The sequence below is a fragment of the Ferdinandcohnia sp. QZ13 genome, from assembly GCF_031324165.1.
GTDB lineage: Bacteria > Bacillota > Bacilli > Bacillales > Bacillaceae_L > Ferdinandcohnia.
The window spans coordinates 346,030-402,277 of sequence record NZ_JAVIVW010000015.1 but is presented as its reverse complement, the minus strand read 5'-3'; the positions used below and the strand labels follow the sequence as shown (position 1 = coordinate 402,277).

Sequence of the window (56,248 nt, the reverse complement as noted above, 5' to 3'; positions counted from 1 at the left end):
GTACAAGATTTTGAACGTTTTCAATTTCAGCCGTTTATACTCGAGGCTTTAAAGGAGATAAAATTTACAAAGCCTACTGAAATTCAAGAGCGACTAATACCTAGCATTCAGCGAGGAGAAAGTGCTATTGGTCAATCGCAAACAGGAACAGGTAAAACTCATGCTTACCTGTTACCCATTATTAATAAGATTGATCCGGAAAGACAAGAGGTTCAAGCCGTTATAACAGCTCCAACAAGAGAACTTGCAACACAAATTCATCATGAGATTGGCAAGATAACTAAATATAGTGAAGAGAATCCTATTACAGCAAAATTATTTGTAGGTGGAACTGATAAAGCACGTGCGATTGAAAAACTAAAAACGCAGCCACAAATTGTTGTGGGAACTCCCGGAAGAATTCATGATTTAGTCAAGGAGCAGGCCCTTCAGGTATATACGGCTAATCAAATCGTTGTTGATGAAGCAGACTTAATGCTTGATATGGGCTTCATTGAAGATGTTGACCAGATTGCTGCTAGAATGCAGGAAGATCTGCAAATTTTGGTATTTTCAGCAACAATTCCAGAAAAATTAAAGCCCTTTTTAAAAAAATATATGGAAAATCCGCGGTACACTCATGTTGCACCCGAACAGGCAACTGCAGCGAAGGTGGAACATATTCTTGTTCCACTACGCCATCGAAATAAGCAGGGCCTATTAAAATCGATGTTGGAGGCGTATAACCCATACTTAGCAATTATCTTCACAAACACAAAAAAAATGGCTGATGAAGTGGCTGATGGGCTAATTGAAAAAGGAATGAAGGTAGGAAGAATCCACGGTGACCTTCCACCTCGTGAACGTAAAAAAGTCATGAAACAAATAAATTCACTCGAATTTCAATATGTGGTTGCAACAGACTTAGCAGCTAGAGGAATTGATATTGAAGGTGTCAGCCATGTTATCAATTATGAACTTCCAAGTGATCTTGATTTTTACATTCATAGAGTTGGTAGAACTGCAAGAGCTGGATACTCCGGAATTGCTGCAACCATTTATGATCCTTCTGACGAAGATGCAATTGTAAAACTCGAAAAAATGGGTATTACTTTTGTCAATATGGACCTCGAAAAGGATGAGTGGGTAAATATTGGTGAGCGGAATAAACGAAAGGCTCGTAAAAAACAAGTTGATGAAATTGATAAACTTGCGAAAAGCAAGGTGAAAAAGCCTAAAAAGGTGAAGCCGGGGTATAAGAAAAAAATGAACAAGGAAATGGAAGATTTCAAAAAGCGCCAAAAACGATTGAAGAGAAAATAAGCGATGGATATGATAAAATGGTTGTACGAATTGTTTAAGGGAGATTGGAGTGTAAAGTATGCTTAAATTAGGCTCGCATGTTTCAATGAGTGGTAAAAAGATGCTTCTAGCTGCAAGTGAGGAAGCCGTATCTTATGGTGCAAATACATTTATGATTTACACTGGTGCACCGCAAAATACAAGAAGAAAAAAAATAGAAGACTTAAATATAGAGGCTGGTCTTGCTCATATGAAGGAAAATGGAATTGATGAAATTGTTGTCCATGCTCCTTATATTATTAATATTGGCAACACCTCAAATCCAGCTACTTTTGAATTAGGTGTAAACTTCTTACGTTCCGAAATTGAGAGAACAGATGCACTTGGAGCGAAACAAATCGTGCTTCATCCTGGAGCACATGTTGGTGCTGGAGCTGAAGCGGGCATAAAGAAAATTATCGAGGGTCTAAATGAAGTCGTCACTAAAGACCAAAACGTGCAAATTGCATTAGAAACAATGGCTGGTAAAGGGTCTGAGTGTGGTAGAAACTTTGAAGAAATCGCTCAGATTATTGAAGGTGTTACACATAATGACAAGCTATCTGTTTGTTTCGATACATGTCATACCCATGATGCTGGTTATGATATTGTAAATGATTTTGATGGGGTACTAGAGCAATTTGATAAAATAATTGGTGTTGATCGCATTAAGGTCCTCCATATTAATGACAGTAAAAATGAAAAAGGTGCGGCAAAAGACCGTCACGAAAATATCGGATTTGGAAAAATCGGATTTGATGCACTTAATTATATTGTCCATCATCCAACCCTTGAAAATGTTCCTAAAATCTTAGAAACACCCTATGTAGGTGAGGATAAAAACAATAAGAAAGCTCCATATAAGTTGGAAATTGATATGATTCGTTCAAAATCATTTGATGAGGGCTTATTAGAGAAAATTATGAATCAATAATAAATAAAAAAAGCTGTCTTTTTGATGACAGCTTTTTTCAACTCGTAAATTTGATGAACAATTGGTTTAATTTTCTAGCAACCTCAGGACTTGTAATCTGAGCAATTTCTTTTAGTAATTGATTTTTTTCTTCGGGATTAAAAATATTTATATGTTTCTTTTTTCGAATCAATTTTAACACATTTGTTGCTTGAGATTTTGTCACATTTATTTCATATTGTTTTCCATACTTTACTAAGTCATCGGGTGTTAAGGTCTTCAATTTTTGGTTAATGATCTGCTGATAAATATTCATATTGCAAACTTCACCTTCCTCACGTTAGTCTATTTCAATATGAAAAGGAGTGTGCATAAAAATATTCAAGAAAAGCTCATACTTTTTTGAATTGGAGTGATGGGATGAACAGAGAACATAAAAAGGAAAGCGTTTCACATATAATATTCCGAGTGATTATGATTATTATTGGTGCAGCATTTGCTGCTGCTTCGATTGAACTATTCTTAATTCCAAATAAAATTATTGATGGTGGAATCATTGGTATTTCGTTAATTGTGGATTATTTAACACCAACCTATATTTCATTTGGTTTTCTGGTTGTCATTTTTAATCTACCATTTATGTATTCTGGGTATATTCAAATTGGTAAGACCTTTATGTGGTCTAGCATCCTAGGAATTGTAGCATTAGCTATTATTGAAACGTTGCTCCACTATGCTCAGCCTTTTGATATTGAACCAATACTTGCTGCCGTATTTGGGGGTCTTCTTCTTGGGACAGGCGTTGGTATCGTCATACGCAATGGTGGTTCAATGGATGGTACAGAAATTTTATCGATTATTTTAACGAAAAAATTACCATTCTCTGTTGGAGAATTTGTCATGTTTATCAATATCTTTATTTTCGCACTTGCTGGTTTCGTTTTTGGTCTTGAATCTGCTATGTATTCTGTTTTAGCCTATTACATTGCGTTTAAAACCATTGATGCAGTGGTAGAAGGGCTAGATGAAACGAAGGCAGCGATTATTATTTCAGATCAATTTAATGAGATATCAGATGCAATCCTACATCGCCTTGGTCGTGGAACAACGAAACTAAAAGGCAGGGGTGGATATACGGACGAAGAAAAGGAAGTTGTTTATGTTGTTGTGACAAGACTTGAAGTTACCAAACTGAAAGTGATCATCCAAGAAATTGACCCTACTGCTTTTATAACCATCATGGATACACATGAGGTAAGAGGTGGCCGCTTCAAATCTGCCGTCCACTAAAGGGAATAGATTAACTCTTTTTCAAAAGGTTCTGTTTGTAAACAGGTTTTTTTAAAAAAGGGTTAGTCTTTTTTAGTTATCAATATACTTTACTTTATAAAATTCATGCTGTATACTTCATAAAGTATAAATCGTAATGATTCTTAATAAGAACGAAATAAATAATAAATAAGGTGATAACTTGATACAGTCAAATTCGGTATTGACGATAAAAGACCTTTCCTTTCGATATGAGGAGCAAACCGTATTAGAAAACATCCATTTAGTTGTCCCCAAAGGCTCGTTTTTGGCGATTGTCGGACCTAATGGCTCCGGGAAAACAACGCTTCTTAAAAGTATCCTTGGGCTTGTAAAACTTCAAAAAGGGTCGATTGAATTATTTGGAACACCGATTTCCAAATTTAAAGACTGGCCGAAAATCGGATTTGTATCTCAAAAAGCAAATAGCTTTAACTCTGGCTTTCCTGCAACCGTATTTGAAGTTGTTTCCAGTGGACTAACGGCAAAGCTTGGATTGTTTCATTTTTTCAAGCAACAGCACAAGAAAAAGGTTCTGGAAGCTCTTCAATCGGTCGAAATGGAGAAATTTCTAGATCGAAACATTGGCGAACTTTCGGGAGGGCAACAACAACGTGTCTTTATCGCAAGGGCTCTTGTAAGTGAACCAGAACTTCTAATCCTTGATGAGCCGACAGTTGGGGTTGATGCTAAGACGGTTCAAGCTTTTTACCATATGCTCGAAGATATTAATAAAAATAAGGGAATTACATTGATTTTAGTTACCCATGATGTAGGGACTGTTTCAGAAAAGGTATCCCATGTAGCTTGTTTAAATAAGCATCTTCATTTCCATGGAAGTGCTAAGGAATTTGAACAAGTTCAAGACCAGGATTTATCCCACTATTATGGCCATCCCCTTCATGTAATTACCCATGAACAAACCTGAGGAAGGTGAAACAATGCTTTCAGACATTTTTCAATATGAATTTTTACAAAATGCATTCCTAAGTGGTTTGCTGATTGGGTTGATTGCACCATTGCTCGGTGTTTTTATTGTGGTCAGACGGCTCTCCCTTATTGCAGATGCCTTAAGCCATGTGACATTAGCAGGGATTGCGGCAAGTCTCTTACTTGAAAAGAAGCTAGGACTTAGTCAACCAATTAATCCTATTTACATGGGAATGACTTTTTCAGTTATTGGATCACTTTTTATTGAACGATTACGAACGGTATATAAGCATTATCAAGAGCTTGCAATTCCCATCATCCTATCTGGTGGGATTGGTTTAGGCGTTATTTTTATTTCACTGGCAGATGGTTTTAATACCGATTTATTTAATTATTTGTTTGGCAGTGTGAGTGCCATTAGCCGTTCTGATCTATGGACCATTCTTGGAATTTCGATGCTTGTTATTTTCATTGTCATTTTTCTATATAAGGAATTATTTCTTTTATCATTTGATGAAGAACATGCTGCAGTATCAGGGATTAATGCAAAAACGATCCACTTTATCTTTATTGTGACAGTTGCTTTAGTGATTGCTGCTTCGATGAGAATTGTCGGTATTTTATTAGTATCCTCATTAATGACTTTGCCGGTTGCTGCAGCGATCCGCGTTGCTAAGGGCTTTAAACAAACGATTATTCTGTCGGTCGTTTTCGGTGAATTAGCTGTTGTTTTTGGATTAGTGCTTTCTTATTATCTTGATTTGGCCCCCGGAGGAACCATCGTTGTCCTATCAATCATGATTCTTTTAGGTGCAATAGGTTGGAAAAAATGGTGGAAAGGAAGAACGGTATGAATGTAAATGATGCAATGGAATTAATGAAGGAAAAAGGATTTAAACATACTGGGAAAAGACAGGAAATGCTTGAGTTATTTTCTGTTTCTGATAAATATTTAACCGCTAAGGATGTTTTGGATAGCTTAAAGGAAAACTACCCAGGACTTAGTTTTGACACGATTTATAGAAACCTTTCTTTATTTGTTGATCTTGGCATCTTGGAATTGACCGAACTATCAGGTGAAAAACACTTCCGCTTTACCTGTGGTGGTAACCACCATCACCACCATTTTATCTGCTTAGAATGTGGAAAAACAAAGGAAATTGAATCTTGCCCGATGGATAAAATCATCGACAACTTATCAGGTTATGATGTGACGGGACATAAGTTTGAAATTTATGGTTCATGTCCAGAATGTCGTGCGTAATAGCTTCCTTATTTATGATTCCCTTTATAGTCAATGATTAACAATTATATTTCTCACTTCCTTAACTCATACTATAAATGCTCCTCACCCATAAGGAAAGCGAGGGATAAGCATGGCAGAACAAGACAAAAACGTAAGAAACAATCAAGACAATAATGATTTTGATTACTACGTTGATCCTAACATTGGTGCAAATGCTGACTCAAGCTATAATGAGGAAACGGCGGCAGAGGTTGCCGCTCCAATCAATTATGGAACCACGAGACGCGATGCTAATTATCAAGGAGATAATACGCAAGAAAAAGCAGGTGGAGCAGGTTTAGGTTGGCTAGCTCTTGCTTTATCCATTATTTCCTTGTTTGTAATGCCTGTATTATTAGGAGCAGCAGGTATTATAATCGGATTTATTGCACGCCGACGTGGAGCTACTGGTTTAGGAGCATGGGCAATCGGGATCGGTGCCGTATCGATAATTGTAGGCATCTTCATCCTCCCATTCTTTTAACAAATAATTGTAAGATACAAAATAAGCCCGACACGTTGTGTGTCGGGCTTATTATTATTTTTGTTCTGCAGCTTGTTTTGCGTAGTATTCTTCAGCAAGCTTGTCGATTTCTTTTTTCAATTCTTCGACCATGGTTTCCTCTGGTACTTTACGAACAGTTTTACCGTGACGGAAAAGTAATCCTTCTCCTCTTGCACCTGCAATCCCTATATCAGCTTCTTTAGCCTCTCCTGGGCCGTTAACGGCACATCCCAATACAGAAACCTTAATTGGTGCTTTAATGTTTGAAATGTACTCTTCGACCTCATTAGCAATTTTAATTAGATCGATTTCAATTCGTCCACATGTTGGGCATGAAACTAATGTTGCTGCATTAGATATTAAACCAAATGACTTTAATAATTCACGTGCAACCTTAACTTCCTCAACAGGGTCTGCACTTAGTGAAACACGTAGTGTATTTCCGATTCCCTTACTTAAAATTGCACCTAAACCAGCCGCACTTTTTACTGTTCCAGAAAACAGTGTTCCAGATTCAGTAATACCTAAGTGTAATGGGTAATCGAATGCCTTTGCAGCTTTTTCATAGGCTTCGATTGCAAGTGTAACTGTAGATGCCTTCATTGACACAATAATGTCATGGAAATCAAGGTCTTCTAAGATTTTAATATGGTGTAATGCACTTTCAACCATACCATCTGCAGTTGGGTATCCATATTTATCAAGGATACGCTTCTCTAATGATCCTGCGTTTACCCCAATACGAATTGGAATTCCTTTTTCCTTTGCTGCTTTAACAACAGCCTCAACCTTTTCTTTCCGTCCGATATTACCGGGGTTAATCCGAATTTTATCGGCTCCTCCCTCAATTGCTTTTAGAGCTAATTTATAATCGAAATGTATATCAACTACGAGAGGAATTGAAATTCTTTTTTTGATTTCTGGAATCGCATTTGCAGCGCGCTCATCAGGACATGCTACCCGAACAATTTGACATCCTGCTTCTTCAAGACGCTTGATTTCTGCAACAGTTGCATCTACATCATGTGTCTTTGTAGTGGTCATACTTTGAATAATGACTTCATTATTACCACCAATCGTTAAATTACCAACCTTTACAGGACGTGTTTTTGTACGATGGATGATTTCACTCACGAATATCGCTCCTTTAAAAATCAAATGCGCCTTGGCGTATTTGCGCCCAGATTTTTTCGAGCTTGCTCGAAAAGTTTCCTTTAAAAATCTGTGGTATCCGCCAGAGGCATAACTTCATACAATAAAGGGTTTTACTAACCTTACTGAATAAAGTTTGCTATAAAATTATCACCTATATAAGAGTAATCCTTTATTAGAAAAATATCTAGTCTAAAGAATCATTTACTTGCCTATTTTACAGTTGAATCAAGAAATTGACAAGAAAATACCCTTATTCATCTGTATATAAAGGAAATTTATAGGTTTTTCCAATTTTGAGAAGCTCTGCTTGGCTATCAGGGTTAAGCACTTCAAAATCTTTTATTACCGTTTCAATAGAAGAGATCTGCTTTCCTTCATTTATTTTTTCAACGATTGATAATAAGGTATCACCGGCATTTACTTTGATTTCCGTATATGGGTTATTCGGAGTTTGGGCTATGACCTCTGTTGCCTCTATTGTTTCATTTTTTGCAACTGGTAGAGTTCCAAAACTCACATCGTAATAAATAATATAAAGAATAAATGCAATTGCTAGGAATGCGAAGAATCGCTTCATATCCAAAACCTCCAATAGATCAACTTACTACAGAATATGCTCAAGTCATCTTGATATACCAAAAATTAATAGAAAGGGCACAATTTTAATAGGAAGGCAGAACATTACATACTTTCAATCTGTCGAGTGAAAAATAGAGTTACGAGAGATGAATGAGTCCGAATGTTACAGGATTGTAAATTTACTTAATATTACCTTTACATAAAAAAAAGACTAAGGTAGTATCTTTTATGGGCTTGCTTAAATATAAAAAAACTATGGGAGTTGGCAATGTGGAATTAGATTTACAAAGCATGATATTTCAGTTTATAGGCGGTCTTGGTATTTTCCTATTTGGTATCAAGTACATGGGAGATGGACTGCAAAAATCTGCAGGTGATAAACTGAGGGACATTTTAGATAAGTTTACAACCAATCCATTTATGGGAGTTCTCGCCGGGGTTTTTGTTACGTGTTTAATCCAAAGTAGCTCGGGGACAACAGTAATCGTCGTAGGACTTGTAAGTGCAGGTTTCATGACATTACGTCAAGCGATTGGTGTTATCATGGGGGCAAATATCGGAACAACGATTACTGCATTTATTATTGGTATTAAAATATCCGATTACGCCCTTCCAATAATCGCAGTTGGGGCAATCTTACTTTTCTTCTTTAAAAATAAAAGAGTTCACAACTTTGGACAAATTGTTTTTGGATTCGGTGCTCTATTCTTAGGTTTAGAATTAATGGGAGATGGAATGAAGCCCCTAAGAACTCTTGAGACTTTTCATGATTTAACGGTAAATATGAGTTCTAATCCCATTTTAGGTGTTGTAATTGGTACGGTATTTACGGTAATTGTGCAAAGCTCAAGTGCAACGATTGGAATACTGCAGGGATTATTTGGTGAAGGTCTTTTAGAACTGAAGGCGGCTATTCCTGTTTTATTTGGTGATAATATTGGGACAACAATTACAGCTGTTTTAGCTTCGATTGGTGCTTCAGTTGCCGCAAAGAGAGCAGCTTTTACACATGTTCTCTTTAATATTATAGGTACGATTATTTTTATGATTTTCCTTGGTCCGTTTATCAAGTTAATCTCGTATTTGCAAACTACATTACATTTAAATCCGGAAATGACGATAGCATTTGCACATGGTACCTTTAACGTGACAAATACGATTATTCAATTTCCTTTTATAGCTGGTTTAGCCTATATTGTGACAAAGCTTATTCCAGGTGAAGATACGTTTATTGAATATAAATCGAAACATCTTGACCCTGTCTTTATTGAACAGTCACCAGCAATTGCTTTGGGGCAAGCGAGGGAAGAAGTCGTTCGAATGGGTGGATTTGCGGTAAAGGGTCTAGAAGAATCAAATACCTATTTGAATGAGAAATCACAAAAATATGCGGACACTGCTATGCAAATTGAGGACGCAATAAATAATTTAGATAAAAAAATTACAGACTATCTAATAAAAATATCTTCTAGATCACTTTCTGCACAGGAATCTGCGTTACACTCTATGCTTGTAAACACAGTCCGTGATATTGAAAGAATAGGTGACCATTTTGAAAATGTTGTGGAATTGGTTGACTATCAAATTTCCAATAAAGTGAAGTTGACTGACGATGCAATAGAAGATCTTAATGAAATGTTTAAATTAACGGTTTATACAGTAAGTGAGGCTGTTCAAAGTCTTCAAAATAATGACCGTACATTGGCAATTGATGTCGTAAAACAAGAGGAAAAAATTGATTCAATGGAACGATCATTACGTAAAAAGCATATTCTTCGTTTAAATGAAGGTAAATGTTCAGGACAAGCGGGTATCGTATTCGTTGACATCATTAGTAATTTAGAGCGTATCGGTGACCATGCTGTTAATATTGCCGAAGCCGTTCTAGGAGAAAGAAATCTTTAATAGTCTGGCAACATGAGATACAAGGCATAAAAAATATGCCTTGTATTTTTTATAAAGGAGGATACTTATGAGCTTTATTATGTGGACGATTATTATCGTATTGTTTGTTATCGCCTTTGTTGGACTTGTCTATCCTATCATTCCGAGTGTGCTTTTTATCGCCGGTGGCTTTTTGATTTATGGATTTTTTCAAGGCTTTGATTCGTTGAGTATATGGTTCTGGGTTATTGAAGGATTGTTTCTACTTCTCTTAATAGGGGCAGATTACGCAACCAATTTATTAGGAGTGAAAAAATACGGTGGGAGCAAGGCAGCTGTTTGGGGAAGTACGATTGGACTTCTTGTTGGCCCTTTTGTAATCCCGATTTTTGGTATTATCGTCGGTCCTTTCCTTGGAGCCTTTCTAGCTGAATTACTCATACATAAAAAAGATCTTAAGGAAGCTTTTAAGAGTGGGATAGGCTCTCTTATTGGTTTTCTAAGTGGTGTTCTTGCAAAAGGAGTTATTCAAGCAATCATGATAATCTATTTTTTGTTTGTCGTGCTTTAAGAATAAAATCCAATCTTCAGTGGAATCTTAAATCTGGTGTGTAACAGAGCTTTTTATTTGAAAGATTATACTTATTTTGGTAATCTAACAAGTGAGGGCTGTTGAAGACGTATTCGTTTTCATAAGGTTCATTATTACATATTTTTTAAGGAGGAATTTACCATGGCATACGAATTACCACAATTACCTTATGCTTATGATGCACTAGAACCACATATTGACAAGGAAACAATGAACATTCACCACACTAAGCATCACAACACTTACATTACTAATGTAAACAATGCGATTGCTGGTAAAGCTGATTTAGAAAGCAAATCAGTTGAAGAATTAGTTTCTAATCTTGATGCTGTTCCAGAAGATATTCGTACAGCAGTAAGAAACAATGGTGGCGGACATGCAAACCACAGCTTATTCTGGACAATTCTTTCTCCAAACGGTGGCGGTGAGCCAACTGGCGAACTAGCTGACGCTATTAACAGCAAATTTGGAAGCTTTGAAGCATTTAAAGATGCATTCTCAAAAGCAGCAACAACTCGTTTCGGTTCTGGCTGGGCTTGGTTAGTTGTTAACAATGGTGAGCTTGAAGTAACAAGCACTCCAAACCAAGACTCTCCATTAATGGAAGGTAAAACTCCAATCCTTGGTCTTGATGTTTGGGAGCACGCTTACTACCTAAACTATCAAAACCGCCGTCCTGATTACATTGCTGCATTCTTCAATGTAGTAAATTGGGAAGAAGTAGCAAATCGTTATAACGCTGCAAAATAATACAGATTAAAGCCAGTGGATTCGTTCACTGGCTTTTTATTTTGGCTCTTTTCTAAAAAAATGGGCTCTATAATATTTGTTGGGGTTTAGAAAAAATTTGTGTGCATAAAAAAACACGCAAACTCTTCATTCTTTTATACTTGAATTGACTAGAAACAAGTGTAAAGAATGGAGTTGCGTGCAATATGGATTTTACCATGATTATTCCTGGATTAAAAGGGTCTATCCTAACCAATGTTGAAGAAGTCGGTGAAGTAGTGCGACTGTATGTTGAAATGGAACGAAAAGTAAACCGGTGCCCCAAATGTAATCAAAGAACGAATAGGGTTCATGACTATCGTGTACAAAAAATTCAACACTTAAAGTGGTTTGAAAGAAAAACTCAAATCTTTTATAAGCGTAGACGTTATGTCTGTGAGTGTGGAAAACGTTTTTCGGAGAAAAACCCTTTTGTCATGCGTTATCAGCGTACTTCAATAGAGTGGAATCAAGCAATATCGATAAAAGCGATTAAAGGAAAAACGTTCAAGGAAACGGCCGAGATCTATGGATGTTCTCCTTCAACCATCATACGTAGATTCGATCAAATATCCCGAAGCGAAATTCGTCCTGTGGAAGAGCTACCAAATGTTATAGCCATTGATGAATACAAAGGTGATACCCGGGAAGGGAAATATCAGTTAATCATTGCGGATGGGATTACAAAAGAACCGATTGATATTTTACCAAATCGCTATAAACGTACGATTAAGGACTACTTGAGAAAGCATGGATCTGGGGTTCAAATAGTCATAATGGATATGAATCATTCCTTTAAAGCAGCCGTTCAAGAGGCATTGGGTAAACCCGTTATTGTAGCTGATAGGTTTCATTTTTGTCGTTACATTTATTGGGGGCTTGATGGAGTAAGACGCCGAATACAAAATGAGTTTCATGGATACGACCGAAAAAAGTGTAAACGTATGAAACATGTATTTCATAAAGATAGCCAGCGCTTAACTAAGGATGAACGTTGGCATTTAGAGCGATACTTGGAAATGTCTAATGAACTCAGAAGAGCATATGAAATCAAAGAGGCTTATCGTTCTTGGTTTTTACGGGCCAAAGTAAATGGAAAAAGCCAGATTAGTTTGGTTAAAAAAGAATTAGAAGAATTATATAAGTTTATTGAGGATTCAAAGATACCTGAGATGATTAAAGCCATAAAGACCATACAAAATTGGCAAGTTGAAGTATTAAATAGCTTTGCCTATGAATATTCAAATGGATTTCTAGAGGGAATTAATAATTCCACCAAAGTTTTAAAGCGAAATGCTTATGGATTTAGAGTGTTTGAACGCTTTAGGGCTAAAATTTTATTAACACACAAGTATAAAAGAATAGGGGTACATATTGGTTAACCAAGTTGGGGGCATTCTCCTCAATAAAAAATGATGAATGGTACCATCCATCATTTTTTATTGAGGCCACCAAGCGAAGCGCGGTAGCCTAAAACCCCAACATTTGACTTAGAACCAAAAAATGTTGCTATTATATAAATCAAGTGTAGCGAAAACAACAATGTTTGTGAAAACAGCCTTTATTTTATATCACACTTTAAGTAACTTGCGCAGTTCCATATTTCTAACTTTAGGTGCCATCGGCTCGAGGTCACAAGTCAATCATTTCTGAGTTGCAAAAAAAGCGCCTTCTGTCAGTGCTTGTCTGATGCTTGTTGCGGTTGGTAGGCACCTAATGCTTTTCTTTGTATATCTCCTTTTTTTTATCACACAATAATGAGTGTAGTTAGAAAAGGGGAGTCAGCAAATGTTTCGTTTTAAAAAGGTACTAGGTGATGTACCCATACACAGAGATTTAATTTTGTTACTTGTCATTGGTGGCTTATATGCACTAAGTATCGCTTTATCAAACACATTCGTTAACGTTTACTTATGGAAGCAATCAGGTGAATTTAAAGATTTAGGCTTATATAATTTAGCAGTTGTCGTCTTGCAACCATTAACCTTTATCCTTGCTGGGAGATGGGCTAAAAAAATTGATAGAGTGATCGTACTTAGGCTTGGAGTTTCATTCTTAGCCATTTTTTATATCACGGTCTTATGGATTGGTGAGAGTGCCTCGCAATATTTGTTACTTTTAGGAGCACTACTTGGAATTGGCTATGGTTTTTATTGGTTAGCCTTTAATGTCTTAACGTTTGAAATTACAGAGCCTGAAACACGTGATTTTTTCAATGGATTTCTAGGATTGCTTGGTTCATTTGCAGGAATGATTGGTCCAATTGCAGCAGGAATTATCATTTCTTCAATGAAGAGTTTTACAGGCTATACCGTCATATTTGGAATATCCTTGGGCTTGTTTGCAGGAGCAGTTGTTCTTAGTTTTTTCTTAAAAAGACGAAGTGCCGAAGGGGATTTTGTTTTTAAGAGAATTCTGGAAGAACGAAAATATAATTCAAATTGGAAGCATATACTACATGCCCACTTTTTTCAAGGAATCCGTGAAGGCACCTATGTATTTGTTATCTCAGTTTTTGTATTCGTGGCAACTGGTAGTGAACTGGCTTTAGGAAAATTTGGATTGATTAATTCAGCCGTATCCTTTTTGGTTTATTTTTTAGCAACGAGGTTAATCAAAAAGAAAATGCGCAAAAAGGCAATACTTGTTGGTGGTTTATTGGTTTATCTTGCTATTTTTGTGATTCTTTTTGAGGTAACTTATGCAAGGCTGATTTTATATGGTGTTATTATTGGGCTTGCTTATCCAATTTTGCTTGTTCCATATAACTCATTAACCTATGATATTATCGGAAAAGGGTGGAATGCAAAAGAAATGAGGATTGAATATGTGGTCGTTAGAGAAGTCTTTTTAAATATTGGAAGGATTCTATCGATCGTATTGTTTTTGATTACAATCACATTTTTTAATGAAAAGCAAAGTATTCCGATTCTTTTAGCCATTATCGGGGCCGGGCATTTACTACTATATTTTCCAATCAGGCGAATTGAAACACCAGATGCAGCAGGTAAAGTCCAATCTAAATCAGCTGCAAACCGAAAACTAATTGAAGGTGAAGGTGGATCCACCGCATAAAACCAGTTTTTATCATGGAAAAAAGTTTGAGTTTCTTATACAATAGAAGATAAAGGCACCTAGCCTGGCTAGGTGTTTTTTTCATTCATAAGAAAATAACCCATTGATAAAATTAGTAATAGGCAAAAAAATAAAGGTAGTTGATGCTCATGATTAAAAAGAAAAAATCACATGTTCCTTTTCGTTTAAATATGTTGTTTTTTGCTGTTTTTTTACTATTTTCAGCCCTGATTTTACGACTTGGGGTTGTTCAAATTGTTCACGGTGAAAAATTTCAAAAGGAAGTTGAAAAAACGGAAAATGAAATTGTCAATCTTCCTGTTCCACGGGGGAAAATTTACGACAAAAATGGAAATGTCATCGTAGATAATAAAGCTTTAAATGCCATCACTTATACTCGTGCGAGAGACACGAAACAAGAGGCTGTACTAGAGGTTGCGGAAACACTTGCGACGTTAATTGATATGAAGACGGATAAAGTTACAGAGCGTGATCTGAAAGATTTTTGGATGCTAAAATACCCAGACGAAGCAAAAGAAAAGGTTCAGGAAGAACTGAAGAAAGTGGAGAATGGGGAGATTGAACTATCCAGCAAAGAAATCTATAAACTTCAAATCGAGAGGATTACGGAAAAAGACCTTGAAAAGATAACTGAACCCGAGTTAGAGGTAGCTGCGATTTTTCGTGAAATGACGAAGGGCTATGCACTTGTCCCTCAAATCGTAAAAAATGAAAATGTGACACCTGAGGAATATGCAGTCGTCAGTGAAAACCTTGAAAACTTACCGGGTGTCAATACCACAACTGATTGGGTTCGAGATTATAAATATGATTTTACGTTAAAGTCCATACTTGGTAGAATCTCTGAAACAGATGAAGGACTCCCAAGTGAAAAGCTTGATTATTATTTAGCACGAGGATATAACCGTAATGACCGAGTTGGATTAAGTTATTTAGAGGCACAATATGAATCCGTACTTCATGGTCAAAAGGCTAAAGTCGAAAATGTCATTAAAGGAAATGCAGTTCAGGAAACAATCTTAATATCAGAAGGACAACGAGGAAGTGACCTTGTTCTTACTATCGACATGGAACTGCAAAAAGCGGTTGAACAAATTCTTGAAGAACAAATGCTGGCCCATAAACAAATGAGGAATACACAATATCTTGACCGAGCGTTTGTCGTCATGATGAATCCTAATACAGGTGAAATATTAAGTATGGCCGGAAAGGTCTATACAAAAGGCGAAGATGGAAAAATGGGCTTCCAAGATTATGCACTTGGGACTATGAATGCTGCTTACGAAATGGGTTCCACTATTAAAGGTGCCACCATGTTAACAGGCTATGATACGGGAGTCATTGATATTGGTTCGATGTACTATGATACTCCAATCCGAATTAAAGGAACACCCACAAAGTCATCTTGGAAAAACTTAGGCCCGACAAATGATCTAAAAGCACTTGAAATGTCATCTAACGTATATATGTTTAGGACCTTCCTTGATTTAGCAGGTGGACGCTATGTCCCTGGACAATCGATTTCAATCGATTATGGTGCATTTCAAACAGCCAGAAATTATTTCAGTCAGTTTGGTTTAGGGGTAAAGACAGGAATTGATTTACCGGGTGAAGCCTCTGGATATCCTGGCCCATTGTTTGGACCTGGTTTGTTAATGGACTTGGCGATTGGACAATATGACACCTACACAACTTTACAATTAGCACAGTATGTGTCAACCATTGCAAATGATGGATACAGAATGCAACCTAAGATTGTAAGGCAAATTCATCAACCAACGATGGAAGAAAATGAATTAGGCCCAATTCAAAAACCTTTTGAACCAACTGTATTAAACAAAGTCGATATCGATCAGAAATATTTCGATCGGGTTCAACAAGGATTTAAGCTCGTGTTCCAAGGAGCAAATGGTACGGCTCGAAGTGTATTTGCCGGTAAACCATATAATCCTGCTGGAAAAACAGGTACAGCACAATCATTTATAAATGGGATAGAAGCTGTAAATAGTACACTTGTTGGGTATGCTCCTTTTGACAATCCCGAGGTAGCATTTGCTGTAGTCATACCATACGCATATTACGGAAACACATCTCATAATATGAACCTTAAAGTTGGGGAAGCCATTTTAGACAAATATTTTGAACTAAAAGAAAAGAGAGCTACACAACCACAACAAGAAACAGAGACAACCGAGACACCAGAAACAACAGAAGCGGATCCACAACATGAAACATCAACAGATGACGGTGAAGCACAAGGAACTGAATAACCATTATGCAAAGCCTAGCGATTTCGCTAGGCTTTTTTCTATGCAAGTTATATCGACAAAAATAGGGTATATTCATCATTTTATTCAAATTTACAAAACCTTTACATTCAATTCATATGAGATTAATAGTATGCGAGTATTCTTATTTTTGTAAGACAAAGCAAGAATAACTCACTCTTAGGGGGAATAAAGGAATGAAACGCATTAAGTTCTTAGGTTTAGCAATGATCGCATTTGCAATGCTTGTATTAGCTGCATGTGGAAATGAAAGCAACACAGAAAAAGAAGAAGATCCACAAACAGGTAATGAGAATGCAAGTGCTGAAAAATTAGAAGGTAGCGTTGTAATTGATGGATCTGGTACTGTATTTCCTTTCATGTCTAAAATGGCAGAAAACTATATGACAAATGAACAAGAAGATGTATCCGTTGAAGTTAGCCGCGCTGGAACAAGTGCTGGTTTCAAAAAGTTTTTAGTTGAAGATGGCGGAACAGATTTCAATGATGCTTCACGTAAAATTAAAGACGAAGAAGCAGCAACTGCTGAAGAACTTGGAATTGAAGTCAAGGAATTAAAAGTTGCACTTGATGGCTTAACATTTGTTGTAAACCCTGAAAACGATTGGGCAGAAGAGCTTACACAACAAGAAGTAATTGATATTTTCCTAGCAAGTGCTGGTAAGAAAAATTGGTCAGATGTTCGCTCAGATTTTCCAAACGAGCCAATTAAAACATATGGTCCAAACGAAAACCATGGTACTTATGAATTCTTCTGGGAAAAAATTCTAGATGAGCAAGATCTAGTAGCTGAAGCAAATCTACAACAAGAATACTCAACTTTAGTAGACTTAGTTTCTAAAGATAAAAATGCAATTGCATTTTTTGGATATGGTTATGCAGCAAACAACAAAGATAAAGTGAAAATTGTTAAAATTGACTTTGGTAACGGCTCTGTAGAACCTAGCACAGATACAATCAGTGAAGATGGTGACTACGCTCCATTTACTAGACCAGTATTTACGTACCTTAATGTAAATATGGCTAAAGAAAAAGCACAAGTATTAGACTATGCAATTTATACAATGAAAAACGCTGCTGATGTAGCATCTGAAACTGGATTTGCTCCACTTCCAGAAGCTGAATTACAAAAAGCAGTTGAAGAATTAGAAGGTTTAAAATAATATCCTTTAATTGAAGGTGAGAGCGGACTGTGCTTCTCATCTTCAACCTGATTATAGATAGAAATATACATTTTGGTCTCGATAAATGATGAAATGGATTGAAGGGAGTTTATCATGAAGGAAGGTTCTAAAGATTTAAATGTGCGTGAACTGATTTCACAAAACAAAAGCACTAAAAGCATGAACACAATCATTGAAAAAGCCATTCCAAAAGGCTTACTTTTAATTGCAATTGTATCGATATTAACTACAATTGGAATTATCTTTACTCTTCTATTTGAAACATTCGAGTTTTTTAAACGTGTACCGTTTCTCGACTTCTTTACCGGTACCATATTAAAACCCCTTGGCGAAAATGCACAATTTGGGGTATTACCTCTTTTAACAGGAACAGTTATTTCATCGACTATAGCAATGCTAGTCGCAATCCCAATCGGTATGATGTCTGCTATTTATTTAAGTGAGTATGCTTCAGATCGAGTTAGAAGAATTTTAAAGCCAATTCTTGAAATTCTTGCAGGGATTCCGACAATTGTTTATGGTTTCTTTGCATTAACGTTCGTGACTCCTCTTTTACAATATATTATTCCTGGTCTTGAACCTACCAATATCCTCAGTCCAGGTATCGTAATGGGAATAATGATTATTCCTATGGTCGCATCATTATCTGAGGATGCGATGAGCGCAGTGCCAAATGCTATGAGGGAAGGCGCACTTGGACTAGGCTCAACTAAACTTGAAGTAACATGGAAGGTTGTTATTCCCGCTGCAATGTCTGGAATTATTGCTTCTTTTGTTCTTGGTATATCAAGAGCAATTGGTGAAACCATGATTGTTACTCTTGCTAGTGGGAGTACCAAGAACTTTACTTTTGATATAACTCAATCAATGCAAACCATGACTTCTTATATAGTAGAAGTTAATAGTGGTGATGCACCTGCTGGCTCAACTTTATATTACAGTTTATATGCAGTAGCAATTACACTATTCGTATTCACATTAGTTATGAACTTACTTGCACAATATATTTCTCGCAAGTTTAAGGAGGAATATTAAAATGAAATATGTAAATGCTGCACAGGTGCAAAAGAAACTTAATTCACGATTAGCAATAAATAAAATTGCAAAGACGATATTTTTAATCTCAATTCTATTCAGCTTAGTAGTTCTAATCATTCTTTTTTATCGCGTTATTTCTCAAAGTCTAGGTTGGATCGACATTCAATTTTTAACAAGTAAATTATCAACTGTTGCTGAAAAAGCTGGGGTTATGGGTGCCATACTTGGAACCCTTTGGTTAATGGTCGTTGTCGCTCCGATTACCCTTATTCTTGGTGTTGGAACAGCTATTTATCTTGAAGAGTATGCTACAAAAGGACGCCTTCAACGTTTTATTCAAACAAATATTTCCAACCTTGCTGGTGTTCCGTCAATTGTATTTGGAATTTTAGGATTAACTGTTTTTGTCCGTGGATTTGGATTAGGAAATATTGTATTAGCTGGTGGACTTACAATGTCACTATTGGTACTTCCTATCGTTGTTGTGGCAAGTCAAGAAGCAATTCGGGCTGTACCTAACTTTTTACGTGAAGCTTCATACGGAATGGGAGCTACAAAATGGCAAACGATTAAAAATGTTGTATTACCAGCGTCGTTACCAGGGATTTTAACAGGAGCTATTTTGGCTCTTTCGAGGGCAATTGGAGAAACTGCTCCACTTGTTGTTCTTGGAATTCCGGCCTTATTAATTCCATTTCCTGATAGTATTTTTGATAAGTTCACTGTATTGCCAATGCAAATTTATTACTGGACACTTGATTCTGCACTTGTTGCTGAATACGCAAATCTAGCAGCAGCAGCAATTGTGATTTTGCTAATCATTCTATTCTTAATGAACTCAATTGCAATCATGATTCGAAACAAGTTCCAAAGAAGGTTCTAATCTGAATAAAGGGGAGAAACTCAAAAGATGACATTCCAAGTAACTATAAATAAAAATGAAAAAAAAGATCAAATCGATAAAAAAATTGTGTATGATACAAAGGATTTAAATCTATGGTATGGTGAAGACCATGCATTAAAAAATATTAACTTTCCAATCTATGAAAACGAAGTAACAGCGATTATTGGCCCGTCAGGATGTGGGAAATCAACCTACATTAAAACATTAAACCGTATGGTTGAGCTAGTACCAATCGTACGTATTTCTGGTGAGATTTTGTACCGTGGAAAAAATATTTTCGATAAATCCTATAAAGAAGAAGAACTCAGAACCCGAGTAGGAATGGTATTCCAGAAGCCAAATCCATTTCCAAAATCGATTTACGACAATATTGCCTACGGACCACGAATCCACGGAATTCGAAATAAAAAGATATTAGATGAGATTGTGGAAAAAAGTCTACGTGGGGCGGCGATTTGGGATGAGGTAAAAGACCGTCTTCATGAAAATGCATATGGTCTTTCTGGTGGTCAGCAACAAAGAATTTGTATTGCAAGATGTCTGGCTATTGAACCTGATGTAATTCTAATGGATGAGCCAACTTCCGCACTTGATCCAATTTCAACTTTGAAAATTGAAGAGCTAGTTCAAGAACTTAAGCAAAACTTTAGCATTATTATCGTTACACATAATATGCAACAAGCAGCGCGCATTTCTGATCGAACTGCATTTTTCTTAAGCGGAGAAATCATTGAATACGAAAAAACAGATAAAATGTTCTCAAACCCATCCGACAAGCGCACAGAAGACTACATCACAGGTCGTTTTGGATAAATAATATGGGTAAATAAAATTGATAAGGGGAGAAGGCTATGGCTATACGCACGACGTTGGATAAAGATTTAGATCGCCTTAAAGATTTACTCATTGAAATGGTAAATCTATCAAAAACTGCTGTTGAAAAATCTGTGCAGTCACTTGCGCACCAAAATATCGAAATGGCAGATCAAATCATTGAAGAAGACCAAAAGATTAACGATCTTGAAGAAAAAATTAATAACCTAATCATTCAGTTAATCGCCCAACAGCAGCCTGTTGCATCTGACTTACGCACGATTATTGCTGGATTGAAAATCTCAAACGATATTGAGAGAATTGGCGACCTTGCTGTAAATATTTCTAAATCCGTAATCCATATTGGTGCTGGGCCACACATCAAGCCAATTGTGGATATTCCTAGAATGGCGGATATGGCATTAGACATGTTAAATAATGTAATTAAAGCCTATATCGAAAAAGATATAGAACTTGCCATTACAACAGCTAAGGCTGATGATGAGATTGATGCTTTATATGGAAAAATTATTAAAGAACTCCTTGAATTAGTGCCAAGCAAACCTGATTCATTTAATCAAATCTCTCAACTTTCCTTTGTTGCCCGTAATCTTGAAAGGATTGCAGACCATACAACCAATATGTCAGAGCATATCATTTTTATGGTTAAAGGAAAAAATGTCGATTTGAATGCCTAGTAAAAAACTCAAGCCGAAATAAAAAGGCTTGAGTTTTTTTATGTAGTCAAATAGTAAATCGTCCCGTAAACAATCGTTGCTACAATAATTCCGATTGCAATTCCACGTAATAAATTTTTATCCATTAAATGAGCCCCATTTTCTTTGCTTGTTCTAGGATAAGTCGAACTTCTTCAACAGGTAAATTTGTTTTGTTTCCGATTTCTTTATAACTCAGGCCTTTATCATACAAAGATAAAATGGAAGCATTTGATAAAGACATGGCATTTGTTTGTGGCGTTCCTAATTCATAATCAATATCATTTGTAAGAAGTTCTTCCTCGAGGATCTTCATTTTTTTCTTTAAAAGGTACGTTTCCTGAACTACAGAAAGAGAAAGTTGATCGATTTCTTCTTGCATCATTTTAATCCGGTCCTTTCCATAAAAGGAGATGACAAGAAGAAGGATTGCGATACCCAATAATATAATAAATGCGTATTCCATATCTTCACTCCATTCCATTATAATCTTATCGTAACTTATGAATGTGGACAACATTTAGTACATCTGCAAGATTGTATTTTGATATAGTAATTATGAAATTATATTCTCCCAAAAATAGGACTGGAATTTTGATTAGTAAAATGGTATGATAGGTAGGTCTGATTAAAGCTTTATATGTTTGGAGGGAAATAAAGATGCGTGTAAAAATCACTTTAGCTTGCACTGAAACTGGTGATCGTAATTATATTACAACTAAAAATAAGCGAAACAACCCTGACCGTCTTGAACTTAAGAAATATAGCCCAAGACTTAAAAAGGTTACTCTACACCGCGAAACAAAGTAACAGTAGGAAGCAATTTCCTGCTGTTTTTTTTATAGGCTCATAACTAAAAGATTCTTGTTATTAAAACAAGAGTGATTTCTGTTCCTGGTACTCGCCTTCCGCGGGCGATCCGCAAGCCTCCTCAGGCCTACACGATGTAGGTCACGAAGCCGTTGCCACAGGCCGTGGCGCTGTTAGGCTTCGAACATTAATTGGTCTCGCTTGGCCCGCTATCCCGCTGGACGTTGAGTTTGCTTCCTTGAATCTACACCGCACGAAGAAAATGCCTGCACTTTCGAGGATCTCGTACTATCCTCTGAAATCACAGGAAGGACCTATAAATTGCTTTTTCCTTCGCACAATTATGTCAAAAGCAACAAAGTTTACGAAAACAGCCTTTTTGTATTATATAATTACAGTAATGGTAAGGGGAGGAGATTACGGTGAAGACGAAACAGGACTTGAGAAAAGAAATGAAAGAAACTTTACTTTCGATTGATAGAGTTACACTAAATAAATGGTCACAGGAAATCACTGAACAAGTTCTTTCATTACCTGAATGGGTGAACGCGAAGACAATCGGTATCACGATTTCTGGTGAATATGAGGTTAATACAAAATATTTAATTGAAAAAGCCTGGGAATCAAAAAAGCGAGTGGCTGTTCCAAAATGTCATTCAAAGACAAAAACAATGACATTTCGTGAAATTACATCCTATTCACAGCTAGAGGTCGTCTATTTTGGATTACAGGAACCAATTGAGGATCGAACACAAGAAGTTTTACATAATGAAATGGATGTTTTATTCGCCCCAGGCTTATGCTTCGTGACAAACGGATATCGACTTGGCCACGGTGGAGGCTATTATGACCGATATTTAACAGAATATGGAGGAAATACTGTTTCCTTAGCTTTTCCGGAACAACTAGTAGAAGAACTGCCTGTTGAAGCATTTGATATTCCTGTCCAGAAAATCGTGACAAACACAAAGGTGATCATTGCCGATGATTAATCTTCTAATCCAAATCCTTGCTTCCATTATTGTAGCAGTAGTGGGGTATCGTCTTAAATCGTTAACCATAAGTGGGGCTGTCGGAACAATAATTGTAGGAAGTGCTGTATCGATCGGCTTTGGCTATCGAGGCTTACTATTATTAGGAGTCTTTTTTGCTAGTTCGAGTTTATGGAGTAAATTCAAAACAGGAAATAAAGACAGCCTCCAAAATAAAGTGGAAAAAGGGGAGCAACGGGATATCATCCAAGTCTTTGCTAATGGTGGAATCGCCGCTGTTGCAAGTTTATTATTTACATGGACTGATTCAATTATTTGGTTATACTTATTTATTGGCTCCATTGCAGCCGCAAATGCTGACACCTGGGCTTCGGAAATTGGGACACTTAGTAAAAAGCAGCCATTTCTCATTACAAAAATGAGGCGGGTGGATACTGGAACGTCAGGAGCCGTTTCATTATTAGGAACGATTGCTGGCTTTTTAGGTTCTCTTCTTATTGCTGTCGTTTCATTTTTAGTCTGGCCAGAGCTTTCAGTCATCCTGTTAGTTGGACTTACCCTGGTGGGTTTCAGTGGAAATGTAATGGATACGATAATGGGAGCAACCATCCAAGTCGTTTATAAATGCTCTGTCTGTGGCTTGGAAACGGAAAAAAAGGTACACTGTGGACAAGAAACAACATATTTAAAAGGGCTACGTTATTGCAATAATGATGTTGTGAATTTTATCTCAATCCTCTTTGCATCTGGACTTGGCACATATTTCCTTTCTCATATAGGATAAAATGAAAGGGATAATCAAAAAGTATAACTAGGAGGGATAGAAATGCTAAGCTTATTGACCCGAATAGCTTTACTTTTTGGTGGGATGTATGCTGTTTACAGATACCGTTATCGAATTTTTAATACGGTTTTCGGTAGCCCAACAGTTCGACGAATTTTTATTAGTTCGTCAATGAAAATCCCATTTATTCGAAACAGAATGATTCACCAAGCCTTCCGTTAGAAGAAGAAAACCTGTTGAGTGCCATTCAACAGGTTTTTTCATTTTTTTAAGACAGAAATTTGGTAACAGTTATAGTAAAACGTTTATAATAAAAGAAACTCTAAAGGATGTTCAACGCGAATTTTTTTGACAAGGGGGGATTTGGTGTTTAAACAGGATTATCTTTATTGGAAATTGATCGAGGAGCTTCAGTTAGAAGGTGGCTACCGAATTCTCCAATTATCAAAATCAACGAATGAAGTTTGGTTAGAGGGAACACATAAAAATAAACCAAGAATTATCCGTATCCTACGCCACGATTTGGATTGGAGTAATTGGATGCAGAGGGACATGGAAATCGCAGCACAGCGACTAGAGCAGCTAAGAAAACGCCTATTTATCCGTAAACTGGATGCTCTAAATATATATATTACGACATACCCACCTGTAGATGACTGGAAATACCGATTGGAAAGCCCACTCGTAGCAGGTGCAAAAGGACTAACTGCTTTACATACTGTTTTAATTGAATCAGAACATATAAATACAGGCTTACAGGAAGTATCAAAGTTTGTTGATTCTAATTTTGAAATAAATGATTCCATTTATATAGATGTTGAAACGATTGAAAACATCAAACGTGAGGTTATTAGCGTTGCAAATAAACGGATTTCAAGTGAAAAGCAGATTTTCCAAAATGGAAAACCATTTTTTACATACATCCTAATTGCAATTCAATTAGTGATGTTTGCTATTTTAGAATTGCACGGAGGGAGTACAAATACGGAAACCTTGCTGAAATATGGGGCAAAGGAAAACTTTCGGATTTTAAATGGTGAATGGTGGCGTTTTTTCACGCCTATGATTTTACATATTGGATTCTTTCATCTTCTTATGAACACCTTTGCGCTCTATTATTTAGGGACTGAGGTCGAACGGCTGTATGGAAAAGTAAGATTTTTATTGATTTATCTTTTTGCCGGATTCGTAGGAAGTTTGGCGAGTTTCGTGTTTAATGCAAATATTTCTGCAGGGGCTTCTGGAGCCATTTTTGGTTGCTTTGGTGCTTTATTATTTTTTGGAACTGCCTTCCCATCTTTGTTTTTTAGAACAATGGGGCCAAACGTAATTGGCATTATTATCATCAATCTAGTCTTAGGTTTTATAATTCCTGGAATCGATAACTCAGGTCATATTGGAGGCTTGGTTGGAGGCTTTTTAGCGGCGAGCATTGTGCATTTACCTAAGCGTAAGGAATTTGTGAAGCGATTAAGTGGGATTCTGGTGACAATCGTAACAGTTGGTGCCCTTTTTTATGTTGGATATGTGGTTCAGCCACATTCTGATAATCCACAATTTGTCGTGCAAACAGCACAGGAATATATCCAATCAAATGAGATACAAAAAGCATATGAGATGCTAAAAACGACCGAGGAAAAAGGGACTGACTCACCTGAAGTCTATTTTTATTTATCTTATACCGAGATTAAACTCGGTAAGTTTGAGGATGCACGAGACCATTTAGAGATTGTCACGACCAAGGCACCCGAAATTTCTGAAGCACATTTTAATCTAGCTTTAGTCTATGTCCAGCTACAGGAATATGAAAATGCAAAAAAGGCTGTGGAACAAGCGATTAAAGTAGATCCTGACAATGAAAATTACAATGATTTATTAAAAGAAATAAAAGCTATGGAAAGTGGCTCATAGTAAAAAAAGCGTCTATTTAGGCGCTTTTGTTTATTTTCCCTAAATAAGTATGTTTTTCCAGTTTTACGTCAATCATGGATTAGTAGCCTAGAACATGTTGCTTTTGGACGTGATTGGAGTGATACAAATGGGAAACGAAAATGAAAAGCCAAAACACCCGGTCTCAACAAATTTACAGGAAAATATAAACTATTTAAAAGAAGCTCTTGGAGTAGATAAAAGCTTTGATGTCATCCAACTTGACGTAGAATACGCAGGCAAGGATATGTCCATGTTTTTAATTGACGGTCTTGTCAAAGATGATATGCTACACCTTCTACAAAAATTTCTGGCAAAACAGGATGAAAATACTTTAAAAATAGATGGGTTAGAAAAACTTCTTAAAACGTATATCCCTTATGTTGAAGTTGAAAGTGTAGATGACCTTGAGAAGGTTGTTGACACCGTGCTTGCAGGCCCAACAGCGCTAGTCATTGATGGATTTGAAAAGGTAATTTTAATTGATGCAAGAACGTATCCTGTTAGAGGGCCAGAAGAGCCTGATACTGAACGAGTGGTAAGAGGAGCAAGGGACGGCTTTGTTGAAACGATCGTCTTTAATACTGCATTAACGAGAAGAAGGATTCGTGATAAATCACTTCGGATGGAATATATGCAGGTAGGGCGACGTTCCAAAACAGATATTGTTATTAGTTATATAGAGGATATCGCCGATCCTGCACATGTTAAAGAAGTAAAAGATGCAATCTCAAAAATTGACACCGATGGTTTACCGATGGGTGAGAAAACAGTTGAGGAATATATATCTGGCCGGCACTATAATCCTTATCCTGTTGTTAGATACACAGAGAGGCCAGATACAGCAGCAGCCCACCTTTATGAAGGCCATATCATCATTATGGTTGATGGTTCGCCGAGCGTTCTCATCACACCAACTACATTTTGGCACCATATGCAGCATGCTGAGGAATACCGGAATAGTCCAGTTGCAGGACTATATCTCCGCTTAGTTCGCTATGTTGGTGTGTGGGCGTCTCTCTTTTTACTACCACTTTGGTATTTATTTGCCGTTCATCCAGATCTGCTGCCAGAAAATCTTCAATATATCGGCCCAAATGATGAAGGCAGATTACCATTGATACTACAGTTCTTTTTAATTGAAATAGGAATTGATATGTTACGAATGGCAGCAATTCACACGCCGACCTCCTTGGCTACCGCACTAGGACTTGTTGCTGCGATGCTAATTGGACAGGTAGCCGTTGAAGTGGGACTATTCACGAATGAGGTTATTTTATATCTAGCCATTGCCGCAATTGGGACCTTCTCAACACCTAGCTATGAGATGAGTCTTGCTAACCGTTTGGCTCGATTATTTTTGTTAGTAACAACTAGTATTTTTGGGGTAATCGGATTTGTTGGAGGGATTACACTCTGGGTTCTCTACCTTGCTCGAATGAAGTCCTTTAATGTCCCGTATTTATGGCCGTTTATTCCATTTTCCTACAAAGGATTTAAGGATGTCCTATTCCGAGCCCCAATTCCATTAAAACGAAATAGACCAAAAATATTACATCCACAGGATCCAGATAAATAATATTTTTAAGAGTGTTCGAACTAGAGCACTCTTTTTACAATTTTAAGGAGAATTAGGTGAAAGACTTGCGTGTTCCACTTTTTTTGAATAAGCTAGAATATATCGTGGTATGCAGAAGGTGAAAAGGTGAAAACAATTTATGATATTCAACAATTTCTAAAAAAATTTGGAACCATCATTTACGTCGGTGACCGCGTCGCTGATCTTGAATTGATGGAATCCGAGATCCAAGAGCTTTACAATTCACAGCTCATTGAAACAAAAGATTATCAATCAGCCATCTTTCTGCTCCGTCAAGAAATTGTGATGGAAACAGAGAAAAAAGCTAAAAACAAATAAATAAGGGAATGGAATACATATGGAAAACTTATTAATTGGCATTGATTTAGGTGGAACAACAATTAAGCATGCTTTTATTACCCAAGAAGGTGAAATTGTAACCAAATGGGAAATTCCAACTGATAAATCAGGAGATATGATTATCTCAGACATTGCTAAAGCTATAGAAGGAAAAATGAATGAATTACAGCTAAAGAAAGAGCAATTTGCAGGTGTGGGGATGGGGGCACCTGGTCCTGTTAATTTCGAGGAAGGTGTTTTTTATAAAGCAACCAACCTAGGAATGAAGGAAATGTTCCCATTAAAAGCAGAGTTAGAGAAAGTAATCGGTTTACCAGCAGCGGTTGATAATGATGCCAATGTAGCAGCTATCGGTGAAATGTGGAAGGGTGCTGGTGAAGGAGCGAATAATCTAATCTGTGTAACGTTAGGAACTGGAGTTGGCGGAGGTATTATTGCCAATGGTGAGGTGGTTCGTGGAGCAAATGGTGCAGGTGGTGAGATTGGTCATATCACCTCCATACCTGAAGGTGGTGCTTTATGTGGTTGTGGTAAGACTGGTTGTATTGAAACAATCGCATCTGCAACAGGTATTGCACGTTTGGCAAAAGAGGCGATTCAAACGAAAAATGAATCAAGTCTTATCCGTGAACAGTATGATAAAGCGGGTGAAATCACCTCTAAAGATGTTTTTGAAGCCGCAGCTAAAGGGGACGAACTCGCGAAGTACATTATTGACAACGTAACGTATCATCTTGGTTTGGCTTTAAGTCATGTTGCGAATGGATTAAACCCTGAAAAAATCGTTGTCGGCGGTGGTGTCTCAAAAGCTGGAGAACAATTATTGTTACCATTAAAAGAACAATTCAAACGCTTTGCGTTTCCGAGGGTTGCGGATGCTGCCGAAATTGCAATTGCCACCTTAGGTAATGATGCAGGAGTGATTGGTGCCGCATATTTGGCAAAAACAAAGCTGTCTTAATAATTCCAAAGTACTAGGAAAAAGAGATTTCACAAAGAAATCTCTTTTTTTTCATTTATGTTAGAAAATTTAAAAGATTGTTACTTTTAATTACTATGAAACTTTCTAGTCAACTATTCGTCTTATATGTATATACATAATGTACATCATATCATTCTACAAAATTAGGTTGTTTTGATGATTGATTTTTGGTAAAAAAAATATTAAGATTAGGATTAGGTTTTTTAGAATTACCTTAAAATGGAATTAAAAACGTTGTAATGGTGCTCCGCGGGCTTGAAAACAAGGAGGTATTTTGATGATTAAGTCATCAACATTATCCAAATCAAGGTTTATTTTTTTAGCTGCTTTTATGCTTTGGATAAAAACATATATCGTATATAAAACTAGCTTTGATATTAAGATAGAAAACTTGATGCAAGAGTTTATTTTACTCATCAATCCATTAAGTTTTTTATTGCTGTTCTTTGGTATTTCCTTTTTTATAAAGGAAAAACATCGTAACAAATTTATTATATTTGCTAGTTTACTATCATCGTTTGTACTGTTTGCCAATGTTGTATTTTACAGATTTTTTAACGATTTTTTGACTCTTCCCGTTCTCTTCCAAACAAGTAATATGGGGGATTTAGGAACGAGTATTACAGGGAATTTGAAGTTCACAGACCCACTATTGTTTATCGATGTCGTTATCCTGATTTTGATTAACAAGTATAAACCAAGTTTTACTTTGGCTGAAGAAATAACAAAGAAGGAAAGAAGATCTTATTTCATCCTAGTTGCTGCCGTGTTCTTCTTTAATCTTGGATTAGCTGAAGCACAGCGACCACAATTATTAACGAGAACATTCGACCGCGAGATGTTAGTAAAGAACATTGGGACATACAACTATCAAATTTATGATATCGTCCTTCAATCAAAATCTTCTGCACAACGAGCTTTGGCCGATAGCAGTTCATTTATTGAAATCGAAAATTACTTAAAAGCAAATCAAAAGGACCCAAGCGATAAGTTTGGCATTGCCGAAGGAAAAAATGTCGTCATTATTTCGATGGAATCCCTTCAAAACTTTGTCATTAATGAAACGATAGATGGACAAGAAATTACACCATTCTTGAATGACTTAATGAATGAAAGCTATTACTTTGACAATTTCTATCATCAAACGGGTCAAGGTAAAACATCAGATTCTGAGTTTTTATTAGAAAATTCATTGTATCCACTTGGTCGCGGGGCTGTTTTCTTTACACATGCAACTAATGAATTTACAGCAACACCTGAGGTTATTAAGGACTATGGATACTTTTCGTCCGTTTTTCATGCGAATAATAAAACCTTCTGGAATCGGGAGATCATGTATGAGTCTTTAGGATATGATAAATTTTTTGATGTTGACAGCTATGAAGTAACAGAAGAAAATTCAATTGGTTGGGGCTTAAAGGATAAGGATTTCTTTGAACAATCTATTGATCTTTTAAAATCTCAGCCACAGCCGTTTTATTCAAAATTTATTACATTAACGAATCATTTTCCTTTTGAACTTGAAGAAGAGGACCGAATGGTAAATGAATTTGACTCTAATTCTAGAACGTTGAATCGTTATTTTCCAACTGTTCGCTATATGGATGAGTCCATTAAAGTCTTTTTCGAGCGACTTAAAGAAGAGGGAATGTACGAAAATACAATCTTTGTTCTATACGGCGATCATTATGGTATCTCGGAAAACCATAATAAAGCGATGGCACAGTTTTTAGGAAAAGAAGAAATTACACCGTTTGATTCAATACAATTACAAAAGGTACCTTTAATCATTCACATCCCTGGTGTGACAGACAAGAATCCAGAAGTGATTTCAACTGTAGCTGGACAAATTGATTTAAAACCAACCATCTTGAGCCTTCTGGGTATGGATATTCAAAACGATGTTCATTTCGGAAGTGATTTATTTTCAAAGGGAAAATTACCGTTTGTTGTATTAAGAGACGGTAGCTTCATCACAGATAATCATGTATTTACAAAGAATGCCTGTTATGACACAGCAACTGGTGAAGAGACTGATATCAGCTCCTGTGAGCCGTTCATGGAAAAAGCAGGATTTGAATTAGATTATTCAGATGAAATTGTTTACGGGGACCTTCTCCGCTTTTATAATGGAACATCCTACCGTGAACCGGTATCGGAAGAGTTTGCAGAATAATAAATTGAAACCTTGGCCAAATGGTCAAGGTTTTTCATATGACATGAAGGACAGCCTTTTGCTCATAGAATTGTAGGAGAAGTAACTAAGGAGGGTTTTTGGTGAAGGTAAAAGTCCGCCCAGGTGACACGATATGGTATTATAGTCAATTGTTTTCAATCCCAACACATTTACTTATCGATTCCAATTTACATGTAAATAGTCAAAATTTGCAGGTGGGTGCAAATGTAAATATTCCGGGTTTCGTATTAAAACCTTATACAATTGGTGATGGTGATACATTATGGAAGCTTGCTAAATCGCGTACACTTTTGGCTGATGCTTTATTTTTAGTAAATCCAGGGATTGAGGCAGAAAATCTACAAGTCGGTCAACTCATTCAAATACCAGAGAGAGTTGTGAATCCGGTCGTTAATGGAAATTGGAAATATGATTATGAAGATCTAATGAAGGATATTCATGAATTACAAGCGATCTATCCATTTCTACAAACACGTTCAATTGGAAAGAGCGTATTAGGAAAGGAATTAGTAGAGTTACGATTAGGAAGAGGCACAAAAAGAGTTCATTGGAACGGGTCTTTTCATGCGAATGAATGGATAACAACGAATGTGATCATGACCTTTTTAAATGATTATTTGCTAGCACTAACCAATATGGCGCCAATCCGTGGGTTTTATGTAGAGCCACTCTATTTAAAAGCAATCCTATCGATTGTTCCAATGGTAAATCCAGATGGAGTTGATTTAGTTCTTAATGGTCCACCTGAACAGGAACCATATAAACAGGAAGTAGTAAAAATAAACAATGGAAGTTTGGATTTTAAAGACTGGAAGGCAAATATTCGAGGTGTCGACTTGAATAATCAATTTCCGGCTAACTGGGAAATTGAAAAAAAACGAAAAGAGCCTAAGGCGCCTGCACCACGAGACTATCCCGGTGATGCTCCATTAACCGAGCCTGAAGTCATTGCGATTGAAAAATTAACAAGATCCTCCAATTTTACCTGTGTATTAGCCTTTCATACACAAGGAGAAGTCATTTATTGGGGCTATGAAGGGCTGGAACCGCCTGAAGCGGAAACACTGGTAAAGGAATTTTCAAGAGTTTCGGGCTATGAGGCAGTCCGCTTTGTTGATAGCCATGCCGGCTTCAAGGATTGGTTTATTCAAGAGTGGAGACGCCCAGGGTTTACGTTTGAATTAGGTAAAGGAGTAAATCCATTGCCACTATCTCAATTCGAAGAAATTTATCAGGAAACGCTGGGAGCCTTTTTGGCTTCGTTGTATATGTGAAAGTTGTGTAAATAAGCCGTGTTTTCTTCGGCTTTTTTTCTTGCTTTGAAACTTTTTAACATGCATAATCGTATTATCTGTTAAGGAAATAAATACTAAGTAGAGGACTCAGTTTTGTATAAAGAGGCAGTATAAGTTTATATTCATAAAGAGGTGATTTTCGAGTTGGTGAGAAAATGGATATACGTTTTTATGTTTCTTTTTCTACTAACTGGCTGTAACTCTCATCAACCGTTTGATATTAGTGATGTGCCAAAAAGTAGTAATAAGAATGTTTCGAAGGGTCCTTTGCCATCTGAATTTTTGGGTGAGAATCAGCAATTACAACCACTAGATCTTCAGGGAGAAGAATTCAATATTGTGGGCGATTGGTATGATGATGAAAATATTCTTTATGTGACCGATAAGAACGGAACTTCTAGCATTTACAAGTACCATCTATTTACAGGTGAAAAGGAGTTATTTTTGAAAACCACAGCTCCTGTATTGACCATGAAAGCAAATGAAGACCACTCTTTGTTTTTAATACATACTTCGGATTCCCAAAACCAGGTCAAGTTAACAGCAGTCGACAAATCAGGCAATGTACAATACGAATGGAAAGTGAATTCCTTTGATTTGTTTTATAGCTGGAATCCATATAATATAGATCAGGTTTTCGTTACTTCGTTTTTAGAGGATTGGTCATTTCAAACCCATTTGCTTGATATTAATGCTCAACAGACAACGAAATATGAGGTATTTCAACCGTTTATTCAATGGATAGATTCAAACACAATTTCCTATTTAAAATGGGACCAAAATTCGCTTGATTTCTTTGCGCCGCTTTATTCGTATCATTTAAATACGAAAACAGAGGGTCTTTTATTTGAAAACATTATTTCTTTTGCAACCTATAAAGATTTGCTTGTTACCTATGAATTAGTCCTAGGAGAGGATTCGGTTGCAAAGATTCGTTTTTTCAATCCTGAAAAAAATAAACAGTTACATGAATATAAAATGCCCCTTTTGAGTGACTATTCAAAATGGTACATTCCGTCTTCAGACTACATTGTGGGGCAAAAGAAGTTCTATTCCTTTAAGCCATATTCGACAGGTGCATTTGATACGTATGGAGAAAAATTTGGGCTTGTTTCCTATGATATGAGTACTGGGAAGGAAGAAGTCATACTTGAAAAGGTGGATGATCAGCCAATTAATTTTTCCCCAAATGGTTTCTTAGGATTATACGGATTTCAATTCGAAAAGTTAATTGATTTGAAGACAAAAAAAGTTGAGGATCTTATTATATTTTAAAGTAAAAAGCCATCGAGTGTCCGATGGCTTTTTTAAAATTTCTTTTCATATTAGTGAGCTGTTGGGAAACCATGTTTCCAGATTGTCATAATTGTGAACCAGCCTAATACTAAAAAGATTCCTGTTGAGAAAAGTAAGGCTAAAAGGTTTTTATCGCGTAATGAACGAATAATACCAAATGCAGCTAAAATGACGATTAAAGAAAAGATAATCATTAGACCCATGTGTCTTACCCCCTTGCTATAATCAATGTTACAGTTAATAGTGTGCCTTTACTTAATATTCAATACTATTTTCCCCATAGTATGAAAATTTACAACATCACAATAAGGTAAAATGTTGTTCCAAAAGGCTGAAAACCCTTTATGTAAAGAAATAGATAGATTCAATTTATATTCTAATGGTTTTATCCAGTTTTGTCGAGGAGGAAAAAGTGACACTTTGAAGACAAATGATTTCTTTTAGAAAAAGCACGTGTAGCAATTAGTAAAGCGCTTTTTCGTTTTTGTCTGTTAGTGTAAAATAGATGGTAGATTATAAAGGAATGGAGGTAAAATGATGAAATGGCAAAGGGTTCCGCTAGGACCGTTACAAACAAATGCATACATACTAGCAAATTCGAAGAAAGAATGTGTCATTTTTGATCCAGGTGGAGATGGGCAAAAATTAATGACTATTCTACGGCAGCAAGGGCTAACACCAATTGCTATACTTTTAACACATGCTCATTTTGATCATATTGGTGCAATTGATGATTGTCTAGCCCATTGGAATGTTCCTGTATATATCCATGATAAAGAGAAAAATTGGCTGAGGGATCCAGCTTTAAATGGATCAGCATATTTTATTTCGGGGCAAGAAATTTTGTCAAATGTAGATCCAACCAATCTTCCGAAAGAAGGAGAATTTTCTGTTGGTGACTTTACATTGGATCTCTTTTACACACCAGGGCATTCGCCAGGAAGTGTTTCATTTTATTGTAGAGAGCTTGGAGTTGTCTTTTCAGGAGACGCCTTATTCCAAGGAAGCATCGGTAGAACAGACCTTCCTGGTGGAAGTCATGACCAATTACTGGACAGCATACATAAAAAATTACTCACACTACCAGAAGAGACAATTGTCCTTTCGGGACACGGTCCAGAAACAACCATCGAAGCCGAAATGGACTCAAATCCATTTTTAAACGGGTTTTAACTTAGGTTATTTTCTAAAAGATTGTTGCTTTCAGATATAAAGGTGCAAACATAGTTGATAGGAGCGTAAGGTGGCGGCTCCTCGAAAATGCATTCGCATTTTCTTCGTGCGTGGGTGATTTCAAGGAAGAAATTCAAAGTCCTGCGGGAAAAGCGTGAGACTTGAGACCCCGCAGAAGCGACCAGTAGAACGAAGCCAAGAGCGCCACGTCCTGTGGCAACGGCTTCGTGACCTACATCGTGTAGGCCTGAGGAGGCTCAAGCCACGCCCGCGGAAAGCGTCCACCTGAAGCAGAAATCAACGATAAAAAAACAAAGTTTGCGAAAACAGCCTATCGAAAAAAGGAAAAGTCTAACTCAATTAGTTAGACTTTTCCTTGGGGATGTTTTAGCACTAAGAATACCTTCTTAACGCTCTTAAGACTTATATATCCGTATAATGGGAGGGATATTGTAAGCTACTAAATTTACAATATAATAATATAAACACTGTGTCAATGGTGAAAACTAGCAAAAGGTGAGAAGATGCAACGCATACTAAAAGAACTCATAAAATCATCTCCAAACAACGAAATAACATATGAACAATATATGAATACCGTTCTTTATCATGAAGAAAAAGGTTATTATATGAAGAACGAAGAGAAGGTAGGGAAAAAAGGAGACTTCATCACAACCAGCAATATTTCCAATGTTTTCGGTAAACTATTTGCATCGATTTTTCATAAACTAATCATGCTAGAAAAAATAGAACCGTTTATTTGTGAAATTGGAGGAGGAAACGGGAGATTCGCAAAAGCAGTATTGGACGAATTACATAATACCTACAGGGATACATATAAGAAAATCACATATATCTTGATTGAAACAAGTGCGTACCACCGACGCTTGCAGCAGGAGCTTCTCCCGATAGGTAAAAAAGTAATCCAGTTTCAAAGTTTGGATGAAGCTAAAAAGAATTTTCCGATATTTAATGGCATTCTTTTTTCAAATGAATTGTTTGATGCTTTCCCAGTGCGAGTAATTGAGAAAAAAGATGATAGCATCTATGAAGTGAAAATCACACTAAATAAGGATGATCAGCTTTGTGAAATTTTTGTACCGCTTGCGGATGAGCGTATTATGCACTATTTAGATTGTACGAAGATCGCGCTTGTTAATGGACAAAGATTTGAGGTACCACTTCCAATGCTTACTTATCTAGATGAGCTAAATGATTTTCTTGGAAACGTGGTTGCTTTTACGGTTGATTACGGATATACAAATGAGGAATGGATGGAACCTGCTAGAAGGAAGGGAAGCCTTCGTGGCTATTACAAGCACCATTTAATTAACAATCCACTTGAATATCCGGGTAGTATGGATCTTACTACCCATATTCATTTTGACACGCTTATTTCAAATGGGACAAAGTACGGTCTTGAATTTGTGAAGAAATTAAGACAGGATGAGTTTTTACTAGCTGCGGGGATTCTGACGTTTTTACAGGATAACTTTGATTCGAATCCTTTCTCGAAAAAAAGTAAACAAAACCGTGCCATTCGTTCACTAATTATGGATGGAGGAATGAGTACTGCTTTTCATGTACTTATCCAACAAAAAAATAGCAAAATAAATTGGGATCATGTTTTCTATGACAAATAAAAAAAGCGATGTTTCCATCGCTTTTTTTTAGTGACCTCCGCCTAACGGCATCATAAATGTGGTGTAGTAAGAGAAGGCACAGAAGAAAACAGTTAAATATGCGCCAAACACGTAAATATACATTCTTTCAGATAATTTTAAGTAACTTAAAAGGACGAAAAATCCGGTTTGTGCAAAGAAAATTAGTGCTAGAACATCCATACCACCAACGTAGAACATTACTGAAAAGATACCTGTCCAAAAACCTAAAACACGGTACATACGTTCCATATGTATATTTCCCTCCCTTGTAAATGATAAACACTCACTTTTATTATTATAATGTAACGATTACATAAATGTAAACATTACTTTGCGACAAATGCGTGATAACTGCAAGAATTACATCCAAGAATTATGTTTTCTGACTCTTCTAGCACCACATCGTCAAATAGTAAATCAAACATTCCTCTTAGAAAGGCATGATGCATGCCACAAACCGCTTCAAAATTTTCTTGTGCAATTTCTTTAAAAGGACAATTATTAATTTTTAAGAAAATTTTTGTCTTATCCTTATTATGGTCTAAATCTGGATAAAAACCCGCAACCGTAGATGCCTTTTTTAAAATATCTAACTTTTGATCAAAGGTTAGCTCATGAATCGAAACGGGAATCTGATGGTTGACCAATTCTTCACCAAATCGTCTCCCTGTTAGTTCAAGTGCTTTTTTACCTACATCACCAAGTGCTGCCATTGTTTCAATTGCAATTTTTGATAGCAGCTGATAATCCCGGTATGGAAAATTAATTTGAATATGGTCATTCGATAATCGGTACAGACGACTAGGTCTGCCACCTTTTCCGGTTTTCTTGGCTTCTGAAACAAGCATATTTACATCTTCGAGCTTTGTTAAATGAAGTCTAGCAACATTTGGATGAATATCAAATTCCTCTGCGATTTCTTGTACGGTGACCTCTTCATTTTGTTTAATAATGTATTGATAAATATAGTATCGTGTTGGATCTGCTAAAACGTTCGTAATCTTTAGTGTCTGTTCCACCGTTATCACTCCTTGCGAGCCTAATGTTACTCTCATTATAGTACAGTTAAATACCATCAATAAGTGATTTATATCACTTGTAGGTAAATGTTCACAAAACTACAAAGTATTTTACAACTCGATTAGCATACTTTTTAAGCTTCCTACATATAATGTATTGATTCCTCCTAATGATAGATAAAATTTTGAATTGCTTTTGAAAAATACAACCATAATGGCAGTGGTTGTATTTTTTATTGCTGAAAAAGTTCAAATAAAGTTCACAATTAATTTTTTGAAAAAAGAAGGAGTTTGTAGATTTTTGTTGAAATATGATACCTGCAAGAGAAAATAAATAAAATATGAGTTCAAGAAGGAGTGAATTATTTGAGTGAAATCGAACAACTCGGTGATCAATTGATCGAGGATGCTTGGTCAATGAGTGCATCTGATATTCACTTTGTCCCCAAAATCAATGATGCCATGATCCAATACCGACTCGATAGTGATTTATTCAATAAGCAAACAATCCCAAAAGATGTTTGTGAACGCTTGATTTCCCATTATAAATTTCTTGCTGGAATGGATATTGGAGAAAGGAGAAGACCGCAAAATGGCGCGATAACCCTAAATCTCAAAGGCGTAACCATTAACCTTCGATTGTCTACACTGCCCACACCCTACAACGAAAGTCTAGTCATACGTATCCTACCCGAAACACCATCTCATTCTCTTGCAAACTTATCGCTTTTTCCAAATATGACAACAAAATTACTTTCCCTTTTGAAGCATTCACATGGACTTATCATATTCACAGGACCAACAGGATCAGGTAAGTCAACCACACTCTATTCCTTACTACACGCAACGAAGAAGCTGTTCAACCGGAATATTATTACATTAGAAGATCCAATCGAAAAAAGAAGTGAAGATGTCCTACAGGTTCAGGTGAACGAGAAAGCTGGCATCACATATGCACATGGTTTAAAGGCAATTTTGCGGCATGATCCCGATATTATCATGGTAGGCGAAATACGCGATACTGAAACCGCTAAAATTGCAGTCCGTGCAGCGCTCACGGGTCATTTGGTGCTGTCAACAATGCATACGAGAGATTCAAAGGGTGCGATTTATCGGCTCTTAGAATTTGATGTATCCTTGCAGGAAATTGAACAAACCTTAATTGCCATCGCAGCACAAAGGCTTGTTGACCTAAAATGTCCATATTGTGAGGGTAAGTGTTCACCGCTTTGTAAGAAGCATCGTAAGGTTAGAAGAGTAGGTGTGTACGAGCTATTAAATGGACATGCCTTAACGGAAGTAATGAAGGAAGCAAGGGGTGACAAGGCAGATTATCACTATGAAAAATTAAAGGATGTCATCAAAAAAGGGATTGCCCTTGGATATTTATATCCGGATGCTTTAGAAAGATGGGTTGTCAATAATGACAAAGAATAGAAATAAAAATTGGACATTAAAAGAACAGTCCTTATATTTAAGTAGAATCGGGGACCTACTTGACCAAGGCTATTCTTTTGAACATGCATCACAATTTTTACGCTTTCAGCTTCCGGAAAAACATAGTCAAGATGTAGCGTCCATAATTGAAAGTTGTAAACAAGGTGAATCTTTGTACACGGCGTTTAGTAAAGTCGGTTTTCATAAGGATATCTTAGGGTATATTTATTTTGCCGAGCAGCATGGAGACATCTCTTTTGCTCTTCGCGAAGGAAGTGCTATGCTACAAAAAAAGCTCAACCATCTTGATAAAGGAAAGAAACTCATTCGCTATCCATTAGCCCTTTTGTTTTTTGTTGGTTTTATGTTCACAATGATCGAAAAAATTTTATTACCACAATTTGAAAGTCTGTTTACCTCCATGAGTTATGAACAAACGATGATTTCTAAGTTTTTATTAAGGCTCCCAGAACTAAATCGATATTTGTTCCTCATCTTCTTTTTACTAGTAATTATTGGCCTCGCGTATTATTTCCTTCATTTTCAAAAACGAACTCCCGTTGAAAAAATGAAGCTACTTTTAAAGATACCCATTTTGAAAAAAGTAACGATTATGTTTAATTCCCATTTCTTTTCCGTACAGCTCAGTAACTTGTTAAAGGGTGGTTTATCCATTTTTCAAGCCTTAACTATGTTTGAGCAGCAGCTTCACTCTCCGTTTTTTCGAGAGGAAGCAAAGGAAATGAAAATGTTATTGAGAGCGGGTAACCGTTTTGAAGAAATTTTGAGAGTACGAGAGTATTACGAGGCAGATTTAGCAATGATCATTCTGCATGGCCAGTCAAACGGAAATTTAGCAAGCGAGCTCCAGCATTATAGTCAATATGTTATGGAAAAAGCCGAGGAAAAAGTGACGAAATTATTAGCCATTGTACAACCAATCTTATTTGTAATTATTGGAATCATCATCATGCTCATGTATGGGGCCATCATGATTCCAATGTTTCAGCTATTAAATGGAATATAGAAAGGAAGATTTATTTGAAACTAAAGAATCAAAAGGGATTTACCCTTGTAGAAATGTTAGTGGTTTTATTAGTCGTTTCAATCTTGCTGTTGATAACAGTACCGAATGTGACAAAACATAATTCTGTCATTAAGAATAAGGGGTGTGAGGCAATGGTTAAAATGGTTGAGGCTCAGGTGCAGGCTTATGAGATAGAGGAGGGTCACAGTACATTAACATCTTTGGATCCATTGGTCGATGGTAAATATTTAAATAAGGCTCCTGTTTGTCCTAATGGAGACATAATTAAGATGAATTCGGACCATAAAGTTGTTCATGAAGAGCCTACCGCAGGTTAATGATAAAGGCTTTACCCTAATCGAAGCATTGATTGTCCTATCCATCGTCATCATCATTTCCTCCATTAGTCTTCTACAGCTTAGACCCCTACATGAATCGAAAAAAATGGACCAATTTCTAGAGCAGCTTCAAAACGATATATTCTTAAGTCAGCAATTTGCAATTAGTAACAGTGATCCGGCAACACTTTATTTTAGTTCAAGTGGTTCATATTATCGTCTCACAAGGGGGAATTCTCAGGAAGTGTTACTTGTTCGAAAAATAGACCCAGCAATCCGCATTCAATTTACAACACTTGGACAGTATTTAGTTTTCACAAGTAATGGAAATATTCAACGAGCTGGTGAAATAAGATTCCGATATAAAGATAGTATCTATATAGTCACGTTTCTATTAGGAAAGGGTAGGTTTTATGTTAGTAAGGGATAAACGGGGATTTACGATGGTAGAGATGCTTCTGTCAGTTTCCATCTGGTTCATGCTTTGTGTGACGCTTCTTCCACAATTAATGCTCATCATCACAGAAAGAAGGAATACCGAAATTTTCAATATAGGAACTCAATTACTCTCTGAAGAACTACAAAAAGAGTATAACCGGGAACCATCGTTAAATCATTTAGTGAAATACGGGGTTACTTACACATTTTCAAAACAGTTTAATGAGGCGCTTCAAAAATGGGAGCTATGTGTCACTTGGGAGGACAAGCTTTCAAAAACGTATGAAAGATGTGGATATCTAAATGGTGAACAATGAAAAGGGTTTTACACTTGTTGAAATGCTCGTTACCTTTTCAATCCTGCTTGTTATTCTTGCGTTTATTGCACCTTTTTTAAGTGTCATTTATAGGGATAGTGGTGAACAATTTAACAAGCTAGAATGGCAAATCTTACTTCAACAAATGAAAATGGAAATCCGTGAAGCAAGAGAAATCACTGTTTCAAGTAGTGGGTCAGTTTCGTTTTATAATGTAGCGGGTGATGTAGTAAGTTTTGAAAAATATACAGATAAAATAAGAAGAAGGGTAAATTCAAAAGGGCATGAATTATTACTTCAACATATAACAGATGTCACATTTGAACCAAGAACCAATGGTTTTATGATTAAAGTTCTGACGGTTGATGGTAAAACGTATCAAGCCTTAATTTCATCCCTAACAGCAGTGGAGGTTACGTAAAGATGAAAAATGAAAAGGGCTTTATCCTGCCAGTTACCATTGCAATTTCGTTTTTGTTTTTTCTCGTTTTTACCTCCCAGCTCAATGCTTATCTTACGGAAAAAGCCTTCTCAAACGAAACGGAAGAAATTTTAATTCTGGAGAATTTAATGCAAGTGGGAGTTGGAGACTTAAAAGCCACATTGCTGAATGAAGAAGTAAGCGCAGGATTAACGGGTATTTTCAATTATCCAACGGGTAACATCTCTTACACCGTTTCACCCCTAACATTAACAACATCGCAGATTACTTTAACATGTAAGACATATGAACAACGTAAAAGCAGTGCTCGCTTTGTGTATGACTATGAGTCAAAAGAGATTAGCTCTTGGCTAGATTTACGGTAGAATAAATTTTTGTGGTTACATTTATATAATGGTGGAAATAATAACACTAAGGCTCGAAAAAGGTAGGTGTAATTATGTCTACAAACGATTATGTAAAATTTGTAACCCAACAGTTTGTAAAGTTTATAGACCAACCGAAAGAAGTTCGGAAAGCTACGAGGCAGCAGCGTAAGGAAGAACAGGCACCATTAACAAATCGGTGGTTTGGAATTATGCCACTAGCCGTTTCGCTTATGTTTAAGAAAAAGAAAAAAAGAGGGAGCTGACATTTGGTTGTCAGCTCCCTTGTTCCTTAATACCACAAACCGCCGCCATACGGATAAAATGGTGGGCGATATGGATACCCGTACCCACCATACATATATGGATTGAAAAGGGTGCTACCTACAAGCCCCCCTGCTAATCCACCAAGGAATGGGCGTACCCAATATAGTCTTCTATAGGCTCTCATTTGATTACCCCCAGCTTCGTGATATCCCAGTATGAGGACAACTATCTTTTTAGTGATGGTCTAGAATTTTTACTTCAACATAGAAGCTGCTCCTTATTCCTGCCTTACTAACATGGATATGTAACCATTGACTAGAAGTAGAGGGAGTTTGTCCACTTTTTGAATCTAATTGAAGATGAAAATACGTAGCTTTTGGTTTCTATTCACAATCATTTATTAGTATGATAGAGTATAAGTTACATATTAAGTAGGAGTGACAGGTTAGATGACTACAAAAGAAGAGAAAATTGTTGATCAGTTGAATCGACCTTTACGTGATTTGCGTATTTCTGTCACAGATCAATGTAATTTCCGTTGCTCTTATTGTATGCCTAAAGAAATTTTCGGGGATGACTATCCATTCTTACCGCAAGGAGAATTATTATCCTTTTCTGAAATAGAAACGTTGACAAGAAGTTTTGTCAAACTAGGTGTGCAAAAGATTCGGTTAACCGGTGGAGAGCCTTTAGTAAGAAAAAATGTCCATGAGCTTGTTGAGCGTTTAATTCATATAGACGGTATTGATGATATTGCCCTCACAACAAACGGGGTATTTTTACCCAAATATGCAAAACAATTAAAGGAAGCAGGGCTTCAGCGTGTTAATGTAAGCCTTGATGCAATTGACAATGATATATTTAAAGGAATGAATGGCCGTTCCGTAGGTGTGAAACCTGTTCTTAAAGGAATTGAAGCCGCACAGGAAGCAGGACTCCTAGTGAAAATGAACATGGTCGTTCAAAAAGGTAAAAATGATTCGCAAATTTTACCGATGGCTCGATATTTTAAAGAAAAGGGCATTACCCTTCGTTTCATTGAATTTATGGATGTTGGTACAACAAATGGGTGGAATTTCGAACAGGTTGTTTCGAAAAAAGCGATTCACGACCTAATCAATAGTGAAATGCCGTTGGAACCTGTAGATGCCGAGTACTTCGGTGAAGTAGCAAAACGATATCGTTATGTGGGCACAGACGTAGAAATCGGCTTCATCTCATCTGTAACAGAATCCTTCTGTTCAAGCTGTACAAGAGCAAGAATTTCTGCAGATGGTAAACTGTATACTTGTCTGTTTGCAACAGCTGGTCATGATTTAAAATCATTAATTCGTTCGGGTGCATCCGAAAGTGATATTGATGAAGCACTTAAATCGGTATGGCAGGCAAGACGTGATCGTTACTCAGATGAACGTACAGAGGAAACGGCGAAAAAACGCAAGAAGATTGAAATGTCGTATATCGGTGGTTAACTGAAAAGAGGTGCTAAAATCAGCACCTCTTTTTCAATGTCCAGCTCCAGGCGGCGATTGGCTATCTGGTCATAAGCCAATCGATTCGGAAGTGAAAATTACCTTCTTATCAGCGCGCCTTGCGCTTTTCGTATTTATCATGCGGTTGATTTTTCAGCTCTTCCTGACCTTACCAACCAGCGGTGGACAGGAATTTCCACTAATGTAATTACAAGGGCAGTTAGAATAGCCCCCCAAAAGGTTACTCTTGCACCGTCTAGAAATAAGGAAACAAAATATACAAGAATTGCCGCAGCAATGAAATCTGCAATATCAGTCATTACAGTTGTATTTCTTCTAAGCATCATAACTTCCATGAAGTGACCAACAATGGCCAGCACGACTCCGACCACAATGGGTTGATACCATGATACATAATCAACACTATCAAAAATACCAGAACAAATAGCTACAACCAAAGGTAATAAAATGATCTTCATAATAAATCCAGTCATAGCATTTACACCTCCTTTAAAGGGTATTTTTTACATAAAAACAAGACAATATGTAAATATACTAGCGATCTGTTTTAACAACCGTAATGTTTTTTACTCTCTCCGTATCCGGTTCAAAGGTGATATTCACAATAACCCCGAACTCTCGATTATCTTGTTTTAACCAAAGCTTGAAACGTTCAACATACATTCCATTTTTCTTATATCTACCAACATGTAAATAATCTACAATTTGGGCTGATGGGTATCGTTTTTGTGTCTCTTCCATCGCGAGCCTTCCCCATTTTGCATATTCAGGTACCGGTTTTTTAGATTCAGCTGTAGTAATAGAGGAATCATTCAAAAGAAAAACAGTCGGGGATAACAACAAACTAAAACAGCATCCAATCAAGATTTTCCTTAACATGACAAACACCTCGCTTTTTACTTAGATTTCCCATCTAAACGGTAAAATTATGCAGATAAAATGGGAATGTATGGTATTATGGAAAAAAAGGGGGAGTGCTGATGAGAAGGGTTTTAAAGAAATTTATTTGCGTTCTTGTATTACTTACTTTGTTTGCATGTAGTACTGAAAATGCTATCGGAAATCCAAAAGATGGTGTGCTTTCACCAGTCAAACAAAATGAAAGAAATTCACAAATTATTAGTTCATTCGGTTTTGATACATTGTTAATGTACGACCTTGATATAAAAAACGAAGAAATAAAAATGATTCATCTTTGGATTGAACATTATAAGAATGGCGAAAAACAAGAAGATCTCTTAAATGGTTCAACCGGTACTAGTGAAAAAATGACATTAGCTGCTTCAAAACTGGACTTCAAAATAGATGATTCAACTACCTATACACGTTGGACTTACTCCGTTGCTGATGGAACCACGTTATCAACATTTGAGTCATCACCGGTCGAACTAGATAGAGGGAATATAGGAATGGCACAAACATGGGTCGGCGATAAAATAAAAATAGAAGCTGAAAAACCGATTACTTTAGCATTAATCGCAAGGTATGATGGAAATGGTGTTGGAATTGGACTAGAAGATGAAGTGATAAAGAATACCATTAAAGATAGCGATGAGGTATTTGTCGTTAAAGCGATGATTAGCAAAAAAGAAGATTATAATTGAGAAAGCGATCCATTCCGGGTCGCTTTTTGCTGTATGATATGTCCACCAAACGCACATATTATCATTATGTGGAATGTTGTATATGGGAGGAAAGATCATGCGGAAACAACTATTTTTTATGGTGATTATCCTATTAAGTGTAGCCTTACTTGTTAGCTGTAAGGGTGATGACAAAGCTAAAGAAAAAAAAGACGAAGCTGAAACAAAAATTCAACAAGTGGAAGATAAAATAATTAACCTTGGCTCATTAGGGTTTACAACAGACGATCTCATAAAAAATTGGAATGAAGCTCAAGCAGAAATGAAGGATTCCGATAAAATTGACCAAATAAATGTGAGAAATGGAGAGTTTAAACACGATGTTAATGATGGAATGATTCTCGAAGGAATTGTAAATGAAACAACCAACGAGGTCATTCGATTATCGATCGTGAAAAAAGACCGAGAAGCTGAGAACCTCAACACAACTTTGGACAAATATGAGGACACAATCGCTGCTTTCTTCTTATTGGTTGCAGTAACAAATACAGAAGAGGCGGTCAAAGATCAGGACATCGGAAAAGTCACATATAAATTAGGTCTCCTTCGAGACAAAGATAAGAAAATTAATGGAACCGCAACATTGAACAATGTGACGTATAAGGCTGAGGAAAATGAGCGGGGATTGGTATTGTCGGCAGTGGAGAAGAGGGATTAATTAAAAAACCTTGAAAGGATTAATTCTTTCAAGGTTTTTTAAACTTTATTCGCCTTTGTCTTTTAGTAAAACTGTTTTTAGTTCTTCAACAATTGCATCAAACTCTTTACCTTCAGTTTCAATACCATGTTGTTTTGCAGTATCAATAATGTTATTTCTTCTAGATTCCGGTTTCATTCTAAGTTCCTCGTATTTATTGGAGGAAGGCTCAGTTATTTCAGGTTTTTCATTATATTTTTCTTTTAATTCTGATATAATCGCTTCTTCTGATTTACCTTCTACTTCAATCCCAATTTCTTTTGCTTTATGCTGAAGTATTGTAGAACGTATTTCAGTTTCTATTTTCTCCTGTGTTTTCCCTTTGGTATCAATACCCAAATCCTTGGCTTGATTTTGTAATTGTTCACTATCTCTTACCGGACGACGAAAATCACTGGAAGGTTTTGGATTAGTTGTTTCTTCAGTAATTCGTTTTTCTTTGTTTTTCGGTTCCGTTCCCTTTGGACTTTCATTAGACGTTGAAACTACGCTTTCTTTTTTTATGCTATTGCCAATATCTTCACTTGCTAAAACCGGTAATAATTGGGTGAATCCTAAACATATTACACCTATTAAACCAGTTATCAGAATTCTTCTTTTCATAGGTTTCACTCTCTCCTTTCACTAAATAATAGTAAGTTGATCTTAATAGGATTCAAGAGCAATGAATTACATCATCACTATTTCCATAGTTGTTCACTTTTAATCTAAATCATTTATTGTTTTGTCACGTTATCAATATTATTCCCTCCTTCGTTTTTTATGTGATCATTTTTCCAGTTTCTAAATTTAATGAAGTTCTGAATTTCACGGAAATCCTCTTTGCTTAATCCATCATCAATTGCTTTCATTAAAAGCTTTGTCCACTCCTTATCAAGTATTTCGTTTGTAATTGTGTCAGTTTTTTCCTCTCCTAATAAATATTCGATACTTGTATCAAGTGGTTTTGAAATCTTAGTTAAGAATTGAAGAGAAGGATTTTTTTGTACATCTCGTTCAATATAACTTAAATAAGACTTTGAAACTCCAGCACGCTTTGCAAGCTCTGTAATGGTGAGTCTTTTTTGCTTTCGTAATTCCTTAATCCTGGATCCAATCATCTTCCTTCTCCTTCATATATTGAATGCCCGCATGTTCATTATAAGGAACTTTTCGTTCTTAATAAAATAATAAAATAGTAAGAAAACAAGAGGTAATTCGAGATAAAGAACGATAATAGTTCTTTATTAAGAAAAAATGGCTGATTTTGGGATTTTTCAAATATAAGACTTATGGGCTATACTCACATTGTAAGTTCGTTAGAAAGAACAAGAAAGAACTTTATGAAGTACATATCTTGGTTGATCTCCTTATCAATACATAAGGATTCAATAAAAAATTATTTAAGGGAAAAAGAGGAGGAAACAAAAATGAGTTTGAAAAAGAAATTAGGTTTAGGGGTAGCATCAGCAGCACTAGGATTGGCATTAATCGGGGGAGGAACATTTGCATACTTTAGTGACACAGAAGTAACAAACAATACGTTTGCAGCAGGTACATTAGATCTAGCAGTTAACCCATCTGTTGTTATTGATGTTGATAATTTAAAACCTGGGGACATCATGGTTCGTGAATTCCAATTAGAGAACAATGGCTCTCTTGATATTTCAACAATTGATTTAGCTACTGCTTATAATGTTGTTGATGCAAAAGGTGATAATGTTGATGATTTTGGTAAACACATTAAAGTGCTTTTCTTAGAGAATGCTGACAAAACGGGTGATGGTTGGGTTATCGGTGACTATAATGATGTAATCTCTGAAACAACATTATACGACCTTCAAAATATGACTCCGGATGCAGTTGAAAATGTCCAACACTGGATTACATGGTTATTTGGTCTAAACGGTGAAGGTGACGGGTTAAAAGCAGGAACTAGTGACCAAATGTATGTTGCATTCGAGTTTGTTGACAATAATGCAGATCAAAACGAATTCCAAGGTGACGCTTTAGAGCTGAAGTGGACATTTACTGCTCACCAAACTGAAGGTGAATTAAGATAATAGTTCACAAATGAACAGGGGAAGGGGATTCTATCTCCTTCCTTGCTTACATACTAAGTTAAGTCAAAACAGTTATATCATATAAAAAATGTTCTTTATACAAAACAAATAAAGGAAAAGGAGATTGAAAATGAGTATTAAGAAAAAATTAGGATTATCTGCTGCAACAGCTGTTCTAGGTTTAAGTTTAATAGGTGGAGGAACATTCGCATATTTTAATGATACTGAAGTAACGAATAATACATTTGCTGCTGGAACGTTAGATATTGGGTTAAAGGGTGTAGATGATAGAGAAGAAGTTGATTTGAGTATTGACAATATGAAGCCAGGTGACTGGAAAGTCCACCAAATCCGTATATATAACGAAGGAAGTTTAGATATTAATGATGTAAAACTAAATGTAGATTATGAAATATCTGATGCAAATGGTAATAATAACGGTGAAGATTTTGCTGATCATATTTTTGTTCACATTATGAAACTTGGATCAAGGGAAGTTGTAGCTGATTGGGTACCACTTTCTCAAATTGAAAATTTAGTTGTGGCTGAGGACTTAAAACCTGAAAGTGGAAGGCCATACCAAACTGATCATAGACAAACATTACGAGTTGATTTTAAATTCAATGATAATGGTCAAGATCAAAATATCTTCCAAGGGGATTCAATAGACTTTGAATTAAGTTTTGAAGCAAGTCAAAAAGAGGGAGAATTAAGGTAACTTAATGGAAGGAGGGATCCCTCCTTCCACTTTATACATATTTATGAAAACATATGATCAACTTTGTTTTCATAAATATGTATAAATATTGTTATGAAGAAGGGCGGAACATAAATATGAATGAGAATAGTAGATTGTTAAGAGGGATAAAACAAAGAAAAAATCGATTTTTTGCCGTTCTTAAAATAGCATTAGTATTTTATTTAATGATTTTCTCAATTAAATATGTGACATCAAGTACTGCTGCCCACTTCACTTCTAGTAAAAAAGCAAATGTAACACTCACAGCAGGTACATGGGCGGATAATAGTAAATTAGCATTTATTGATAAAGGCAATATAAATTTAAAAGCATGTCCAGCAAAAATGAAAGTAACGATAAAGAATATTAGTGATAGCGATATGAAAACACCAAGTAAATTTGAAATTTACTATATTGATAAGGATGAGAATGGCGGAAAAGATAAGGGGGGTAACCCGAAAATTCAAGGAACGAAAATAGATATTCCCGAAGGACAGGATGTAATACCTCCTTTAGCAAGTGGAGAACAAACACTACTTAGCTTTGTTACAAATCAAGAGTCTGAAGAGGGCTTTTACACGTTTTATGCATATCAAACAAATAAATCTGTTGAGGATGTTTGGAGTGTAAAAGTAAAAGTAAAATGTCAACATAATCAATCGGTAAACGAACAAAGTGACTCACCTAAAGAAGAGACGCCTAAGGAATCAGTAGAAAATGAGAATGTTGAAACGCCGGAAACAAAACCAATAGAAGAAACAGGGTCAGATAAAGCTGCAAATCAGACACCAGAAAATAATGAACAAACTACTACAAATAAAAGTGAAGAAACCCCTGCATCAGCTGGAAGTAATAGCGATAACCAAACTCAAGATGCAGTAAATGTAAATAACTCACTTCCTAATGAAACGATAAATGTTGAAGGAAATAAGGAGAAGGATGGACAATGAAAAAGAAGATTCTTAAATGGTTAAATCATTTAGTTACAGGTTTATTGGTAGTTTTATTAATATGCGTTGCGTCATTAGTTGTTACATCTAAACTCTCTGGAGGGGAGCCTTCTGTTTTTGGATATCAATTGAAAACAGTTTTATCAGGTTCGATGGAGCCAGGTATAAAAACAGGTTCTATTATCGCAGTAAAAACAGGTGGAGATATGACTCGTTTCAAAGAGGGCGATGTTATCACATTTATGGAAGAAGATGAAAAACTTATCACCCACAGAATTACTGAAGTTATTAAAAATGATAATCAGCTGATGTATAGAACCAAAGGAGATAATAATAATACAGAGGATATCAATCCAGTATTAGCTCAAAATGTGGTCGCGGAATATCGTGGATTTACCATACCATATCTCGGTTACTTTGCAGATTTTGCAGACTCAAAAAAAGGAACTGTTTTATTAATGATCGTACCTGGGATTTTAATATTCCTATATTCTATTTTCACACTTTGGAGAACAATCTCAAAAATTGATTTAAATAGCAAGTCGAAAAATGCTGTTGAAGAAACTAAAACTAATTAAGGATCAATATTTATTAATATTGATCCCCTTCTAGGGAAGGAAGGGAGCATAAAATGAAGAGGGGAAAGGGTTTTCTTAGAATACTATATTTTATGTCAGTATGTACACTTTTGTTTTTTTCTCAAATAAATCAAGTCTCTGCGTCTCCAACGAAGAATAGTAAGGAAATAGACATCATGACAACTCCAGAAAAAGTATTGTTTGATATTGAAAATTTTAAGCCTGGCGACTGGGCTACTAGAACTTTAACAATAAAAAATAGTGGTTCTGAGGATTTTAAATATCTAACGTCGGCGAAGCGCAAGTCAGGGTCAAAAGAATTATATGAAGAGTTATATCTTACTATATCTGATAAAAGTGGAGAGCTTTTTAAAGGGAAATTAAGTGAATTTAATACAATCGATCCTAGATCAATTGCGAGTGGAAAACAAGAAGAATTAACTTTTACGGTAGAATTTCCGTCCCATTTAGGTAATGAATATCAAGGTTTAACAACTGAGGTTGAACTTAAATTCTATGCAGAAGGTACATTAGGTGGGGCACTTCCTGTTGACGGGCCAAAACTTCCCAAGACGGGAACCAATACCTTTAACGTTTTAATTGTAGGAATTGCTTTAGTCTTAAGCGGCAGTATTTTATTTTTAATTTTAAAAAGAAAACGCTTAAAAACCGTTCGCTAATCTATATAGATTGATAAGGTGATTGTATTTGCAATGATGTTCTTTATTAAGAAATGTTTTAATTAGAAATAGGAGCTGACTATTTCTCTCCATTGACAACGCTGTGTATTTTTTAAAAGATTCTCATCATGGATTCATATTAATTTAGTGAGGTTCTTAATGAAATTTATCCTCATACTCCTAGCAAACTTAAATCTATTAGACGCATGTATTACCCATTTTGGAATACTTTGGGGCCATATTTCTGAAGCAAACCCGATAATGTTTTCATTATACGAAATCCATCCATTTTTATTTCTTTTTGTAAAAGCAATGCTTTCCATATTTTTAATTGTACTTATTTTCATAATTCGTTTTCCAGTGAGTAAAATAATTCATACTTTATCCTATGTAGCTACTGCTTTCTACGTCTATGTTATTTCCCTCCATGGCTATTGGATTATTCAAATATCTTAAATGGAGGAAACCCAATGTATACGAAAACATGCCCAAAATGTAGCCAGCCTTCCTTTTGTAGCAGTAAGTATGGTGAATGGGACTGCCCGATATGTCAAGCCGATCTTTCAAGCCTTCGTGCACGTGATGCTGGTGATGTTTTTCATACGACTCTACATAAGAAATACACAACTACCCATCTATCTGAATCCCATACCGCTTTCGAAACATACATATAAAATAAAAAATGCTTCAGGCAACGATGTCGCCGAAGCATTTTCTATTTATTGTTCATTTTCCATTTGTTGAATTCTAAGAATGATCGAAATTCCTCTTTGGAAACTCCTGATTTCATTGCCTCTCGTACAAGCCTTGTCCATTCTGAATCAAGTTCTACCCTTTCAGGCTCTGATTGTTCGTGGAGTAATTCGTTTACTGTTACGCCTAGTACTGTAGATATTTTTTCAAGAAACTGGATAGAAGGATTTGATTGGAGATTCCGTTCGATTGAGCTCAAGTATGATTTGGCAACTCCTGCACGATCTGCTAGTTCAGATAGTGATAATTGTTTTTGTAGACGATATGTTTTAATACGTTGTCCAATCATTACTTTTCACCTTCCTTCCTATTTTTATTATAACATATAACGAAGAATATGTTTTATAATAAGAACATAAAAAATGTAAATAGTATAAAGAACCCGGTATATTAACCGAGTTCTTTGGCATCCAATTGTTTCTATTTTGTTGAAGTTCCTGTATGAATTATTAGGTCTGTTATGCTGTTTTACTTTGGAGGAAAGCTTGAATATCCTGGATGCTCATTCCCATCTCCACTGCTTCTAATATAAGGTCGATCCATTCCTGATCCAATTGCTCATTTTTGAATTGTACTTCATTTAACATTTGATTTCCTCCCAAAATACATTAGTATTCCAGGCAGTCCAGCCATCATAATTGTAATCTACAACCTTAGATCTGTGACTTTGCGTCCCTATTTTTCAATAGGTTTGCCTTTGTCTGTTCAAACCTTAGCTGACTGACCTAACACGATAGTCCATATATGTATAGAACCTTTGTATTACATTAAGAAGTATAAAACACAGAAATTACTTTTTCTGTAAAAAACTGTCGATATCAAAATATTTATAAAAGACTGATAATTAAACGTGTAAACTATCGAATAGTGGTTAAATACTCCTGTTTATGTAGAACAAACTCGAAGAACAGGGAGAAGGGCCTATGATTTGTTAACTAGTTAAAAGGTATGGTTAATGTATAACGATATTCTAAAACGATTTTTTGTAATTTTTCCAATGAAATGCAAGGTATTTGTCGAACGATTTTTTAGAAATCACCTTAAAAAAATGTAACCTACCCCCAAAAATGGGGATAGGCCTATTTCAGATCGCATTTTGACAAAGATAAAACAATCCGCCATTGATAATTTCGACAAGAACTTTCGGTTCGTATTGGTCCTTAAGTGCTTCTTTTTCAATTTCATAGCTCTCTGGTTTTTCGTCAATTCCCTCATAAAAGGCATCTAACAGAGCTAAATCCTCGTCCCAGCGTTGTCTCGCTTCATCTGCCCATGCATGATCCTGTGATTCCACATAGCCTCTCACATATTGCTGAAGACGATTGACACCACTTTGAGGTTTAACTAACGGTGACATTGTATACGTTAAATCAGGAATTTTTGGTGTGAGTGGTAGTTTTTCAAGTTTTTCCTGAAAATCCTCAACAATGATTCCGTTGATTAGCTGTAAGCCCAGTGACATTAACACGTCACGTTTACGGTCACTTTTATAGGAAACCTTTACATTCAACCCTAGCCAAGGGAAAAGGGGAGTATTTCCTTGAGTACCCGGAGGCTTTTGTTGATACAATCGAATATAGCTTGCTAGCTTTTTTGTAGATTCAAAAATTTGGTGCAAGCGAGGAGCACCGAAATGGATAAAGTCACCTTTTACACTGTCGGGCGTTTGGTCACGATCTGTAATCAATGTTAGCTTCATCGGATTCGGTTCTCCACCTGTTTTTTCAACATATGTCCAATAAAAGGGGCGGTTCATGAGTTGTTTATCCAAATCAATTGTCAATTGCACGGTCATATACCCAGGATGTCTTTCAAGAATTTCACAATGATTTGAAACAAAATAATTCTCAAGAAAATTAACGATTTCCTGTTGCTGCACGCTGCTCACCCTCATTTTGTTCTTCAAAACTAATAATCGAAGTTAAATTTTCCATTTTAATTCTCATTTCACCCTCACTCCGAGATCGAAGCATGATATCTTGTATATGATCTTCAATATTACCAAGATCCAGCCTCGTTAAAATATCATCTAGTTGACCAATGACACGTTCAAACAAATTAATTTTTTCATATAATAGCTTTAAAATATGCTCTTCAACCGTGTTCTTCGTTGCGAAATTATAAATATGAACATCCTTTTCCTGACCAAGACGATGAATACGTCCAATGCGCTGTTCAAGTCTCATCGGATTCCAAGGAAGGTCATAGTTGATAATATGGTTACAGAATTGCAGGTTAATCCCTTCGCCACCAGCCTCAGTTGCAATCAAAACCTGGAACTTTCCTTTAAACAATTCTCTCATCCAATCCTTTTTCCCACGCTTGAATCCACCTCTAAATGGAACCGATGATATTCCATTTTGCTGCAGGAACCATTGCAAGTACATTTGCGTTGCACGATATTCGGTAAAAATGATGACTTTATCATCTATTTGTTTAATTAATTCCACTGCTTTCTCGGCCTTTGAATTTTGCGTGACCTGTTCGACCTTTTTCATAAGTCCCATCACCATATCCTCAGGTACCGCAGCACTGCCATCCTCATTCTTCTTCTCAAGCATCTTTTTCAATGTAAAATAGACGGCCTCGCGACTACTGCAAGCCTCTCTTTGCAAAGTTAGAATGGAGAACATACTGGACGCAAAACCTGATAAGCTAGAACGATAGGCAGAAATCGCATCATATAACTCCTGTTCAGTCTCTGAGAACTCGATCGGAACTGTTTCAACCTTCCGTTTTGTCCATTCAATTCCCGTATCATCACGGCGATTTCGAATCATCACTTTATTGACCAATTCTTTCAAATGCTCATGATCATCGATCGAGCGGCTCTTTTTCCCAAATGATTCTTCAAAATTTTCCTGATTACCTAAATGTCCGGGCTTAAGTAACGACACAAGGTTAAAAATCTCATCAATTCGGTTTTGAATAGGGGTAGCTGTTAATAGTAAACAAAACTTCTTTTTTAGATTTTGAACAAATTCATAGTTTTTCGTTTTATTGTTTTTTAGCTTATGAGCCTCGTCAATGATGATCAAATCGTAATCCTGCTCATACACAATTTCCCGATGGGGACTTCTTTTAGCAGTATCTATGGATGAAACAATGACATCATATTGCTCCCACATATAGCTCTTTTTCTGCTGGACCGCAGGAATATAAAATTTTTGATTTAATTCCGAAGCCCATTGGGATACAAGGGAGGCTGGAACAAGAATCAAAACCTTTTTCACAAGTCCGCGAATCATATATTCTTTTAAAATCAGGCCTGCCTCAATTGTTTTTCCAAGCCCTACCTCATCGGCTAAAATTGCTTTTCCATTCATTTTTTCAACCACTTGCTTCGCAACCTCAAGTTGATGGGGAAGTGGTGTTAACTGTGGTAAATGCTTAGGAGCCTGAAGACCCTCGAATTCAGGTATCGACTGGTGTTTTTCTACTTCATATGCAAGCTTGTATAACTCCCAGTTCGCCCAAGGACCGTCATCGTCAATTCTTTGCAAAAAGTCACCTTGCCACGACTGATCAAATTCAAAATCGACATTCATATTTTCACAGTCCTTTCTTAGTTGAGTATGATATTCGTATAGAAAAAATAGAACTTCCCTCCAAAAACCGAACGTTTTACTAAAAAAATAAAATAATGTTAAGGAAATAATATATTGCCCAAATCGCTGGATGATGGTAGGATGAAGGTAGTTGGAAACGCTTCTCTTTGTTTTTAACAAGGCTTTAGCGTTCTATCTTTATAATGAAAATGTAAGCTTTTGGGCTGGACATGATAATTTTTCCATAGTCATTTTGTTAGTGTTACCAAAAAAATGAAAAATATGAAGACCGCGAATGATAACAAGGGGAGAGACTACTTTTTTGTAGCGCCGAAGGAGCAAGCAAAGACAATTGTGAATCTCTCAGGCAAAAAGACTCTTGTTTGACGCAACTCTGGAGAGAGCCAGTATGGCCACCAAAGGGGCAAACCTAAATAGAGTTCAATGAGGGGACGAATCCCGACGTTTTTGAACATCTTTTTAGATAAACTTTCAGGTGCAAGGACAGAGACTTCACAATGCTGTGGAGTTTATCTGTCCTTTTTTGCGTTTTCAGAATCTTTTGGTTTTGTAACGAGCCCCAAATACCAAATTAAATGAGGATATGTGAAGGAGGAATCGGGTTGACTGAATTAAAACGAACACCATTATTTGATGAGTATCAAAAGCATGGCGCCAAAACAATTGATTTTGGTGGATGGGATCTACCTGTCCAATTCTCAAGTATTAAAGAAGAACATGAAGCTGTTCGCACAAAAGCAGGTCTTTTTGACGTTTCTCACATGGGTGAAATCGATGTGAAAGGAAAGGACAGCTTGGCATATCTTCAAAAATTGATGACAAATGATGTTTCAACTTTAAAAGATGGCGCAACACAATACACGGCTATGTGCTATGAAAATGGTGGAACAATTGATGACCTACTTATCTATAAAAAATCCGATGAACATTACTTATTAGTTGTAAATGCCTCAAATACAGAAAAAGATTTTGATTGGTTAAAAGAACATGTCTTTGGTGATGTAAAAGTAGTCAACATTTCAAACGAGATTGGACAACTTGCACTTCAAGGACCACTAGCTGAAGTAGTTTTACAGAAACTAACAAATACAAAATTAAACGAAATTAAATTTTTT

The 56,248-nt window shown here is 36.3% G+C and carries 66 protein-coding genes and 2 riboswitches (2 of these 68 running past the window's edge); of the genes, 50 read left to right on the top strand and 16 right to left on the bottom strand.

The features are described from left to right. A protein-coding gene (locus tag RGU12_RS15740) for a DEAD/DEAH box helicase (RefSeq protein ID WP_309536915.1) crosses the window boundary here: on the top strand, nucleotides 1-1,302 show its 3' portion. It extends 6 nt beyond the left edge of the window; 1,302 of the gene's 1,308 nt are visible here — the last part of the coding sequence; the start codon falls outside the window, past its left edge; it ends in the stop codon at nucleotides 1,300-1,302. A 58-nt stretch (nucleotides 1,303-1,360) separates the two neighbouring features. Next, complete coding sequence (locus tag RGU12_RS15735; RefSeq protein ID WP_309536914.1) at nucleotides 1,361-2,254, top strand: deoxyribonuclease IV; 894 nt, start codon at nucleotides 1,361-1,363, stop codon at nucleotides 2,252-2,254. Between the two features lie 37 nt (nucleotides 2,255-2,291). On the opposite strand, the gene RGU12_RS15730 is transcribed toward RGU12_RS15735, so the two are convergent. Then, nucleotides 2,292-2,549, bottom strand: a complete 258-nt coding sequence (locus RGU12_RS15730) for a DUF2624 domain-containing protein (protein ID WP_116351496.1) — start codon at nucleotides 2,547-2,549, stop codon at nucleotides 2,292-2,294. A gap of 104 nt (nucleotides 2,550-2,653) precedes the next feature. Here RGU12_RS15730 and RGU12_RS15725 point away from each other — a divergent pair, with 104 nt between their 5' ends. The 5 genes from RGU12_RS15725 (at nucleotide 2,654) to RGU12_RS15705 (ending at nucleotide 6,240) form a co-directional block, all read left to right on the top strand. Beyond that, a complete protein-coding gene (locus RGU12_RS15725) occupies nucleotides 2,654-3,523 on the top strand; it encodes a YitT family protein (protein WP_309536913.1) in 870 nt (289 codons plus the stop codon). Nucleotides 3,524-3,707: 184 nt separating this feature from the next. Continuing rightward, on the top strand, nucleotides 3,708-4,469 hold the full coding sequence (locus tag RGU12_RS15720) for a metal ABC transporter ATP-binding protein (RefSeq protein ID WP_309538267.1): 762 nt from the start codon (nucleotides 3,708-3,710) through the stop codon (nucleotides 4,467-4,469). 13 nt (nucleotides 4,470-4,482) lie between these two features. Next, the gene (locus tag RGU12_RS15715) at nucleotides 4,483-5,325 is read left to right on the top strand and encodes a metal ABC transporter permease (protein WP_116351494.1); all 843 of its coding nucleotides are present in this window, start codon (nucleotides 4,483-4,485) and stop codon (nucleotides 5,323-5,325) included. Beyond that, nucleotides 5,322-5,735 carry a zinc uptake transcriptional repressor Zur gene (zur, locus tag RGU12_RS15710; protein ID WP_309536912.1) on the top strand — a complete coding sequence of 138 codons (414 nt, stop codon included), beginning with the start codon at nucleotides 5,322-5,324 and terminating at the stop codon, nucleotides 5,733-5,735. The genes RGU12_RS15715 and zur overlap by 4 nt, the downstream gene beginning before the upstream one ends. Nucleotides 5,736-5,847: 112 nt before the next feature. Further along, nucleotides 5,848-6,240, top strand: coding sequence for a DUF308 domain-containing protein (locus RGU12_RS15705; RefSeq protein WP_116351492.1), 393 nt, complete (start codon nucleotides 5,848-5,850; stop codon nucleotides 6,238-6,240). Nucleotides 6,241-6,294: 54 nt separating this feature from the next. On the opposite strand, the gene ispG is transcribed toward RGU12_RS15705, so the two are convergent. Together ispG and yqfZ are read right to left on the bottom strand one after the other, a co-directional pair. After that, nucleotides 6,295-7,401: a flavodoxin-dependent (E)-4-hydroxy-3-methylbut-2-enyl-diphosphate synthase gene (gene ispG / locus RGU12_RS15700; RefSeq protein WP_309538266.1), complete on the bottom strand. Its 1,107-nt coding sequence runs from the start codon at nucleotides 7,399-7,401 to the stop codon at nucleotides 6,295-6,297. Between the two features lie 265 nt (nucleotides 7,402-7,666). Beyond that, the gene (yqfZ, locus tag RGU12_RS15695; RefSeq protein WP_309536911.1) at nucleotides 7,667-7,993 is read right to left on the bottom strand and encodes a protein YqfZ; all 327 of its coding nucleotides are present in this window, start codon (nucleotides 7,991-7,993) and stop codon (nucleotides 7,667-7,669) included. Nucleotides 7,994-8,250: 257 nt separating this feature from the next. Between yqfZ and RGU12_RS15690 the strand changes: the two genes are divergently transcribed. From RGU12_RS15690 to phoU, 11 genes are all read left to right on the top strand, one after another. After that, nucleotides 8,251-9,900, top strand: a complete 1,650-nt coding sequence (locus tag RGU12_RS15690) for a Na/Pi cotransporter family protein (protein WP_396232402.1) — start codon at nucleotides 8,251-8,253, stop codon at nucleotides 9,898-9,900. Between the two features lie 67 nt (nucleotides 9,901-9,967). Continuing rightward, nucleotides 9,968-10,450 (top strand): DUF456 domain-containing protein, encoded by a 483-nt coding sequence (locus RGU12_RS15685; protein WP_309536909.1) that lies wholly within the window; start codon nucleotides 9,968-9,970, stop codon nucleotides 10,448-10,450. 162 nt (nucleotides 10,451-10,612) lie between these two features. After that, the gene (gene sodA, locus RGU12_RS15680; RefSeq protein ID WP_116354488.1) at nucleotides 10,613-11,221 is read left to right on the top strand and encodes a superoxide dismutase SodA; all 609 of its coding nucleotides are present in this window, start codon (nucleotides 10,613-10,615) and stop codon (nucleotides 11,219-11,221) included. 185 nt (nucleotides 11,222-11,406) lie between these two features. Next, the gene (locus RGU12_RS15675) at nucleotides 11,407-12,621 is read left to right on the top strand and encodes an ISL3 family transposase (protein WP_309534635.1); all 1,215 of its coding nucleotides are present in this window, start codon (nucleotides 11,407-11,409) and stop codon (nucleotides 12,619-12,621) included. Between the two features lie 406 nt (nucleotides 12,622-13,027). Then, on the top strand, nucleotides 13,028-14,314 hold the full coding sequence (locus tag RGU12_RS15670; RefSeq protein WP_309536908.1) for an MFS transporter: 1,287 nt from the start codon (nucleotides 13,028-13,030) through the stop codon (nucleotides 14,312-14,314). Nucleotides 14,315-14,463: 149 nt separating this feature from the next. Beyond that, nucleotides 14,464-16,605 (top strand): peptidoglycan D,D-transpeptidase FtsI family protein, encoded by a 2,142-nt coding sequence (locus RGU12_RS15665; protein ID WP_309536907.1) that lies wholly within the window; start codon nucleotides 14,464-14,466, stop codon nucleotides 16,603-16,605. Between the two features lie 194 nt (nucleotides 16,606-16,799). Continuing rightward, a complete protein-coding gene (locus RGU12_RS15660; protein ID WP_309536906.1) occupies nucleotides 16,800-17,786 on the top strand; it encodes a PstS family phosphate ABC transporter substrate-binding protein in 987 nt (328 codons plus the stop codon). Nucleotides 17,787-17,900: 114 nt separating this feature from the next. Beyond that, nucleotides 17,901-18,842 (top strand): phosphate ABC transporter permease subunit PstC, encoded by a 942-nt coding sequence (pstC, locus tag RGU12_RS15655; protein WP_116354492.1) that lies wholly within the window; start codon nucleotides 17,901-17,903, stop codon nucleotides 18,840-18,842. A gap of 1 nt (nucleotide 18,843) precedes the next feature. After that, the gene (gene pstA, locus RGU12_RS15650; protein ID WP_309536905.1) at nucleotides 18,844-19,728 is read left to right on the top strand and encodes a phosphate ABC transporter permease PstA; all 885 of its coding nucleotides are present in this window, start codon (nucleotides 18,844-18,846) and stop codon (nucleotides 19,726-19,728) included. A gap of 27 nt (nucleotides 19,729-19,755) precedes the next feature. Next, nucleotides 19,756-20,562 (top strand): phosphate ABC transporter ATP-binding protein PstB, encoded by an 807-nt coding sequence (gene pstB, locus RGU12_RS15645; protein ID WP_309536904.1) that lies wholly within the window; start codon nucleotides 19,756-19,758, stop codon nucleotides 20,560-20,562. Between the two features lie 38 nt (nucleotides 20,563-20,600). Beyond that, entirely contained in the window at nucleotides 20,601-21,260 is a 660-nt protein-coding gene (gene phoU, locus RGU12_RS15640; RefSeq protein ID WP_309536903.1) for a phosphate signaling complex protein PhoU, read from the top strand. Nucleotides 21,261-21,384: 124 nt separating this feature from the next. Here phoU and RGU12_RS15635 read toward each other — a convergent pair whose 3' ends face one another. Then, nucleotides 21,385-21,744, bottom strand: coding sequence for a hypothetical protein (locus RGU12_RS15635; RefSeq protein ID WP_309536902.1), 360 nt, complete (start codon nucleotides 21,742-21,744; stop codon nucleotides 21,385-21,387). A gap of 194 nt (nucleotides 21,745-21,938) precedes the next feature. Between RGU12_RS15635 and rpmG the strand changes: the two genes are divergently transcribed. The 11 genes from rpmG (at nucleotide 21,939) to RGU12_RS15580 (ending at nucleotide 33,481) form a co-directional block, all read left to right on the top strand. Continuing rightward, complete coding sequence (gene rpmG / locus RGU12_RS15630) at nucleotides 21,939-22,088, top strand: 50S ribosomal protein L33 (protein WP_116354497.1); 150 nt, start codon at nucleotides 21,939-21,941, stop codon at nucleotides 22,086-22,088. Between the two features lie 422 nt (nucleotides 22,089-22,510). Further along, entirely contained in the window at nucleotides 22,511-23,080 is a 570-nt protein-coding gene (locus tag RGU12_RS15625; RefSeq protein WP_309536901.1) for a 5-formyltetrahydrofolate cyclo-ligase, read from the top strand. Next, complete coding sequence (locus RGU12_RS15620) at nucleotides 23,073-23,864, top strand: DUF92 domain-containing protein (RefSeq protein WP_309536900.1); 792 nt, start codon at nucleotides 23,073-23,075, stop codon at nucleotides 23,862-23,864. The genes RGU12_RS15625 and RGU12_RS15620 overlap by 8 nt, the downstream gene beginning before the upstream one ends. Nucleotides 23,865-23,906: 42 nt before the next feature. Continuing rightward, nucleotides 23,907-24,086, top strand: a complete 180-nt coding sequence (gene yqgO / locus RGU12_RS15615) for a protein YqgO (RefSeq protein WP_309536899.1) — start codon at nucleotides 23,907-23,909, stop codon at nucleotides 24,084-24,086. 144 nt (nucleotides 24,087-24,230) lie between these two features. Next, complete coding sequence (locus RGU12_RS15610) at nucleotides 24,231-25,775, top strand: rhomboid family intramembrane serine protease (RefSeq protein ID WP_309536898.1); 1,545 nt, start codon at nucleotides 24,231-24,233, stop codon at nucleotides 25,773-25,775. A 127-nt stretch (nucleotides 25,776-25,902) separates the two neighbouring features. Continuing rightward, nucleotides 25,903-27,372, top strand: coding sequence for a spore germination protein (locus RGU12_RS15605; protein WP_309536897.1), 1,470 nt, complete (start codon nucleotides 25,903-25,905; stop codon nucleotides 27,370-27,372). A 126-nt stretch (nucleotides 27,373-27,498) separates the two neighbouring features. Then, complete coding sequence (locus RGU12_RS15600; RefSeq protein ID WP_309536896.1) at nucleotides 27,499-27,711, top strand: YqgQ family protein; 213 nt, start codon at nucleotides 27,499-27,501, stop codon at nucleotides 27,709-27,711. 19 nt (nucleotides 27,712-27,730) lie between these two features. Next, entirely contained in the window at nucleotides 27,731-28,693 is a 963-nt protein-coding gene (locus RGU12_RS15595) for an ROK family glucokinase (RefSeq protein ID WP_309536895.1), read from the top strand. Nucleotides 28,694-28,991: 298 nt separating this feature from the next. Then, the gene (locus RGU12_RS15590) at nucleotides 28,992-30,890 is read left to right on the top strand and encodes an LTA synthase family protein (protein WP_309536894.1); all 1,899 of its coding nucleotides are present in this window, start codon (nucleotides 28,992-28,994) and stop codon (nucleotides 30,888-30,890) included. Nucleotides 30,891-30,991: 101 nt separating this feature from the next. Then, a complete protein-coding gene (locus tag RGU12_RS15585; protein WP_309536893.1) occupies nucleotides 30,992-32,185 on the top strand; it encodes a M14 family metallopeptidase in 1,194 nt (397 codons plus the stop codon). A gap of 192 nt (nucleotides 32,186-32,377) precedes the next feature. Next, a complete protein-coding gene (locus tag RGU12_RS15580) occupies nucleotides 32,378-33,481 on the top strand; it encodes a YqgU-like beta propeller domain-containing protein (protein WP_309536892.1) in 1,104 nt (367 codons plus the stop codon). A gap of 50 nt (nucleotides 33,482-33,531) precedes the next feature. Here the strand turns inward: RGU12_RS15580 and RGU12_RS15575 are convergent, their stop codons facing one another. Continuing rightward, on the bottom strand, nucleotides 33,532-33,705 hold the full coding sequence (locus RGU12_RS15575) for a DUF2759 domain-containing protein (protein WP_010678113.1): 174 nt from the start codon (nucleotides 33,703-33,705) through the stop codon (nucleotides 33,532-33,534). Nucleotides 33,706-34,039: 334 nt separating this feature from the next. Between RGU12_RS15575 and RGU12_RS15570 the strand changes: the two genes are divergently transcribed. Together RGU12_RS15570 and RGU12_RS15565 are read left to right on the top strand one after the other, a co-directional pair. Then, nucleotides 34,040-34,675 carry an MBL fold metallo-hydrolase gene (locus RGU12_RS15570; protein WP_309536891.1) on the top strand — a complete coding sequence of 212 codons (636 nt, stop codon included), beginning with the start codon at nucleotides 34,040-34,042 and terminating at the stop codon, nucleotides 34,673-34,675. A 524-nt stretch (nucleotides 34,676-35,199) separates the two neighbouring features. Further along, nucleotides 35,200-36,318 carry a class I SAM-dependent methyltransferase gene (locus tag RGU12_RS15565; RefSeq protein WP_309536890.1) on the top strand — a complete coding sequence of 373 codons (1,119 nt, stop codon included), beginning with the start codon at nucleotides 35,200-35,202 and terminating at the stop codon, nucleotides 36,316-36,318. Nucleotides 36,319-36,345: 27 nt separating this feature from the next. On the opposite strand, the gene RGU12_RS15560 is transcribed toward RGU12_RS15565, so the two are convergent. After that, nucleotides 36,346-36,588: a DUF2626 domain-containing protein gene (locus tag RGU12_RS15560; protein WP_116354512.1), complete on the bottom strand. Its 243-nt coding sequence runs from the start codon at nucleotides 36,586-36,588 to the stop codon at nucleotides 36,346-36,348. A gap of 77 nt (nucleotides 36,589-36,665) precedes the next feature. Beyond that, nucleotides 36,666-37,358, bottom strand: coding sequence for a helix-turn-helix transcriptional regulator (locus RGU12_RS15555; protein WP_309536889.1), 693 nt, complete (start codon nucleotides 37,356-37,358; stop codon nucleotides 36,666-36,668). Between the two features lie 366 nt (nucleotides 37,359-37,724). Between RGU12_RS15555 and comGA the strand changes: the two genes are divergently transcribed. The 8 genes from comGA to RGU12_RS15515 all read left to right on the top strand — a co-directional run bounded on the left by comGA (nucleotide 37,725) and on the right by RGU12_RS15515 (nucleotide 41,988). Next, a complete protein-coding gene (gene comGA, locus RGU12_RS15550; RefSeq protein WP_309536888.1) occupies nucleotides 37,725-38,795 on the top strand; it encodes a competence type IV pilus ATPase ComGA in 1,071 nt (356 codons plus the stop codon). Then, nucleotides 38,782-39,822: a competence type IV pilus assembly protein ComGB gene (comGB, locus tag RGU12_RS15545; RefSeq protein WP_309536887.1), complete on the top strand. Its 1,041-nt coding sequence runs from the start codon at nucleotides 38,782-38,784 to the stop codon at nucleotides 39,820-39,822. Before comGA ends, comGB begins: the two co-directional genes overlap by 14 nt. Nucleotides 39,823-39,836: 14 nt before the next feature. After that, entirely contained in the window at nucleotides 39,837-40,160 is a 324-nt protein-coding gene (gene comGC, locus RGU12_RS15540) for a competence type IV pilus major pilin ComGC (RefSeq protein ID WP_309536886.1), read from the top strand. Then, complete coding sequence (gene comGD / locus RGU12_RS15535; protein ID WP_309536885.1) at nucleotides 40,138-40,590, top strand: competence type IV pilus minor pilin ComGD; 453 nt, start codon at nucleotides 40,138-40,140, stop codon at nucleotides 40,588-40,590. The genes comGC and comGD overlap by 23 nt, the downstream gene beginning before the upstream one ends. Before the next feature lie 13 nt (nucleotides 40,591-40,603). Next, nucleotides 40,604-40,915, top strand: coding sequence for a hypothetical protein (locus tag RGU12_RS15530; protein WP_309536884.1), 312 nt, complete (start codon nucleotides 40,604-40,606; stop codon nucleotides 40,913-40,915). Continuing rightward, nucleotides 40,902-41,336 carry a competence type IV pilus minor pilin ComGF gene (comGF, locus tag RGU12_RS15525; protein WP_309536883.1) on the top strand — a complete coding sequence of 145 codons (435 nt, stop codon included), beginning with the start codon at nucleotides 40,902-40,904 and terminating at the stop codon, nucleotides 41,334-41,336. The genes RGU12_RS15530 and comGF overlap by 14 nt, the downstream gene beginning before the upstream one ends. Before the next feature lie 2 nt (nucleotides 41,337-41,338). Next, the gene (comGG, locus tag RGU12_RS15520) at nucleotides 41,339-41,722 is read left to right on the top strand and encodes a competence type IV pilus minor pilin ComGG (protein ID WP_309536882.1); all 384 of its coding nucleotides are present in this window, start codon (nucleotides 41,339-41,341) and stop codon (nucleotides 41,720-41,722) included. Nucleotides 41,723-41,796: 74 nt separating this feature from the next. Continuing rightward, nucleotides 41,797-41,988, top strand: coding sequence for a YqzE family protein (locus RGU12_RS15515; protein WP_116354520.1), 192 nt, complete (start codon nucleotides 41,797-41,799; stop codon nucleotides 41,986-41,988). 26 nt (nucleotides 41,989-42,014) lie between these two features. Here RGU12_RS15515 and ymaG read toward each other — a convergent pair whose 3' ends face one another. Continuing rightward, nucleotides 42,015-42,173 carry an inner spore coat protein YmaG gene (gene ymaG, locus RGU12_RS15510; protein ID WP_309536881.1) on the bottom strand — a complete coding sequence of 53 codons (159 nt, stop codon included), beginning with the start codon at nucleotides 42,171-42,173 and terminating at the stop codon, nucleotides 42,015-42,017. Between the two features lie 265 nt (nucleotides 42,174-42,438). On the opposite strand from ymaG, the gene moaA reads away from it, so the two are divergent. Beyond that, the gene (moaA, locus tag RGU12_RS15505; protein ID WP_309536880.1) at nucleotides 42,439-43,461 is read left to right on the top strand and encodes a GTP 3',8-cyclase MoaA; all 1,023 of its coding nucleotides are present in this window, start codon (nucleotides 42,439-42,441) and stop codon (nucleotides 43,459-43,461) included. A 137-nt stretch (nucleotides 43,462-43,598) separates the two neighbouring features. On the opposite strand, the gene RGU12_RS15500 is transcribed toward moaA, so the two are convergent. After that, entirely contained in the window at nucleotides 43,599-43,955 is a 357-nt protein-coding gene (locus tag RGU12_RS15500) for a DUF2512 family protein (protein WP_309536879.1), read from the bottom strand. Nucleotides 43,956-44,016: 61 nt separating this feature from the next. Beyond that, nucleotides 44,017-44,361 carry a YqzG/YhdC family protein gene (locus RGU12_RS15495; RefSeq protein WP_309536878.1) on the bottom strand — a complete coding sequence of 115 codons (345 nt, stop codon included), beginning with the start codon at nucleotides 44,359-44,361 and terminating at the stop codon, nucleotides 44,017-44,019. 101 nt (nucleotides 44,362-44,462) lie between these two features. On the opposite strand from RGU12_RS15495, the gene RGU12_RS15490 reads away from it, so the two are divergent. Beyond that, entirely contained in the window at nucleotides 44,463-45,086 is a 624-nt protein-coding gene (locus RGU12_RS15490; RefSeq protein WP_309536877.1) for a YgaN family protein, read from the top strand. Between the two features lie 97 nt (nucleotides 45,087-45,183). Next, nucleotides 45,184-45,783: a hypothetical protein gene (locus tag RGU12_RS15485; protein WP_309536876.1), complete on the top strand. Its 600-nt coding sequence runs from the start codon at nucleotides 45,184-45,186 to the stop codon at nucleotides 45,781-45,783. Nucleotides 45,784-45,828: 45 nt separating this feature from the next. On the opposite strand, the gene RGU12_RS15480 is transcribed toward RGU12_RS15485, so the two are convergent. Beyond that, the gene (locus tag RGU12_RS15480; protein ID WP_309536875.1) at nucleotides 45,829-46,425 is read right to left on the bottom strand and encodes a hypothetical protein; all 597 of its coding nucleotides are present in this window, start codon (nucleotides 46,423-46,425) and stop codon (nucleotides 45,829-45,831) included. Nucleotides 46,426-46,538: 113 nt separating this feature from the next. Beyond that, nucleotides 46,539-46,922 (bottom strand): helix-turn-helix domain-containing protein, encoded by a 384-nt coding sequence (locus RGU12_RS15475; RefSeq protein ID WP_309536874.1) that lies wholly within the window; start codon nucleotides 46,920-46,922, stop codon nucleotides 46,539-46,541. A gap of 309 nt (nucleotides 46,923-47,231) precedes the next feature. Here RGU12_RS15475 and RGU12_RS15470 point away from each other — a divergent pair, with 309 nt between their 5' ends. From RGU12_RS15470 to RGU12_RS15445, 7 genes are all read left to right on the top strand, one after another. Further along, nucleotides 47,232-47,864 (top strand): TasA family protein, encoded by a 633-nt coding sequence (locus RGU12_RS15470; protein ID WP_309536873.1) that lies wholly within the window; start codon nucleotides 47,232-47,234, stop codon nucleotides 47,862-47,864. Between the two features lie 130 nt (nucleotides 47,865-47,994). Next, complete coding sequence (locus tag RGU12_RS15465) at nucleotides 47,995-48,582, top strand: TasA family protein (RefSeq protein ID WP_309536872.1); 588 nt, start codon at nucleotides 47,995-47,997, stop codon at nucleotides 48,580-48,582. A 116-nt stretch (nucleotides 48,583-48,698) separates the two neighbouring features. Continuing rightward, nucleotides 48,699-49,553: an amyloid fiber anchoring/assembly protein TapA gene (tapA, locus tag RGU12_RS15460; protein ID WP_309536871.1), complete on the top strand. Its 855-nt coding sequence runs from the start codon at nucleotides 48,699-48,701 to the stop codon at nucleotides 49,551-49,553. Next, on the top strand, nucleotides 49,550-50,131 hold the full coding sequence (sipW, locus tag RGU12_RS15455) for a signal peptidase I SipW (protein ID WP_309536870.1): 582 nt from the start codon (nucleotides 49,550-49,552) through the stop codon (nucleotides 50,129-50,131). Before tapA ends, sipW begins: the two co-directional genes overlap by 4 nt. A gap of 53 nt (nucleotides 50,132-50,184) precedes the next feature. Continuing rightward, nucleotides 50,185-50,811, top strand: a complete 627-nt coding sequence (locus tag RGU12_RS15450; protein ID WP_309536869.1) for a TasA family protein — start codon at nucleotides 50,185-50,187, stop codon at nucleotides 50,809-50,811. Between the two features lie 159 nt (nucleotides 50,812-50,970). After that, entirely contained in the window at nucleotides 50,971-51,267 is a 297-nt protein-coding gene (locus RGU12_RS23775) for a DUF5658 family protein (protein WP_396232367.1), read from the top strand. 14 nt (nucleotides 51,268-51,281) lie between these two features. Continuing rightward, entirely contained in the window at nucleotides 51,282-51,485 is a 204-nt protein-coding gene (locus RGU12_RS15445) for a hypothetical protein (protein WP_309536868.1), read from the top strand. 41 nt (nucleotides 51,486-51,526) lie between these two features. Here the strand turns inward: RGU12_RS15445 and RGU12_RS15440 are convergent, their stop codons facing one another. The 4 genes from RGU12_RS15440 to RGU12_RS15425 all read right to left on the bottom strand — a co-directional run bounded on the left by RGU12_RS15440 (nucleotide 51,527) and on the right by RGU12_RS15425 (nucleotide 55,112). Further along, entirely contained in the window at nucleotides 51,527-51,853 is a 327-nt protein-coding gene (locus RGU12_RS15440; RefSeq protein WP_309536867.1) for a helix-turn-helix domain-containing protein, read from the bottom strand. Between the two features lie 169 nt (nucleotides 51,854-52,022). Beyond that, entirely contained in the window at nucleotides 52,023-52,151 is a 129-nt protein-coding gene (locus tag RGU12_RS15435; protein ID WP_309536866.1) for an anti-repressor SinI family protein, read from the bottom strand. A gap of 29 nt (nucleotides 52,152-52,180) precedes the next feature. Further along, nucleotides 52,181-52,270, bottom strand: a riboswitch (cyclic di-GMP riboswitch). Between the two features lie 378 nt (nucleotides 52,271-52,648). Next, nucleotides 52,649-53,443, bottom strand: coding sequence for a YqhG family protein (locus tag RGU12_RS15430; RefSeq protein WP_309536865.1), 795 nt, complete (start codon nucleotides 53,441-53,443; stop codon nucleotides 52,649-52,651). Beyond that, a complete protein-coding gene (locus RGU12_RS15425) occupies nucleotides 53,421-55,112 on the bottom strand; it encodes a DEAD/DEAH box helicase (protein ID WP_309536864.1) in 1,692 nt (563 codons plus the stop codon). Before RGU12_RS15425 ends, RGU12_RS15430 begins: the two co-directional genes overlap by 23 nt. Before the next feature lie 295 nt (nucleotides 55,113-55,407). Beyond that, nucleotides 55,408-55,501: riboswitch (glycine riboswitch) on the top strand. A 207-nt stretch (nucleotides 55,502-55,708) separates the two neighbouring features. On the opposite strand from RGU12_RS15425, the gene gcvT reads away from it, so the two are divergent. Continuing rightward, nucleotides 55,709-56,248, top strand: the 5' portion of a protein-coding gene (gene gcvT / locus RGU12_RS15420; RefSeq protein WP_309536863.1) for a glycine cleavage system aminomethyltransferase GcvT. The gene runs 591 nt beyond the window's last position; only the first 540 of its 1,131 coding nucleotides appear in the window; its start codon is at nucleotides 55,709-55,711; the stop codon falls past the right edge of the window.

What these genes read in the sequence shown, in the direction of transcription:
- RGU12_RS15605 (WP_309536897.1), top strand. Translation starts at nt 25,903, where the DNA reads ATGGGAAACGAAAATGAAAAGCCAAAACACCCGGTCTCAACAAATTTA.
- RGU12_RS15595 (WP_309536895.1), top strand. Translation starts at nt 27,731, where the DNA reads ATGGAAAACTTATTAATTGGCATTGATTTAGGTGGAACAACAATTAAG.
- comGG (WP_309536882.1), top strand. Translation starts at nt 41,339, where the DNA reads ATGAAAAATGAAAAGGGCTTTATCCTGCCAGTTACCATTGCAATTTCG.
- RGU12_RS15620 (WP_309536900.1), top strand. Translation starts at nt 23,073, where the DNA reads ATGATTAATCTTCTAATCCAAATCCTTGCTTCCATTATTGTAGCAGTA.
- RGU12_RS15565 (WP_309536890.1), top strand. Translation starts at nt 35,200, where the DNA reads ATGCAACGCATACTAAAAGAACTCATAAAATCATCTCCAAACAACGAA.
- RGU12_RS15490 (WP_309536877.1), top strand. Translation starts at nt 44,463, where the DNA reads ATGAGAAGGGTTTTAAAGAAATTTATTTGCGTTCTTGTATTACTTACT.
- RGU12_RS15480 (WP_309536875.1), bottom strand. Translation starts at nt 46,425, where the DNA reads ATGAAAAGAAGAATTCTGATAACTGGTTTAATAGGTGTAATATGTTTA.
- RGU12_RS15660 (WP_309536906.1), top strand. Translation starts at nt 16,800, where the DNA reads ATGAAACGCATTAAGTTCTTAGGTTTAGCAATGATCGCATTTGCAATG.
- RGU12_RS15725 (WP_309536913.1), top strand. Translation starts at nt 2,654, where the DNA reads ATGAACAGAGAACATAAAAAGGAAAGCGTTTCACATATAATATTCCGA.
- RGU12_RS15445 (WP_309536868.1), top strand. Translation starts at nt 51,282, where the DNA reads ATGTATACGAAAACATGCCCAAAATGTAGCCAGCCTTCCTTTTGTAGC.
- RGU12_RS15440 (WP_309536867.1), bottom strand. Translation starts at nt 51,853, where the DNA reads ATGATTGGACAACGTATTAAAACATATCGTCTACAAAAACAATTATCA.
- RGU12_RS15485 (WP_309536876.1), top strand. Translation starts at nt 45,184, where the DNA reads ATGCGGAAACAACTATTTTTTATGGTGATTATCCTATTAAGTGTAGCC.
- RGU12_RS15575 (WP_010678113.1), bottom strand. Translation starts at nt 33,705, where the DNA reads ATGGGTCTAATGATTATCTTTTCTTTAATCGTCATTTTAGCTGCATTT.
- pstA (WP_309536905.1), top strand. Translation starts at nt 18,844, where the DNA reads ATGAAATATGTAAATGCTGCACAGGTGCAAAAGAAACTTAATTCACGA.
- RGU12_RS15675 (WP_309534635.1), top strand. Translation starts at nt 11,407, where the DNA reads ATGGATTTTACCATGATTATTCCTGGATTAAAAGGGTCTATCCTAACC.
- sodA (WP_116354488.1), top strand. Translation starts at nt 10,613, where the DNA reads ATGGCATACGAATTACCACAATTACCTTATGCTTATGATGCACTAGAA.
- comGF (WP_309536883.1), top strand. Translation starts at nt 40,902, where the DNA reads ATGGTGAACAATGAAAAGGGTTTTACACTTGTTGAAATGCTCGTTACC.
- RGU12_RS15425 (WP_309536864.1), bottom strand. Translation starts at nt 55,112, where the DNA reads ATGAATGTCGATTTTGAATTTGATCAGTCGTGGCAAGGTGACTTTTTG.
- yqgO (WP_309536899.1), top strand. Translation starts at nt 23,907, where the DNA reads ATGCTAAGCTTATTGACCCGAATAGCTTTACTTTTTGGTGGGATGTAT.
- pstB (WP_309536904.1), top strand. Translation starts at nt 19,756, where the DNA reads ATGACATTCCAAGTAACTATAAATAAAAATGAAAAAAAAGATCAAATC.
- RGU12_RS15570 (WP_309536891.1), top strand. Translation starts at nt 34,040, where the DNA reads ATGAAATGGCAAAGGGTTCCGCTAGGACCGTTACAAACAAATGCATAC.
- RGU12_RS15500 (WP_309536879.1), bottom strand. Translation starts at nt 43,955, where the DNA reads ATGACTGGATTTATTATGAAGATCATTTTATTACCTTTGGTTGTAGCT.
- RGU12_RS15690 (WP_396232402.1), top strand. Translation starts at nt 8,251, where the DNA reads ATGGGAGTTGGCAATGTGGAATTAGATTTACAAAGCATGATATTTCAG.
- RGU12_RS15730 (WP_116351496.1), bottom strand. Translation starts at nt 2,549, where the DNA reads ATGAATATTTATCAGCAGATCATTAACCAAAAATTGAAGACCTTAACA.
- RGU12_RS15635 (WP_309536902.1), bottom strand. Translation starts at nt 21,744, where the DNA reads ATGGAATACGCATTTATTATATTATTGGGTATCGCAATCCTTCTTCTT.
- yqfZ (WP_309536911.1), bottom strand. Translation starts at nt 7,993, where the DNA reads ATGAAGCGATTCTTCGCATTCCTAGCAATTGCATTTATTCTTTATATT.
- ymaG (WP_309536881.1), bottom strand. Translation starts at nt 42,173, where the DNA reads ATGAGAGCCTATAGAAGACTATATTGGGTACGCCCATTCCTTGGTGGA.
- RGU12_RS15685 (WP_309536909.1), top strand. Translation starts at nt 9,968, where the DNA reads ATGAGCTTTATTATGTGGACGATTATTATCGTATTGTTTGTTATCGCC.
- RGU12_RS15470 (WP_309536873.1), top strand. Translation starts at nt 47,232, where the DNA reads ATGAGTTTGAAAAAGAAATTAGGTTTAGGGGTAGCATCAGCAGCACTA.
- RGU12_RS15435 (WP_309536866.1), bottom strand. Translation starts at nt 52,151, where the DNA reads ATGTTAAATGAAGTACAATTCAAAAATGAGCAATTGGATCAGGAATGG.
- RGU12_RS15665 (WP_309536907.1), top strand. Translation starts at nt 14,464, where the DNA reads ATGATTAAAAAGAAAAAATCACATGTTCCTTTTCGTTTAAATATGTTG.
- moaA (WP_309536880.1), top strand. Translation starts at nt 42,439, where the DNA reads ATGACTACAAAAGAAGAGAAAATTGTTGATCAGTTGAATCGACCTTTA.
- RGU12_RS15735 (WP_309536914.1), top strand. Translation starts at nt 1,361, where the DNA reads ATGCTTAAATTAGGCTCGCATGTTTCAATGAGTGGTAAAAAGATGCTT.
- zur (WP_309536912.1), top strand. Translation starts at nt 5,322, where the DNA reads ATGAATGTAAATGATGCAATGGAATTAATGAAGGAAAAAGGATTTAAA.
- tapA (WP_309536871.1), top strand. Translation starts at nt 48,699, where the DNA reads ATGAATGAGAATAGTAGATTGTTAAGAGGGATAAAACAAAGAAAAAAT.
- RGU12_RS15450 (WP_309536869.1), top strand. Translation starts at nt 50,185, where the DNA reads ATGAAGAGGGGAAAGGGTTTTCTTAGAATACTATATTTTATGTCAGTA.
- phoU (WP_309536903.1), top strand. Translation starts at nt 20,601, where the DNA reads ATGGCTATACGCACGACGTTGGATAAAGATTTAGATCGCCTTAAAGAT.
- RGU12_RS15590 (WP_309536894.1), top strand. Translation starts at nt 28,992, where the DNA reads ATGATTAAGTCATCAACATTATCCAAATCAAGGTTTATTTTTTTAGCT.
- sipW (WP_309536870.1), top strand. Translation starts at nt 49,550, where the DNA reads ATGAAAAAGAAGATTCTTAAATGGTTAAATCATTTAGTTACAGGTTTA.
- RGU12_RS15560 (WP_116354512.1), bottom strand. Translation starts at nt 36,588, where the DNA reads ATGGAACGTATGTACCGTGTTTTAGGTTTTTGGACAGGTATCTTTTCA.
- RGU12_RS15705 (WP_116351492.1), top strand. Translation starts at nt 5,848, where the DNA reads ATGGCAGAACAAGACAAAAACGTAAGAAACAATCAAGACAATAATGAT.
- RGU12_RS15475 (WP_309536874.1), bottom strand. Translation starts at nt 46,922, where the DNA reads ATGATTGGATCCAGGATTAAGGAATTACGAAAGCAAAAAAGACTCACC.
- RGU12_RS15465 (WP_309536872.1), top strand. Translation starts at nt 47,995, where the DNA reads ATGAGTATTAAGAAAAAATTAGGATTATCTGCTGCAACAGCTGTTCTA.
- RGU12_RS15530 (WP_309536884.1), top strand. Translation starts at nt 40,604, where the DNA reads ATGGTAGAGATGCTTCTGTCAGTTTCCATCTGGTTCATGCTTTGTGTG.
- comGD (WP_309536885.1), top strand. Translation starts at nt 40,138, where the DNA reads ATGAAGAGCCTACCGCAGGTTAATGATAAAGGCTTTACCCTAATCGAA.
- RGU12_RS15670 (WP_309536908.1), top strand. Translation starts at nt 13,028, where the DNA reads ATGTTTCGTTTTAAAAAGGTACTAGGTGATGTACCCATACACAGAGAT.
- RGU12_RS15715 (WP_116351494.1), top strand. Translation starts at nt 4,483, where the DNA reads ATGCTTTCAGACATTTTTCAATATGAATTTTTACAAAATGCATTCCTA.
- comGB (WP_309536887.1), top strand. Translation starts at nt 38,782, where the DNA reads ATGACAAAGAATAGAAATAAAAATTGGACATTAAAAGAACAGTCCTTA.
- RGU12_RS15495 (WP_309536878.1), bottom strand. Translation starts at nt 44,361, where the DNA reads ATGTTAAGGAAAATCTTGATTGGATGCTGTTTTAGTTTGTTGTTATCC.
- RGU12_RS23775 (WP_396232367.1), top strand. Translation starts at nt 50,971, where the DNA reads ATGAAATTTATCCTCATACTCCTAGCAAACTTAAATCTATTAGACGCA.
- rpmG (WP_116354497.1), top strand. Translation starts at nt 21,939, where the DNA reads ATGCGTGTAAAAATCACTTTAGCTTGCACTGAAACTGGTGATCGTAAT.
- RGU12_RS15515 (WP_116354520.1), top strand. Translation starts at nt 41,797, where the DNA reads ATGTCTACAAACGATTATGTAAAATTTGTAACCCAACAGTTTGTAAAG.
- RGU12_RS15580 (WP_309536892.1), top strand. Translation starts at nt 32,378, where the DNA reads ATGTTTCTTTTTCTACTAACTGGCTGTAACTCTCATCAACCGTTTGAT.
- pstC (WP_116354492.1), top strand. Translation starts at nt 17,901, where the DNA reads ATGAAGGAAGGTTCTAAAGATTTAAATGTGCGTGAACTGATTTCACAA.